At 72.4% G+C, this 40,759-nt stretch carries 39 protein-coding genes and 1 pseudogene (1 of these 40 only partly in view); 31 read left to right on the top strand and 9 right to left on the bottom strand.

Annotated elements, in window-relative coordinates; all coding sequences use genetic code 11:
• Positions 1-472 (bottom strand): annotated as a pseudogene (locus tag AB0F38_RS24610) (hypothetical protein); the annotation flags it as partial.
• A gap of 183 nt (positions 473-655) precedes the next feature.
• On the opposite strand from AB0F38_RS24610, the gene AB0F38_RS24605 reads away from it, so the two are divergent.
• Positions 656-1,393: a hypothetical protein gene (locus AB0F38_RS24605; protein WP_361897281.1), complete on the top strand. Its 738-nt coding sequence runs from the start codon at positions 656-658 to the stop codon at positions 1,391-1,393.
• Between the two features lie 68 nt (positions 1,394-1,461).
• Here the strand turns inward: AB0F38_RS24605 and AB0F38_RS24600 are convergent, their stop codons facing one another.
• Positions 1,462-2,742, bottom strand: coding sequence for a DUF1015 domain-containing protein (locus tag AB0F38_RS24600; RefSeq protein WP_361897278.1), 1,281 nt, complete (start codon positions 2,740-2,742; stop codon positions 1,462-1,464).
• 74 nt (positions 2,743-2,816) lie between these two features.
• Between AB0F38_RS24600 and AB0F38_RS24595 the strand changes: the two genes are divergently transcribed.
• The 4 genes from AB0F38_RS24595 (at position 2,817) to AB0F38_RS24580 (ending at position 6,946) form a co-directional block, all read left to right on the top strand.
• Complete coding sequence (locus tag AB0F38_RS24595; protein WP_361897275.1) at positions 2,817-3,845, top strand: HAD-IIA family hydrolase; 1,029 nt, start codon at positions 2,817-2,819, stop codon at positions 3,843-3,845.
• Positions 3,846-3,966: 121 nt separating this feature from the next.
• Positions 3,967-4,968, top strand: a complete 1,002-nt coding sequence (locus AB0F38_RS24590) for an iron chelate uptake ABC transporter family permease subunit (RefSeq protein WP_361897296.1) — start codon at positions 3,967-3,969, stop codon at positions 4,966-4,968.
• Positions 4,969-5,045: 77 nt separating this feature from the next.
• A complete protein-coding gene (locus AB0F38_RS24585; RefSeq protein WP_361897293.1) occupies positions 5,046-6,074 on the top strand; it encodes an iron chelate uptake ABC transporter family permease subunit in 1,029 nt (342 codons plus the stop codon).
• 68 nt (positions 6,075-6,142) lie between these two features.
• A complete protein-coding gene (locus tag AB0F38_RS24580) occupies positions 6,143-6,946 on the top strand; it encodes an ABC transporter ATP-binding protein (RefSeq protein ID WP_361897272.1) in 804 nt (267 codons plus the stop codon).
• Positions 6,947-6,953: 7 nt separating this feature from the next.
• On the opposite strand, the gene AB0F38_RS24575 is transcribed toward AB0F38_RS24580, so the two are convergent.
• Entirely contained in the window at positions 6,954-7,301 is a 348-nt protein-coding gene (locus AB0F38_RS24575; RefSeq protein WP_361897269.1) for an SCP2 sterol-binding domain-containing protein, read from the bottom strand.
• 42 nt (positions 7,302-7,343) lie between these two features.
• On the opposite strand from AB0F38_RS24575, the gene AB0F38_RS24570 reads away from it, so the two are divergent.
• The 5 genes from AB0F38_RS24570 (at position 7,344) to AB0F38_RS24550 (ending at position 12,512) form a co-directional block, all read left to right on the top strand.
• Positions 7,344-7,631, top strand: coding sequence for a hypothetical protein (locus AB0F38_RS24570; protein ID WP_361897266.1), 288 nt, complete (start codon positions 7,344-7,346; stop codon positions 7,629-7,631).
• A gap of 7 nt (positions 7,632-7,638) precedes the next feature.
• Positions 7,639-8,454: a TlyA family RNA methyltransferase gene (locus tag AB0F38_RS24565; protein WP_361897263.1), complete on the top strand. Its 816-nt coding sequence runs from the start codon at positions 7,639-7,641 to the stop codon at positions 8,452-8,454.
• Positions 8,451-9,374, top strand: coding sequence for an NAD kinase (locus AB0F38_RS24560; protein ID WP_361897260.1), 924 nt, complete (start codon positions 8,451-8,453; stop codon positions 9,372-9,374). The genes AB0F38_RS24565 and AB0F38_RS24560 overlap by 4 nt, the downstream gene beginning before the upstream one ends.
• An 82-nt stretch (positions 9,375-9,456) precedes the next feature.
• A complete protein-coding gene (gene recN, locus AB0F38_RS24555) occupies positions 9,457-11,202 on the top strand; it encodes a DNA repair protein RecN (protein ID WP_361897257.1) in 1,746 nt (581 codons plus the stop codon).
• A 242-nt stretch (positions 11,203-11,444) separates the two neighbouring features.
• Positions 11,445-12,512 carry a glycosyltransferase family 4 protein gene (locus AB0F38_RS24550; protein WP_361897254.1) on the top strand — a complete coding sequence of 356 codons (1,068 nt, stop codon included), beginning with the start codon at positions 11,445-11,447 and terminating at the stop codon, positions 12,510-12,512.
• Between the two features lie 25 nt (positions 12,513-12,537).
• On the opposite strand, the gene AB0F38_RS24545 is transcribed toward AB0F38_RS24550, so the two are convergent.
• The 4 genes from AB0F38_RS24545 to AB0F38_RS24530 all read right to left on the bottom strand — a co-directional run bounded on the left by AB0F38_RS24545 (position 12,538) and on the right by AB0F38_RS24530 (position 18,411).
• Positions 12,538-14,163, bottom strand: coding sequence for a PucR family transcriptional regulator (locus AB0F38_RS24545; protein WP_361897251.1), 1,626 nt, complete (start codon positions 14,161-14,163; stop codon positions 12,538-12,540).
• 84 nt (positions 14,164-14,247) lie between these two features.
• On the bottom strand, positions 14,248-15,645 hold the full coding sequence (locus AB0F38_RS24540) for an FAD-binding oxidoreductase (RefSeq protein WP_361897248.1): 1,398 nt from the start codon (positions 15,643-15,645) through the stop codon (positions 14,248-14,250).
• 156 nt (positions 15,646-15,801) lie between these two features.
• A complete protein-coding gene (locus AB0F38_RS24535; RefSeq protein ID WP_361897245.1) occupies positions 15,802-16,344 on the bottom strand; it encodes a DapH/DapD/GlmU-related protein in 543 nt (180 codons plus the stop codon).
• Positions 16,345-16,584: 240 nt separating this feature from the next.
• Complete coding sequence (locus tag AB0F38_RS24530) at positions 16,585-18,411, bottom strand: glycoside hydrolase family 15 protein (protein ID WP_361897242.1); 1,827 nt, start codon at positions 18,409-18,411, stop codon at positions 16,585-16,587.
• 413 nt (positions 18,412-18,824) lie between these two features.
• On the opposite strand from AB0F38_RS24530, the gene AB0F38_RS24525 reads away from it, so the two are divergent.
• From AB0F38_RS24525 to AB0F38_RS24460, 14 genes are all read left to right on the top strand, one after another.
• The gene (locus AB0F38_RS24525; protein ID WP_361897239.1) at positions 18,825-20,495 is read left to right on the top strand and encodes a CTP synthase; all 1,671 of its coding nucleotides are present in this window, start codon (positions 18,825-18,827) and stop codon (positions 20,493-20,495) included.
• 76 nt (positions 20,496-20,571) lie between these two features.
• Positions 20,572-21,198, top strand: a complete 627-nt coding sequence (locus AB0F38_RS24520; RefSeq protein ID WP_361897236.1) for an NUDIX hydrolase — start codon at positions 20,572-20,574, stop codon at positions 21,196-21,198.
• 223 nt (positions 21,199-21,421) lie between these two features.
• A complete protein-coding gene (locus AB0F38_RS24515; protein WP_361897233.1) occupies positions 21,422-23,494 on the top strand; it encodes a tetratricopeptide repeat protein in 2,073 nt (690 codons plus the stop codon).
• A gap of 144 nt (positions 23,495-23,638) precedes the next feature.
• Positions 23,639-24,754, top strand: a complete 1,116-nt coding sequence (gene ald / locus AB0F38_RS24510; protein ID WP_361897290.1) for an alanine dehydrogenase — start codon at positions 23,639-23,641, stop codon at positions 24,752-24,754.
• 382 nt (positions 24,755-25,136) lie between these two features.
• Positions 25,137-26,255, top strand: coding sequence for a ParA family protein (locus AB0F38_RS24505; protein WP_073751114.1), 1,119 nt, complete (start codon positions 25,137-25,139; stop codon positions 26,253-26,255).
• Positions 26,252-26,824, top strand: a complete 573-nt coding sequence (locus tag AB0F38_RS24500) for a hypothetical protein (RefSeq protein ID WP_361897287.1) — start codon at positions 26,252-26,254, stop codon at positions 26,822-26,824. Before AB0F38_RS24505 ends, AB0F38_RS24500 begins: the two co-directional genes overlap by 4 nt.
• Positions 26,825-26,932: 108 nt before the next feature.
• On the top strand, positions 26,933-28,114 hold the full coding sequence (locus AB0F38_RS24495) for a segregation/condensation protein A (protein ID WP_361897229.1): 1,182 nt from the start codon (positions 26,933-26,935) through the stop codon (positions 28,112-28,114).
• Positions 28,111-28,758 carry an SMC-Scp complex subunit ScpB gene (gene scpB / locus AB0F38_RS24490; RefSeq protein ID WP_361897226.1) on the top strand — a complete coding sequence of 216 codons (648 nt, stop codon included), beginning with the start codon at positions 28,111-28,113 and terminating at the stop codon, positions 28,756-28,758. Before AB0F38_RS24495 ends, scpB begins: the two co-directional genes overlap by 4 nt.
• The gene (locus AB0F38_RS24485) at positions 28,758-29,915 is read left to right on the top strand and encodes a pseudouridine synthase (RefSeq protein ID WP_361897223.1); all 1,158 of its coding nucleotides are present in this window, start codon (positions 28,758-28,760) and stop codon (positions 29,913-29,915) included. Before scpB ends, AB0F38_RS24485 begins: the two co-directional genes overlap by 1 nt.
• A gap of 128 nt (positions 29,916-30,043) precedes the next feature.
• Positions 30,044-30,694 carry a nicotinamide riboside transporter PnuC gene (gene pnuC, locus AB0F38_RS24480; protein ID WP_361897220.1) on the top strand — a complete coding sequence of 217 codons (651 nt, stop codon included), beginning with the start codon at positions 30,044-30,046 and terminating at the stop codon, positions 30,692-30,694.
• Positions 30,691-31,770, top strand: coding sequence for an AAA family ATPase (locus AB0F38_RS24475; protein ID WP_361897217.1), 1,080 nt, complete (start codon positions 30,691-30,693; stop codon positions 31,768-31,770). The genes pnuC and AB0F38_RS24475 overlap by 4 nt, the downstream gene beginning before the upstream one ends.
• Positions 31,767-32,510, top strand: a complete 744-nt coding sequence (locus AB0F38_RS24470; RefSeq protein WP_361897215.1) for an NUDIX domain-containing protein — start codon at positions 31,767-31,769, stop codon at positions 32,508-32,510. The genes AB0F38_RS24475 and AB0F38_RS24470 overlap by 4 nt, the downstream gene beginning before the upstream one ends.
• Complete coding sequence (locus tag AB0F38_RS24465) at positions 32,507-33,529, top strand: ADP-ribosylglycohydrolase family protein (RefSeq protein WP_361897212.1); 1,023 nt, start codon at positions 32,507-32,509, stop codon at positions 33,527-33,529. The genes AB0F38_RS24470 and AB0F38_RS24465 overlap by 4 nt, the downstream gene beginning before the upstream one ends.
• 112 nt (positions 33,530-33,641) lie before the next feature.
• Positions 33,642-34,319, top strand: coding sequence for a 1,4-alpha-glucan branching protein (locus AB0F38_RS24460; RefSeq protein ID WP_361897209.1), 678 nt, complete (start codon positions 33,642-33,644; stop codon positions 34,317-34,319).
• 31 nt (positions 34,320-34,350) lie between these two features.
• Here the strand turns inward: AB0F38_RS24460 and AB0F38_RS24455 are convergent, their stop codons facing one another.
• Positions 34,351-35,052, bottom strand: coding sequence for a nucleotidyltransferase domain-containing protein (locus AB0F38_RS24455; RefSeq protein WP_361897206.1), 702 nt, complete (start codon positions 35,050-35,052; stop codon positions 34,351-34,353).
• An 18-nt stretch (positions 35,053-35,070) separates the two neighbouring features.
• Positions 35,071-35,508 (bottom strand): Rieske (2Fe-2S) protein, encoded by a 438-nt coding sequence (locus AB0F38_RS24450; RefSeq protein WP_361897203.1) that lies wholly within the window; start codon positions 35,506-35,508, stop codon positions 35,071-35,073.
• 131 nt (positions 35,509-35,639) lie between these two features.
• Here AB0F38_RS24450 and AB0F38_RS24445 point away from each other — a divergent pair, with 131 nt between their 5' ends.
• From AB0F38_RS24445 to der, 7 genes are all read left to right on the top strand, one after another.
• Positions 35,640-36,002, top strand: a complete 363-nt coding sequence (locus AB0F38_RS24445) for a DUF1304 domain-containing protein (RefSeq protein WP_361897200.1) — start codon at positions 35,640-35,642, stop codon at positions 36,000-36,002.
• 5 nt (positions 36,003-36,007) lie between these two features.
• Positions 36,008-36,637: a TetR/AcrR family transcriptional regulator gene (locus tag AB0F38_RS24440; protein WP_361897197.1), complete on the top strand. Its 630-nt coding sequence runs from the start codon at positions 36,008-36,010 to the stop codon at positions 36,635-36,637.
• Positions 36,638-36,672: 35 nt separating this feature from the next.
• A complete protein-coding gene (gene aroH / locus AB0F38_RS24435; protein ID WP_361897194.1) occupies positions 36,673-37,035 on the top strand; it encodes a chorismate mutase in 363 nt (120 codons plus the stop codon).
• Positions 37,032-38,117 (top strand): prephenate dehydrogenase, encoded by a 1,086-nt coding sequence (locus tag AB0F38_RS24430; RefSeq protein WP_361897191.1) that lies wholly within the window; start codon positions 37,032-37,034, stop codon positions 38,115-38,117. Before aroH ends, AB0F38_RS24430 begins: the two co-directional genes overlap by 4 nt.
• A gap of 110 nt (positions 38,118-38,227) precedes the next feature.
• Positions 38,228-38,944, top strand: a complete 717-nt coding sequence (gene cmk, locus AB0F38_RS24425) for a (d)CMP kinase (protein ID WP_361897188.1) — start codon at positions 38,228-38,230, stop codon at positions 38,942-38,944.
• The gene (locus tag AB0F38_RS24420; protein ID WP_361897185.1) at positions 38,941-39,621 is read left to right on the top strand and encodes a lysophospholipid acyltransferase family protein; all 681 of its coding nucleotides are present in this window, start codon (positions 38,941-38,943) and stop codon (positions 39,619-39,621) included. Before cmk ends, AB0F38_RS24420 begins: the two co-directional genes overlap by 4 nt.
• A gap of 56 nt (positions 39,622-39,677) precedes the next feature.
• On the top strand, positions 39,678-40,759 hold the 5' portion of the coding sequence (gene der, locus AB0F38_RS24415) for a ribosome biogenesis GTPase Der (protein ID WP_361897182.1). 388 nt of this gene lie beyond the right edge of the window; the window shows 1,082 of its 1,470 coding nt (coding positions 1-1,082); it begins with the start codon at positions 39,678-39,680; the stop codon falls past the right edge of the window.

Here is a 40,759-nt window from a genome sequence, read left to right as displayed (position 1 = left end):
GCGTCGTGATGACGACCGTGGTGGTTACCGCGGTGGTCAGCAGCGCGACGACCGTGGTGGCCGGCCCACCGGTGGCGGGTTCGAGCGTCGTGACGACCGTCCCCGCGGCCCGCGTCGCGATGACGACCGCCCCAGCAGCGGCGGCTTCCGTCGTGACGACAGCCGGGGTGGTGGCACGGGTGGTGGTGGTTTCCGCCGTGACGACCGTGCCCCGCGTCGTGATGACGACCGTGGTGGTTACCGCGGTGGTCAGCAGCGCGACGACCGTGGTGGCCGGCCCACCGGTGGCGGGTTCGAGCGTCGTGACGATCGCGGCGGCCGGCCCAACGGCGGCGGGTTCGAGCGTCGTGACGACCGTCCCCGCGGCCCGCGTCGCGATGACGACCGCCCCAGCAGCGGCGGCTTCCGCCGCGACGACAACCGTGGCGGTGGCAGCACCGGTGGTGGCTTCCGCCGCGACGACCGCAGCCATGACCGGGACCGTGCGCCGCGTCGTGACAACGACCGGGGCAACGACCGCGGCGGATTCCGTGGGCGGGACGACCGTGGCGGCTATCAGGGCCGCGACGACCGGGACCGCGAGCCGATCAAGCGGCTTCCGATTCCGGACGACGTCACCGGCGACGAGATCGACAAGGACGTCCGTCAGGAGCTGATGAGCCTGCCGAAGACACTTGCCGAGGACGTCGCGCGGAACCTCGTCATGGTCGCCCGTCTGATCGACGAGGATCCCGACCAGGCGTACGCGTACTCCCGTATCGCCCTGCGACTGGCCTCCCGCGTCGCCGCGGTGCGTGAGGCCGCCGGCTTCGCCGCGTACGCCACGCAGAAGTACGCGGAGGCGCTCGCCGAGTTCCGGGCGTCCCGTCGGATGACCGGTTCCGTGGACCTGTGGCCCGTCATGGCCGACTGCGAGCGCGGGCTCGGGCGCCCCGAGCGTGCCATGGCCATGGCCGGCGAGCCCGAGGTGCAGAAGCTGGACAAGGCCGGGCAGGTCGAGATGCGACTGGTCGCCGCCGGAGCGCGTCGGGACATGGGGCAGATCGACGCCGCCATCGTCACGCTGCAGAGCCCCGAGCTCGCCTCCAGCTCCGTCCACTCATGGACGCCGCGCCTGCGGTACGCCTACGCGGACGCGCTCCTGGAAGCAGGGCGTGAGGACGAGGCCCGTGAGTGGTTCGGGAAGGCCCTGGAGGCCGACAAGGACGGTGCGACCGACGCGTCCGACCGGCTCGCAGAGCTCGACGGCGTGGAGTTCGTCGACGTCCTCGGTGACGACGACGAGCAGCCGGCCGCCGCGCCCGCAGCTGAAGCGGCTGAGGACGACGAGGACGACGAGGACGATGTCGCCCCGGACGATGACGACGACGTGGACGGATCCGCGAAGGCGTAGGCACGACGCACCAGCAGGAGGAGGGCGGCACCCGCACGGGTGCCGCCCTCTTCCTGTTCACCGGCCCGTCAGTCGGTGTGAAGGCTCCGCAGGACCAGGCCCGTAGCCGGTTTCGGCCCGAACGACGTCGACTTGCGAGGCATGGTGACGCCCTGCCGGGCCAGGTCCCGGACGACATCCTCCCGTACCGGGTGCATCAGGACCGCCGTGGCATTGTGCCGCTCCGCCTGCTCGACCGCCGCGGCCGTGTCGTGGATGTAGGCGATGTGCTCCGGGGCGTCAGGAATCTGCCAGACGGCATCGAGGAGTGTGGAGTGCAGCACCGTCGCGTCGAGTGCGCGCCAGGCCGCCGGCCGGTCCGCGCGGACCGTGCGGGCCAGCAGCCGCTCGTCCGGCCGGTCGACGAGATGGAAGCGGCCGTCGCCCGCGAGCAGAAAGGCGTTGCCCTCCGCAGCGGCCTCCGCGAGCGCGTCGAGCGCGTGGGAGAGCGGTCCCCCGACGGTCCGCACCCGGAAGCTGTCGCCGAGGGCGGCGATCGCGTCCGCGACCGGGAGGCGGTGAAGCAACCGGTGGATGCCCCGGACCTGCAGGGGGTAGCGGGACGTGTCGACGAGGAGGACCAGCCCGAAGTCCCAGGGGCCCGGGGCCGACTGCTCCTGCTGGAGCCTGAGATAAGTGGCCCAGCGATGGTGGCCGTCGGCGATCAGCGCCTGACGGCGGGCGAGGTCGGACTCGATCTCCGCCTGCTCGGCAGGATCCGTGACGGCCCAGAGGCGGTGGCCGAAGCCGTCCTCGGTCGTCGTGGTGAGGAGCGGCAGGCGCTTCACCACGCGCTCGATGACCGCCGTCGCACCGCTCGGCCCACCGTCGCCGGCATAACTGAGCAGCAGCGGTTCGAAGTGGGCGGCCGCGGTGCGCATCAGGTCGGCGCGGTCCTCCACGACATCGGCCATGACGTCCTCGTGCGGCAGCACGATGCCCTCGGCCGCCGGGGAGAGGGCCAGGGCGCCGATCAGTCCGCGCTGCAGGACGTCGCCCGCCCACTGCTCGTAGACGTAGAGCGCCGGCACGGGGTCCGGGGCGAGGACCCCCTCCGCGAGCCAGCGTTTCAGTGTCTCGGCGGCCTGGCGGTGCCGCTCGGCGGCGTTGCCGGCCTGCGGCAGGATCAGCCGCACGATGTTGTACGGGTCGGCGGACTCCAGGTGGTGCAGTCCGTCGGGCCGTACGACGACGTCGTAAGGGGGTGACGTCACCGCGGCCAGACTGCCGACCCGTTCGGGGACGTACCGCAGGCCGCGGAAGGGGATCAGCCGCAGTCCCTGATCGGCGGCGGGCCCGGATGTGTTCATCCGTGCATCGTATGTGTGTGATCCGGCGATGCGGGATGATCGGGTGAGAAGGATGGAAAGAGGAGCGCAGGCATATGAGTCAGCAGTACAGGTCCCGGCCCCTCGGGAGCGGCGCGGCGCTGAGTGAGGCGTACGACACGGCTCTGCTCGACCTCGACGGGGTGGTGTACGCGGGCGGACACGCGATCCCGCACGCCGTCGAGGCGCTCGGCACCGCGCGGGACGGCGGGATGCGGCTGGCGTATGTGACGAACAACGCCCTGCGGACGCCGGACGCGGTGGCGGAGCATCTGACGGAGCTCGGGGTGCCGGCCGAACCGTCCGACGTGATCACCTCGGCGCAGGCGGTGGCGCGGCTGATGGCCGATCAGCTGCCTTCCGGAGCACGGGTGCTCGTGGTCGGCGGCGACGGGCTGCTGGTCGCGCTGCGCGAGCGGGGCCTGGTGCCGGTGGAGTCGGCGGACGACGACCCGGTCGCGGTGGTGCAGGGGTACGGCGGGCCCGACCTGGCGTGGGGGCGGCTCGCCGAGGCGGCGTACGCGGTCGCGCGCGGGGCTGCGTGGTTCGCCTCCAACACGGACCTGACGATTCCGAGCGCCCGCGGTATCGCGCCGGGCAACGGCGCGGCGGTGGAGGTCGTACGGATAGCCACGGGCGCCGAGCCGCAGGTGGCGGGCAAACCGTTGCCTCCGATGCACCGCGAGACGGTGCTGCGGACCGGGGCCGAGCGGCCGTTGGTCGTCGGAGACCGGCTGGACACGGACATCGAGGGCGCGTTCAACGGGGGTGTCGACTCACTGCTCGTGCTCACCGGGGTGACGGGTGCCGCGCAACTGCTCGCCGCCGAGCCGAAGTACCGGCCGACCTATGTGGACCGGGATCTGCGCGGGCTGCTCACCGGCCAGCCCGGGGTGACGGCGGAGGGCGACGGGATCCGGTGCGGAGGCTGGACGGCCGCGGTGCGCGGGGACGCCCTCGCGCTGGAGGGCGACGGGGAGGCGCTGGACGGGCTGCGGGCCCTGTGCGGGGCGGCGTGGACACACGCCGGCGAAGGTTCGTGCCGGCTCGACGCGGGGAAGGCGCTGGCCAGGCTCGGGCTGTAGCCGGGGGCGTAGGAACCGGACCGAGCGTTGGTGGAGTTAGAGGATAGGCTAACCTAACCTGGTGTTGGTCGAGAATCCCCCCGAATCGAGTGCCGGCCCCGCGGTCGCGCCGGCGAAGCCCCTGCCCGCAGGGCGCCACGCGGTCCGCGCCGCAGGACTTCTGGTCGCTGTGGGAGTCCTGGTGCTCGTGTGTCTCGCGAGTGTCGCGATCGGCGCCAAGGCGTTGCCCCTGGCCGAGGTCTGGCACGGCTTGTTCCACTCCTCGGGGAGCAATGGCGACGTCCTCGTCCGCGAGGTGCGTGTCCCGCGCACCGTGCTCGGGCTGATCGTCGGAGCCGCGCTCGGCCTCGCCGGAGCGGTGATGCAGGCGCTGACCCGTAACCCCCTCGCCGAGCCCGGCCTGCTGGGCGTCAACGCGGGGGCGTCGGCGGCCGTCGTCTCCGCCATCAGCTTCTTCGGCGTGACCTCGCTGACCGGCTACGTCTGGTTCGCGTTCGGCGGTGCGGCGATCGTCTCCGTGGCGGTGTACCTCCTCGGTGGCAGCCGGTCCGCCAACCCCGTACGTCTGGCGCTCGCCGGGACCGCGGTCACCGCGGCCCTTTTCGGCTACGTCAACGCCGTACAGCTGCTGGACGCGGCGGCGCTGGACCGGCTGCGGTTCTGGACCGTCGGATCGCTGGCCTCCGCGAACACGGAGACCGTCGGCAAGGTATGGCCGTTCATCGCGCTCGGCGTACTGATCGCGCTGCTCATCGCCCGGCCGCTGAACGCGCTGGAGATGGGTGACGACACCGCCAAGGCGCTCGGCGCCCATCTGACCCGCACCCGGATCCTCGCGATGGTGGCGGTCACGCTGCTCTGCGGGGCCGCGACCGCCGCCTGCGGGCCGATCGTCTTCATCGGGCTGATGATCCCGCACCTGGTCCGCACCCTCACCGGCCCCGACATGCGATGGATCCTGCCGTACGCGGCCGTCCTCGCGCCCGTGCTGCTGCTCGGCGCGGACGTGGCCGGCCGGGTCGTCGCCCGCCCCTCCGAGCTGCAGGTCGGCATCGTCACCGCGCTGCTCGGCGGGCCGGTCTTCATCCATCTCGTACGACGCAGGAGGATGGCCCAGCTGTGAAGGCCGCACAGGACACCGAGGCCGCACGGAACAGCGGGGCCCGGCAGGACACCGCCACGCGGAACACCACGAGGACGGTGCACGCCGTCCGTACCCCCGGCGGGTTCTCCTTCCGGGTGGACGCACGGGCGTTCACCGTCATCGTGCTGCTCACCGCGGCCGCCGCCGCGGCCGCCGTGGTGCTGATCGGCAGCGGCGACTTCTCCATGACCCCGGGCGAGGTCCTCAGCACACTGTCCGGCCACGGAACGTTCCAGCAGGAGTTCATCGTCACGGACCTGCGCCTGCCGAGGGTCCTGGTCGGACTCCTGGTCGGTGCCGCGCTCGGTGTGGGCGGTGCCGTCTTCCAGAGCGTCTCGCGCAATCCGCTCGGCAGCCCCGACGTGCTCGGCTTCGGCCAGGGCTCCGCGGTCGGCGCCCTCCTCGTGATCGTGCTCCTCCACGGCGGGCCCGCCGAGGTCGCCGCAGGCGCCGTCTGTGGTGGCGTGCTGACCGGTGTCGCCGTCCACCTGCTGGCCTGGAAGCGGGGCGTGCACGGCTACCGGCTCGTCCTCGTCGGCATCGGAGCCGCCGCGATGCTCACCGCCGCGACCCACTACCTGATCACCAAGGCCAATCTCGTCGACGCCACCCGCGCCGTGGTCTGGATGACCGGCTCGCTCGACGGCCGGGACTGGGCGCAGGTCTGGCCGCTGCTCGCGGTCTGCGCCGTGCTCGTCCCCCTGGTGCTGGGCCACGGGCGGGCCCTGCGCATGCTGGAGATGGGCGACGACGCCGCCCACGCCCTGGGCGTACGGGTGGAACGCACGCGGCTCGTCCTGCTGGGCTGCGCCGTGATCCTCGTCGCCGTCGCCACGGCCGCCGCGGGCCCCATCGTCTTCGTCTCGCTGAGTGCCCCGCAGATCGCCCGCCGGCTCACCCGCTCACCCGGCCCCAACCTGGCCGCCGCCGCCTGCACGGGCGCGGCCCTGCTGCTCGTCGCCGACTGGACCGCGATGAACGCCTTCGGGGACCGTCAGCTTCCGGTGGGTGTGGTCACCGGGGTGCTGGGCGGCTGCTACCTGCTGTGGCTCCTGGTGTCCGAGCGCAGGGCGGGACGCATATGAAGCCCGGCCCGCGGGCGAAGTCGCCGGACACCTCGCAGACGCATCCCATCAACTCCGGGAGTACGACCATGCAGCGCCTCACCGCAGACTCGGTGACCCTCGGCTACGACCGGCGGACGATCGCCGAGAACCTCTCGGTCGAGATCCCCGACCGGTCCTTCACCGTGATCGTCGGCCCCAACGCCTGCGGCAAGTCGACCCTGCTGCGCGCACTCTCCCGGATGCTGAAGCCGAGCCGGGGAGAGGTCCTGCTGGACGGGCAGTCCATCCACAGGATGCCCGCGAAGAAGGTCGCCCGGACCCTGGGCCTGCTGCCCCAGTCCTCCATAGCCCCCGACGGCATCACGGTCGCCGACCTCGTCTCGCGCGGCCGCTACCCGCACCAGGGACTGCTGCGCCAGTGGTCGCCCGAGGACGAGCGGATCGTCGTGGAGTCCATGGCGTCGACCGGCGTCGGCGAACTCGCCGACCGCTACGTCGACGAGCTCTCCGGCGGCCAGCGCCAGCGTGTCTGGATCGCCATGGCGCTCGCCCAGCAGACCCCGCTGCTGCTGCTCGACGAGCCGACGACGTATCTCGACATCCAGCACCAGATCGACGTGCTGGACCTCTGCGCGGAACTGCACGAGACCCAGGGCCGCACGCTGGTCGCCGTGCTGCACGACCTGAACCACGCGGCCCGGTACGCCACCCACCTCATCGCCCTGCGCGAAGGCGAGATCGTCGCCGAGGGCGCACCCGGCGACATCGTCACGGCGGAGCTGGTGGAGGAGGTCTTCGGGATGCGGTGCCAGATCATCGACGACCCCGAGACGGGAACGCCGCTCGTGGTCCCGGCCGCCCGCAGGAAGCGGACGGCGGCCGCTGCCTGACCGCCTGTTACAGGAGGGACCTGAGCTTCAGCAGATCGCGGAAGCCCGCCTCCAGCCGGACCCGGCCCGACCCCCAGGCCTTCGCGAAGTTCAGCTCGCCGTTCACCAGGGCCACCAGATCGTCCCCGGTCATCGCGAGCCGGATCTCGGCCTTCTTGCGGGGCGGGCCGTCGACCATGTCGAGCACCCGGATCCGGCCGTTCGTCAGCCGTCCGGTGAACGTCACGTCGAGATCCCTGATGTGGCAGCTCAGCGAGCGGTCGAGGGCGGCAGCGCCGCGTACGTCGCCGTCCGCCGATGCCAGGTTGCCGGAAAGTGTGTCGAGTGCACTGCGGCACTCCGCCATGGTCGCCATCGTCACCGACGGTACCCCAGCGCTTCGCGGTAGCGTTTCGGCATGAGCGACTGGATGCCGGAGCCGGAGACGCAGCCCGAGGCCACACCCGTGCCCCCCGCGCCCACCTACGACACCGCCCCGCCCGCCCCGCTCGGTGTCACACGGACCCCCACCGGGCATGCCGGAGTGGACGCGCGGCTGGAACGCCTGGCCGACGCCGACCACCTCCCGGCGGACGGGCACACCGAGGTGTACGAGGATGTACACCGTGGGCTGCGCGACGAGCTGACCGCGCTGGACGCCCGGCCCGCACCCGCACCGACGCCCAGTGACGACAACAGGAGCTGAACCCAACGTGGCAGGAGTGGCACGTCGCCGCCTCGACGCCGAGCTGGTACGCCGCAAGCTGGCCCGCTCGCGCGAGCACGCGAGCCAGCTGATCGCAGCGGGGCGGGTGACCGTCGGCGGCAACACCGCGACCAAACCCGCCACCCAGGTCGAGACCAGCGCGGCCGTCGTCGTGACCAAGGACGACAGCGATCCCGAGTACGTCTCGCGCGGCGGGCACAAACTCGCGGGTGCGCTCGCCGCCTTCGGTCCGCTCGGGCTGACCGTGGAGGGAAGGCGGGCGCTGGACGCCGGGGCGTCGACCGGGGGCTTCACCGATGTGCTGCTGCGGGCCGGGGCCGGCCACGTCGTGGCCGTGGACGTCGGCTACGGACAGCTCGCCTGGTCGCTGCAGTCCGATGAACGCGTCACCGTCAAGGACCGCACCAACGTGAGGGAACTGACGCTGGAGCAGATCGACGGGAAGGCGGTGGACCTGGTCGTGGGTGATCTGTCGTTCATCCCGCTGGGCCTCGTGCTGCCGGCCCTCGCGCGCTGCGCCGCCCCGGACGCGGACCTGGTCCTCATGGTCAAGCCGCAGTTCGAGGTGGGCAAGGAGCGTCTCGGCAGCGGCGGTGTGGTCCGCAGCCCCGAGCTGCGGGCCGAGGCGGTACGCGAAGTGGCGCGCCGGGCCGGTCTGCTGGGCCTCGGTGTCCGGGGAGTCACGGCGAGCCCGCTGCCCGGGCCGTCGGGAAATGTCGAATACTTTCTGTGGCTGCGGGCCGGAGCACCTGAACTGGATCCCGCGGATGTCGACCGTGCAGTGGCGGAGGGGCCTCGTTGACGACGCATGCGGCACAACCCGAGAACGCGGCGCGAACCGTTTTCCTGCTGGCGCACACCGGCCGTCCGGCCGCGATCCGCAGCGCCGAGCTCGTCGTCCGGGGCCTGCTCCGGCACGGCCTCGGCGTCCGGGTGCTGGCCGTGGAGGCGGCGGACCTGCCGCTGCCGCCGTCCGTGGTGACGGTCACGGACGCCACACCCGCGGCGGTGGACGGCTGTGAACTGCTGATCGTGCTGGGCGGGGACGGCACACTGCTGCGCGGCGCCGAGATCTCCCGCGCCTCCGGCGTACCGATGCTCGGCGTCAACCTCGGACGGGTCGGCTTCCTCGCCGAGGCCGAGCGCGACGACCTGGACAAGGTCGTCGACCGCGTCGTCACCCGGGCCTACGAGGTCGAGGAGCGGATGACGCTCGACGTCCTCGTGCACAGCAACGGCGACATCGTGCACACCGACTGGGCGCTCAACGAGGCGGCCGTGCAGAAGGTCTCGCCCGAACGGATGCTGGAGGTCGTCCTGGAGATCGACGGCCGCCCGGTGACCGGGTTCGGGTGTGACGGCATCGTCTGCGCCACCCCGACCGGATCGACCGCGTACGCCTTCTCGGCGGGCGGCCCCGTCGTCTGGCCCGAGGTCGAGGCCCTCCTGATGGTGCCGATCAGCGCCCACGCGCTGTTCGCCAAGCCGCTGGTGACCTCGCCCACGTCGGTCCTGGCCGTGGAGGTCCAGCCGCACACCCCGCACGGGGTCCTGTGGTGCGACGGGCGCAGGACCGTCGAGCTGCCCGCGGGAGCCAGGGTCGAGGTACGGCGCGGAGCGGTGCCCGTACGGCTGGCACGGCTGCACCACGCCTCGTTCACGGACCGTCTGGTCGCCAAGTTCGCGCTCCCCGTCCAGGGCTGGCGGGGCGCGCCGCACTGAGCGGCGAAGAGCCCTCGCCGCCCGGGAGAGTGAACGGAACGCCGGGGGCCTTGGCGAACCCGTCCCCGGACCTCGTAAGGTCATGTCCGTGTTGGAGGAGATGCGGATACGGTCGCTCGGAGTCATCGACGACGCGGTGGTGGAGCTGTCACCCGGTTTCACCGCGGTGACGGGCGAGACCGGCGCGGGCAAGACCATGGTCGTCACCAGCCTCGGGCTGCTGCTCGGCGGGCGCGCCGATCCCGCCCTCGTGCGGGTCGGTGCCAAGACCGCGGTCGTCGAGGGGCGGATCACGGTGTCCGAGGGCGACGCGGCCGCGCTGCGCGCCGAGGAGGCCGGGGGCGAGATCGAGGACGGTGCGCTGCTCATCAGCCGTACGGTGTCGGCGGAAGGACGCTCCAGGGCCCATCTCGGGGGCAGATCAGTGCCCGTGGGAGTCCTCGCCGAGCTCGCCGACGAACTCGTCGCCGTGCACGGCCAGACCGACCAGCAGGGACTTCTCAAGCCCGCGCGGCAGCGGGGGGCCCTGGACCGGTACGCGGGCGACGGCGTCGCGGTCCCGCACGCCACGTACGCTGCGGCCTACCGGCGGCTGCGCGCCGTCGTCGTGGAGCTCGACGAGCTGACCACCCGGGCCCGGGAGCGAGCCCAGGAGGCGGATCTGCTGCGCTTCGGCCTCGCCGAGGTGGCCGCCGTCGAGCCGCTGGCCGGGGAGGACACCGAGCTCGCCGCCGAGGCCGAACGCCTCGGCCACGCCGAGGCCCTCGCCTCCGCCGCCGCGCTCGCCCACGGGGCGCTCGCCGGCGATCCGGAGGACCAGGAGGGCGTGGACGCCACCACCGTGGTGGCGGCCGCAGGACGGTCCCTGGACGCCGTACGGGCCCATGACCCGGCACTGGCCGCGCTCGCCGACCGGATCGGCGAGATCTCGATCCTGCTCGCCGACGTGGCCGGGGAACTCGCCGGGTACGCCGATCAGCTGGACGCCGACCCGCTGCGGCTCGCCGCCGTCGAGGAGAGGCGTGCGGCGCTCACCGCGCTCACCCGCAAGTACGGCCAGGACATCACCGCCGTGCTCGGCTGGGCCGAGGAGGGCGCCGCCCGGCTGACCGAGCTCGAGGGCGACGACGACCGGATCGGTGAGCTGACGGCCGAGCGCGACGCGCTGCGCGCCGAGCTCTCCGTGCTCGGGCAGACGCTGACCGACGCGCGTACCGAGGCGGCGGCGCGCTTCGCCGGAGCGGTGACCGAGGAGCTGGCGTCGCTCGCGATGCCGCACGCCCGGGTCTCCTTCGCCATCCGGCAGACCGAGGCGGTGGACGAGGCGTCCGGCATCGACATCGGCGGCCGGAGCGTGGTCTACGGTCCGTCCGGCGCCGACGAGGTCGAGCTCCTGCTGGCACCGCACCCCGGGGCCCAGCCCCGGCCGATCGCCAAGGGCGCGTCGGGCGGTGAGCTGTCCCGGGTGATGCTCGCCGTGGAGGTCGTCTTCGCGGGCTCCGATCCGGTACCGACGTATCTCTTCGACGAGGTCGACGCGGGCGTCGGCGGCAAGGCGGCCGTCGAGGTCGGCCGGCGGCTCGCCAAGCTCGCCAGGTCCGCACAGGTCGTGGTGGTCACGCACCTGCCCCAGGTGGCGGCCTTCGCCGACCGGCAGCTGCTGGTCGAGAAGACGGTGGACGGCTCGGTGACCAGGAGCGGCGTCACCGTCCTGGAGGGCGAGGACCGGGTGCGCGAACTCTCCCGGATGCTGGCGGGCCAGGAGGACTCGGAGACGGCCAGGGCGCACGCCGAGGAGCTGCTGGAGACCGCGCGGGCGGACGGGTAGCGGCTTCCGGAGAGCGCCCGGGGCAGGGTCGCGCCCCCCGCCCGGACTCCGTCCCAGGGCGGGTTCCGGGCATGATCGATGTCAATTTCACGCCACCGAACTCACTCGTACGGGTGGGGTGCTCTTCTCTTCGTCGCCGCGTGGACGGGAACAACGTTTCGTCAGTCCCGGAACGTGCGTACGGACTGGCATCCTTGGCGCTGTACATTCCGCCGACTCGGGAGCCCCGGGAGCCATTCGACGTGTCACAGCTGCGTACGGTCCAAGTCCTGGGCGGCGGTGCCGGAAGCAGCGCTCATGTCACCTCGCTCACCGCAGGTCTGGTCGCCAGAGGGGTGCAGGTCACCGTCTGCGCCCCGGCCGGTACGGACCGCGCCCACGACTTCCCCGCGCTCGGCGCCCGCTTCACCCCCGTACCCCGGCGCAGTGACCCCGCGGCCGTCGCCGCGCTGCGCGCCGCGTGCGCGGACGCGGACGTCGTCCACGCGCACGGGCTGCACGCCGCCGTGCGCGCCGGGATCGCGCTCAGCGGCCGCACCACCCCCTTGGTCGTGACCTGGCGCACCCGCGCCCACGCCGAGGGCGCCCGCGGCGGACTGCTGCGCCTGCTGGAGCGAAGGGCCGCCCGCGCGGCCGCCGTTGTGCTGGGTGCCTCCTCGGATCTGGTCGACCGGGCCCGGCGCCGAGGTGCCAGGGACGCACGGCTCGCGCCGCTCGCGATCCCGGCGAGCCCCGGCACCGATCCGGACGGCAAGGTGCGCGTCGAACTGGGCGCGATGGACAGGCCGTTGATCGTCTCGGCGGGCAGCCTCCAGCCGCACCACGGCTACGACACGCTGCTGGACGCCGCCCGCGAGTGGCGGACACTGGACCCCGTACCCCTGCTGGTCGTCGTAGGGGAGGGGCGCCGGACCGCGGCCCTGCAGCGGAGGATCACGGACGAGGGGCTGCCCGTCGTCCTCACCGGCTGCCGCGGCGACCTCGCCGGCGTCCTCGCCGTCGCCGACCTGGCCGTGCTGCCCGGCCGCGGCGAGGCCCGGCCGGTGCTCGCGCAGGAGGCGTTGCGGCTCGGCGTTCCGCTGGTCGCCGCCGAGGCCGGCGGACTGCTCGAACTCGTCGGCGACGCGGCAGAGCTGGTGCCGTACGGCGACGCGGAGGCCCTGGCCGGCACCGTCGTCGCGCTCCTCGCCGCCCCGGAGCGGCGGGAGCGGCTCGCCGAGGCGGGGCGGATACAGGCCGCGGACTGGCCGACCGAGGACGACACCATCGCCCATGTGCTCGCCGTATACGACGAGTTGACGCAGCCGTAGGCGACCGTGCGTGCGCACCTGGGTCTCAGAGCGTGTGGCGACGGGCCCGCAGGGCCAGACTCAGGGCCAGCACCGTCTGCGGGTCGTCCAGGTCGGTGCCGAGCAGCTCCCCGATGCGGGCCAGCCGGTTGTAGAGCGTCTGCCGGTTCAGATGCAGTTCACGCGCGGCCTCCGCCTTGCGGCCCGCATGGGCGATGTACGCCTCCAGCGTGGGCAGCAGCGCGGGACGCGAGGTCCGGTCGTGCTCGCGCAGCGGCCCGATCGCCCGGTCCACGAACGACGCCAGATCCGGATGGTCCCGCAACCGCCACAGCAGCAGATCGACGTCGAGCCGCCGCGCGTCGTACCAGGGCAGCTCCCCGAGCCCCTGCGCGGCCGTCGCCGCCTCCGCCGCGTGCCGCAGCCCCGCTCCCGCCGCCGCCCAGCCGCCCGCCGCCCCGACCACGACGACCGGCGCGCGGTCCCCGGCCCGCGTCTGGCCGGCCCGTTCCACGCCCGCCCGCAGCGCCGCCGCCACCCGGTCCGCGAGCGCCGTTCGCCCCGTCCCGGGGCGCAGCGCCAGCAGCAGCGGAATCCTGCCCTCCACGGGCCGTACACCCAGCAGCACCGGCACGCCCATCGCCGACAGCTCCTCCATCACGGCCCGTGCCAGCAGCGCCCAGCTGCCCGACGGCGCCGACTCGGGCGCGAGCCGCATCACCACCGGGAGCAGCGGATCCCCGCCCGGCCGGAACCCCAGCACCCCGGCCTGCGCGGGCGCGTCCTCGGGCGCGATCCGCCCTTCGGAGAGATCGGTGAGGAAGTCACCGCGTCCCCGTGCCGCGAGCTCCTCCTCCTGACGGGCCTGCATCAGGACGACGGCGAGGATGCCCGCCGCCCGCTCGGCCGCCATGCGGTGCACCGCCAGCAGCGGCCCCGACACGGCGAGCAGCACCAGCCGAGCCCGCAGCGAACCGGTTCCCCGGCCGCCGCCCGGCACTTCCACCAGGACCGTCCCGGCCGGCGGGGACTCGCGGACCCCACGGCCGCCGCGCAGCCCCTCCCAGACCTGCAGCGGATCGGTGCCCACCGGCCCGGTCCCGGTGCCCGCCGCGTACAACAGCCGGCCGTCCGGGGTCTCCAGGAAGACCGGGTTGGCGGTGAAGTCCGCCAGGATTCCCAGGACCTGAGGCACCCCGCCGCCGCCGAGCACCGCCTGTGTGCAGCGCCGGTGCACCTCCTCGGCCCGCTGGAGCAGCGCGTAGTGCCCGTTGACGATCTCGGTGTGGATCTCCTCCGTCACCGCGACGAAGGGCACCTCGCGGTGCAGCTGTACGAGCGGCAGCCCCGCCGCCCGCGCGGCGTCCACGATCGCCGCAGGCAGCCGGCTGAAGCGCGGCCCGAGCTCCACCACCAGGGCGGCGATGCCCCGGTCGGCCAGCCGGCGGACGAAGGCGCGCTGCTCGGCGGGGCGCGAGCCGAGACCCAGCCCCGTCGTCAGCAGCAGCTCACCCCCCTTGAGCAGGGAGGCGATGTTCGGGGCCTCACCGGCGTGCACCCAGCGCACCGTACGCTCCAGCCGGTCCTCGCAGGCCAGCACCTCAGGGAGCCCGCCGCGCAGCCCCGGCAGCTCCAGCGCCCGCCGCACGGTGATCCCGCCCTCTGTCTCCACTGGCTCCGGCCTCGTGCTTCCACTCGCCTACGACGACGGGGCGGAATGCCCCGGTCAGGAAGCTACCGGGCCCGGCGGGCGGCGTCACACCACGGCGACGGACGGCTTCACGTTGTGGTTCAGGTGGAACACGTTCCCGGGGTCGTACCGGGCCTTGACCGCGGCCAGCCGCTCGTAGTTCTCCTCACCGAACCCGGCGACGACCCGCTCCTGGCCCTCGCGCCCGATGAAGTTCAGATACACGGCGCCGTTCGCCCAGGGCCGCACGGCCGCACGCACCTCGCGCACCCAGGCCTTGCCCGGTTCGTCCTGCGCCGCGGTCTCCCAGATCCCGAACGGGTGCACGGCCCAGGGAGACGAACGCCACGGGACCGGGAAGCCGCCGGACTCCCGGGCCACCTGACCGCCCAGCGGGAACAGCACATGCTGCGAACCGGAGGGGACGGGCATCGCCTCGGCGGTCGAGCAGAACGCGGCGACCGCCTCGTCGGGGAAGGAGTCCAGGTACTCGGCGGACCAGTAGTTCCGCATCCCCGGGGGGTCGTCGAGCATGCACTGCAGATCCGCGTACGGAATCTCCGTGATGAGCTCCGACTCGCGGTTCAGCGCGAGCAGCGGGGCGGCCACGTCGCGGGCCTCCGCCTCCGTCCCCGCGTAGGTGACCAGGATCGCGCAGGCGAGCCGGCCCACCAGGTGCTCGGGCACGAACTCCTCGGGCGGACCGGTGAGATAGAGGCAGCCGCCGCCCGCACCGTCCGGTGCGGACTCCATCAGATCCCGGTACGTGCGCACCGCCAGAGGGCCGTCCTCGGCGCGGAAGAGCAGCAGCATCATGGTCAGGACGGGCAGTTCGTGCAGGCGCAGGGTGAGGGACGTGACGACGCCGAAATTGCCGCCGCCGCCGTGCAGGGCCCAGAAGAGGTCGGGGTTCTCGTCCGCCGTGGCGTGTACGCTCCCGCCGTCCGCGGTGACCAGGTCGGCGGCCAGCAGATTGTCGCAGGCCAGCCCGAACTTGCGCTCCAGCCAGCCGGATCCGCCGCCCAGGGTGAAACCGCCGACCCCGGTGGTGGAGACCCGGCCCCCCGTGGTCGCCAGGGCGTACGGCTGCGTGGCCCGGTCCAGATCACTCATGACGGCCCCGCCCCCGACGCGGGCCGTCCCGTTGTCCGGGTCGACGGTGACGGCGTGCATGCGCCGCAGGTCGACCACCAGGCCGCCCTCGCTCAGCGACATCCCGGACACACTGTGCCCGCCGCCGCGCACCGCGACCTCCAGGCCGTGCTCGCGGGCGAAGCGCAGCGCCCGCACCACGTCGGCCTCGGCGGCACACTCGACCACCACCGCGGGTCTGCGGTCGATCATGCTGTTGAAGACGGTGCGGGCCTCGTCGTAGCCCGGGTCGCCGGGCACGAGGGCCTCACCGGCGAGATCGCTGCGGAGGCCGGTCAGACCGGAGTCCGCCAAAGGTTCGCGAAGCGTCATCGTTCCCCCTTCGCAGGGCGTGGCAGAACCCTTCCATGGTAGGCGGGGCCGCGGACATCGGCCGTCCCACAGGTCCTGTCGCGCACCCTGATCCGTACGTTCCACCCGTCAGCCGGCCGGCGCCCGCCGCGACGCCGGTCCGTCACCCCGGACCGGTCACCACCGCCGGTTCACGGCTGCCTTGCTGCCGGTCACCAGGCTTGCCGGCGGCACGTCATCGGTCACGACCGCGCCGGCGGCCACCACGGCATCACGGCCGATGCTGACGCCGGGAAGGATCGTGGCGCCGGCGCCGATCCACACGTTCTCCGCCACATCGATGGGCCCGCCGCTCAGCCACCCCCGCCGCTCCTCAGGATCGACCGGATGACCGACGGTGATGAAGGTCGCCTTCGGCCCGACCATCACCCGCTCGCCGAGCCGGATGCCGGCGTAGTCCAGGAACGTGCAGTTCTGGTTGATGAACACGCGGTCCGCGAGGTCCAGACGAAGGCCGTGGTCCGTGTAGAAGGGCGGGTAGATCGTGACTCTGCTCGACAGCGGCCCGCCGAGGATCTGTTCGAACAGCTCTGCCTTGCCCGCCTCGTCCTCGAAGGGCAGGACGTTCAGGCGGGAGGTGAGCTCGGTGACCCGCAGGACCCTCTCGGCCATGGCCCGGAACTCGGCGCTGTGGATGCGCATGAGACGGTCGCTGGACACGCCACGATCCTTTCAGGCGGCTGCTGGTAGCCCTGCCGCAGGCAGCCGGCCGTGTCACACCCCGGCGAGGTGTCCTGCCCCGGCCACGCACGCGGACGACGGACCGGGGCAGTGCCCGTACAGCGGGCGGGGAAGCACTCGCTCACGGGGCGGGAATCCCGTCCCCCCGTCCTCCCGGCCACGCGGTGGACCTCACCGGTGGGAAGAACGAGGACACGGGATCCGGGATCCCGCACCGGGTCAGCCGACGTACGCCCCGCTCGCCGTGAGCCGCAGGGCCGTGTCGATCAGCGGAACATGGCTGAACGCCTGCGGGAAGTTCCCCACCTGGCGCTGCAGCCGCGCGTCCCACTCCTCGGCAAGCAGCCCCAGGTCGTTGCGCAGGGACAGCAGCTTCTCGAAGAGCTGGCGGGCCTCGTCGACCCGGCCGATCATCGCGAGGTCGTCGGCCAGCCAGAACGAGCAGGCCAGGAACGCGCCCTCGTCGCCCTCCAGTCCGTCCACCCCGGCGTTCTCACCGGCCGTGGGGTAGCGCAGGACGAAGCCGTCCTCCGTGGACAGCTCCCGCTGGATCGCCTCGATGGTGCCGATGACCCGCTTGTCGTCGGGCGGGAGGAATCCCATCTGCGGAATCAGCAGCAGGGAGGCGTCCAGCTCCTTCGACCCGTAGGACTGGGTGAAGGTGTTGCGCTCCTTGTCGTAGCCCCGCTCGCAGACATCGCGGTGGATGTCCTCGCGCAGCCTCAGCCACCGCTCCAGCGGCCCGTCGGTGTCCCCGGACTCGATCAGCTTGATGGTGCGGTCGACCGCGACCCAGGCCATCACCTTGGAGTGCACGAAGTGCCGACGCGGCCCGCGTACCTCCCAGATGCCCTCGTCCGGCTCCTCCCAGTGCTTCTCCAGGTACTCGATCAGCTTGAGCTGCAGGCCCATCGCGTAGTCGTTGCGGGTCAGACCGGTCATGTGCGCCAGATGGAGCGCCTCGGTGACCTCGCCGTACACGTCGAGCTGAAGCTGGTTCGCCGCGCCGTTGCCGACCCGGACCGGGCCGGAGCTCTCGTAACCGGGCAGCCAGTCCAGCTCCGCCTCGCCGAGCTCCCGCTCACCCGCGATGCCGTACATGATCTGCAGGTTCTCCGGGTCACCCGCGACGGCCCGCAGCAGCCACTCACGCCAGGCGCGGGCCTCCTCGCGGTAGCCGGTGCGCAGCAGGGAGGAGAGGGTGATCGCCGCGTCACGCAGCCACGTGTAGCGGTAGTCCCAGTTGCGCGAGCCGCCGATGTCCTCCGGCAGGGAGGTGGTCGGCGCGGCCACGATGCCACCGGTCGGCGCGTAGGTGAGCGCCTTCAGGGTGATCAGCGAGCGGACGACCGCCTCGCGGTAGGGGCCGTGGTACGTGCACTGCTCGACCCACTCGCGCCAGAAGTTCTCCGTCGCCTCCAGCGAACCCTCGGGGTCCGGCAGGGCGGGCGGCTCGTGGTGCGAGGGCTGCCAGCTGATCGTGAACGCGATGCGGTCGCCGGGGGCAACGGTGAAGTCGGAGTACGTCGTCAGATTCCGGCCGTAGGTATCGGCCTGGGTGTCCAGCCAGACCGAGTCGGGGCCCGCGACGGCGACCGTACGGCCGTCCACCTTGTGCACCCACGGGGTCACCCGCCCGTAGCTGAAGCGCATCCGCAGCTCCGAGCGCATCGGCACCCGGCCGCTGACGCCCTCCACGATCCGGATCAGCTGGGGGGCGCCGTCACGCGGCGGCATGAAGTCGGTCACGCGGACCGTGCCGCGCGGGGTGTCCCATTCCGATTCCAGGACGAGCGAGTCGCCCCGGTAGCGGCGCCGGTCCGCAGCGGCGGGCTGTGCCCCCTCCGGGCGGGCGGGTCCAAGACGCCAGAACCCGTGTTCCTCCGTGCCGAGAAGCCCGGCGAAAACTGCATGGGAATCGAAGCGGGGCAGGCACAGCCAGTCTGCTGTGCCGTCCCGGCAGACCAGGGCTGCGGTCTGCATGTCTCCGATGAGTGCGTAATCCTCGATGCGCCCGGCCACGTGCGTCTCCAGTCGAACGGCCATGTCGCCCCGAAGGGCGCTTACTGCTGGTCAAGGGGTCGTTGTAGTACAACCGACGAGCTCTTGCACGGGTGAGCGGGCTGGGGTGGTGCCGCTGGGCCGGCCAACTCGGCAGCGAGTGTCCGAGCAGGATACGACGCACCCGGGGGTTCCGCGCGACTGTCCACCAGTTGTTGCAACCTGTGACATGCGAATGGGTAGGACCTGGGACGACTTCGGTGATCTTGTGCCGAGCGTGTGCGAGGTGTGGCCGGAAGCGACCCCTCCTCGTCGCTGTTACCCTGGTAGCCCGTGGACCGGTGGTCGTCCCGACAGTGGACGAGGCCCCCGAACCGCAGCGACGGCGCCTCCGGAATTCTCCGTACGGCACGCCGGTACGCACCTCACGATCGCGACCACGGGAGCCCCCTTTGGCTATGCAGCCCACATCCACGACGACCAAGCACATCTTCGTCACCGGGGGTGTCGCCTCCTCCCTCGGCAAGGGTCTGACTGCGTCAAGCCTGGGTGCCCTGCTCAAGGCTCGTGGCCTGCGGGTCACCATGCAGAAGCTCGACCCCTATCTGAACGTCGACCCCGGCACGATGAATCCCTTCCAGCACGGTGAGGTGTTCGTCACGAACGACGGCGCCGAGACCGACCTGGACATCGGCCACTACGAGCGCTTCCTCGACGTCGACCTCGACGGCTCGGCCAACGTCACCACCGGCCAGGTCTACTCGCAGGTCATCGCCAAGGAACGGCGCGGCGAGTACCTCGGCGACACCGTCCAGGTCATCCCGCACATCACCAACGAGATCAAGCACCGCATCCGCCGCATGGCGACCGACGACGTCGACGTCGTCATCACCGAGGTCGGCGGAACGGTCGGCGACATCGAGTCGCTGCCGTTCCTGGAGACCGTCCGTCAGGTCCGCCACGAGGTCGGCCGCGACAACGTCTTCGTCGTGCACATCTCGCTGCTGCCCTACATCGGCCCGTCCGGCGAACTGAAGACGAAGCCGACCCAGCACTCGGTCGCCGCCCTCCGCAACATCGGTATCCAGCCGGACGCCATCGTGCTGCGCGCCGACCGCGACGTCCCCACCGCCATCAAGCGCAAGATCTCGCTGATGTGCGACGTCGACGAGACCGCCGTGGTGGCCTGCCCGGACGCCCGGTCGATCTACGACATCCCCAAGGTGCTGCACACCGAGGGCCTGGACGCCTACGTCGTGCGCAAGCTGGACCTGCCGTTCCGGGACGTCGACTGGACCACGTGGGACGACCTGCTGGACCGCGTCCACAACCCCGACCACGAGGTCACCGTCGCCCTGGTCGGCAAGTACATCGACCTGCCCGACGCCTACCTCTCGGTCACCGAGGCCATCCGGGCCGGCGGTTTCGCGAACCGGGCCCGGGTCAAGGTCAAGTGGGTCGCCTCCGACGACTGCAAGACCCCGGCCGGAGCGCACAAGCAGCTCGGTGACGTCGACGCCGTCTGCATCCCCGGCGGTTTCGGCGAGCGCGGCGTGACCGGCAAGGTCGGCGCCATCCAGTACGCCCGCGAGAACAAGGTGCCGCTGCTCGGCCTCTGCCTGGGCCTGCAGTGCATCGTGATCGAGGCCGCGCGCAACCTCGCGGGGATCCCCGACGCCAACTCCACCGAATTCGACGCCGCCACGGGCCACCCCGTCATCTCGACGATGGAGGAGCAGCTCGCGTACGTCGAGGGCGCGGGCGACCTGGGCGGCACCATGCGGCTCGGCCTGTACCCGGCGAAGCTCGCCGAGGGCTCCCTCGTCCGCGAGGCCTACGACGACCAGCCGTACGTGGAGGAGCGCCACCGCCACCGCTACGAGGTCAACAACTCCTACCGCGCGGAGCTGGAGAAGAAGGCCGGACTGGTCTTCTCCGGCACCTCCCCGGACAACAAGCTCGTCGAGTACGTCGAGTACCCGCGCGAGGCCCACCCCTACCTGGTCGCCACCCAGGCGCACCCGGAGCTGCGCTCCCGCCCGACCCGCCCGCACCCGCTCTTCGCGGGTCTGGTGAAGGCCGCCGTCGCGCGCCAGGTCGCGGCACGCGGGACGGACGCCACCGCATAAGGCGATACGGTTGACCGGGGTACGGATCCTTCACCGGATGCGTGCCCCGGTTTCTGTTTTTCGTGGGAGGACGTACATGGGAATCCAGGACACGCCCGAGGAGTGGCAGGTCACCGCGACGGTGACGCCCTTCACCGGCAACAAGACCAGCGTCCGCACCGACGACGTGGTGATGCCCGACGGCACCGTCGCGCGCCGCGACTACCAGGTCCACCCGGGATCCGTCGCCGTCCTCGCACTCGACGAGGCCGGCCGTGTCCTCGTCCTGCGGCAGTACCGCCACCCCGTGCGCCACAAGCTGTGGGAGATCCCCGCCGGCCTCCTCGACGTCCCGGGCGAGAACCCTCTGCACGCCGCGCAGCGCGAGCTGTACGAGGAGGCCCACGTCAAGGCCGAGGACTGGCGGGTGCTGACCGACGTCTACACCACGCCCGGCGGCTGCGACGAAGCCGTGCGCGTCTTCCTCGCCCGCGACCTCTCCGAGGCGGACGGCGAGCGCTTCGAGGTCGCCGAGGAGGAGGCCGACATGGAGCAGGCCCGGGTGCCGCTGCCGGAGCTCGTACGGGGCGTGCTCGCCGGTGAACTCCACAACAACTGCCTGGTGGTGGGCGTCCTGTCGCTCACCGCGGTGCTCGCGGGCGACGGGGTGGACTCGCTGCGCCCGGCCGAGGCGCCCTGGCCCGCCCGGCCGTTCGAGGTCTGAGGGCCTACCGCTCACCGGGGAATGGCGTACGGCGACAGGGGATCGGCGTACCGCCGGCCGGACGTCCACCACCGGCCGACGATCGATCGTAAGAAACGCTGATCCGATCGGGGGACGTGCCCGCCGCGCTCCGCCGTGATCGTCCACACCACTGAACTACGCTCGAATGGTCCCGACCGGAGTTCCGGCGGGCAACCGCGTGCAGTGAAGTGGAGCGTGGCCCGTGACCGATCAGGCGGTGGACACCAGCGGCCCGGCCGGAGCGGCGGGGGCGTCGGGAGCCAAGCGGCCCTCCGGTGCCACCCCACCCCAATTCTTCGGCCGCGAACGTGAGTTGAAGGCCCTTCAGGCGGACATCGGAAGAGCGGGACTGGACACGCTGGCCGGCCGCAAGGCCGCCCGCGCCCGGATCCTGCTGATCGCCGGACGGCCCGGATCCGGACGCACCGCACTCGCGGCGGAACTGGCGCGCCGGCTCGCGGAACCGGGCGACTACCCCGACGGGGTGTTCCGGGTCGCGCTCACCGATCACGGCGGCCAACGCGTGCCCGCCGAGCACACCGCGCGCGAACTCCTGGACCTGCTCGCGGTGGCCGCACCGCCCGGGGCGGACGAGGACGAGCTCTCCGAGATGGTCCGCGAGGCGTTCGCGGGACGGCGCGCCCTGATCCTGCTCGACGACGCCGTGGACGCCGAACAGGTCGACCCGCTGCTGCCGGACAACCCGGACTGCCTGGTGGTCGCCACCTCCACCGGCCCGCTCACCGGGATCCCGGGCGTCCGCCCGTGCACCATCGGCGGCCTGGACACGGGATCCGCCGTCCACCTGCTCGCCCGCACCATCGGGCAGGTGAGGATCACCGTCGATCCGCGGACCGCCGAGACGCTGACCGAGGAGTGCGCCGGACAGCCCGCCGCGCTGGTGCTGGTCGCCGGCTGGCTGGCCGCCCGCCCCGGCGCCTCGGTGGCCGACCTCACCAAGCGACTGCGCGACCTGCCGGAGGACGCCGGACAGCCCACCGGCGCCCGCCCGCTGGCCCGCGCCTTCCGGCTGGTCCACGAGTCCCTGCCGCAGGCCGCCGCCCGGATACTGCGGCTGCTCGCGCTCGCCCCCGCCGGACTGGCCGACGCCCACACCGCCTCCGCGCTGGCCGGGTGCTCCGTCTCGGCGGCCCAGACGACCCTGGACGACTTCGTCCGGCTCGGCCTGCTGCGGTCGAACGGCGCGGACCTGCCCCAGTACGAGGTGCCCGGCTGCCTGGCCCCCCTGCTGCGCGCCCTGCTGGAGGAGCGGGACCGGCCCGCCGAGATCCAGCTGGCCAGGGCCAGGATGCTGGAGCGGACCGTACGCCAGCTCCAGTCCTGCCGGGCGGTCACCGATCCGGAGGGCACCCCCGCTCGCCGCAGGCTCGCCGGTCTGCCCCGCTCGCTGCGTTTCCCCCATCCGGAGGCCGCGGCCCAGTGGCTGCGCATCCGGCAGCCCGCCCTGCTGGCCTCGGCCCGGCTCGCGGTCCAGGACGGGGAGCTGGACACCCTGGCCCGCCGGCTGGTCGCCGCGCTCGTCCGGGCCCTCGCCGTGCACCGGGGCACCGAGGACGCGGCGCCCGAGCTGTACGGGCTGCACGGTCTGGTCCTGGACGTGGCCGAGCGCCGCGATCTGCCCCGGGAGAAGGCCGCGGCCCTGCTCAACCTCGCCGATCTGGACGCCAGGACCGGGCGCACCCAGGAGGCGCTGACCCGCTACCGGGCCGCGCTGGACGCCGGACGCGCGGCGAACGACCTCTACGCGACCGGCCGCGCCATGGAATCCGTAGCCGGTGCCTACGCGGAGCTGGGGGACTTCAACCGGGCCGCCGACTGGTACGGCCGGGCCCTCGCGCAACGACTCACCCAGGGGGAACGGGCCGACGAGGCGCGGCTCTACGGGCGGCTCGGTGCCGTGCACAGCTACGCCGGGCGCTACGGCGAGGCCCTGCGCAACTGGCGGGCCGCGGCCGCCGGGCACCGCAGGCTCGGTGACCTCCCCGCCCAGGCGCGGGCGCTCAGCGAGGCCGCACGGGTGCAGGAGTACGCGGGACGACCGCAGGAGTCGCTGCTCACCTGCCGCGAGGCGGTCGCTCTGGCCCGCCGGGCGGGGGACGTACGGCTGCAGGCGGCTCTCGAGCTGCGGCTGGCGGACACGCTGGACCGGCTCGGCGACCCGGCTGCGGCGGGCCTGCACAGGGCGGCAGCCGACAGATTACTGGGAGACCAGGGTTCGACCTACGAAATCCGTAGTACTTCGATGAAAATTTAATGCTTTGTAAGGCTGGACAGGGAGAAGCCCTTCATTAATGATGGCTCTGCCGCGCATCTCTGCGGTGTCCCTCTTATGCTTGGTTCATGTGGGTAACTCCCTCTATGCCCGAGCTGCCCCTGCGAGCCAAGGACCGTGATCGACGTGAAGGTCGGCATCCCCCGCGAAGTCAAGAACAACGAGTTCCGAGTGGCGATCACCCCCGCCGGAGTGCACGAGCTCGTCCGGCACGGCCATCAGGTGCTCGTCGAGCAGCACGCCGGTGAGGGCTCCTCCATCCCGGACGAGGAGTACCTCGCCGCGGGTGCGCGGATCCTGCCCACCGCCGACGAGGTCTGGGCCGCCGCCGACCTGCTGCTCAAGGTCAAGGAGCCGGTCGCCGAGGAGTACCACCGCCTGCGCAAGGGGCAGACGCTCTTCACGTACCTGCACCTCGCCGCCTCCCGTGCCTGCACCGACGCGCTGCTCGAGTCGGGCACCACCGCGATCGCGTACGAGACCGTCGAGACCGCGAACCGCGCGCTGCCGCTGCTCGCCCCGATGTCCGAGGTCGCCGGCCGCCTCGCCCCGCAGGTCGGCGCCTACCACCTGATGCGCTCGGTCGGCGGGCGCGGCGTGCTCCCCGGTGGAGTCCCCGGTACGGGTTCGGCCAGGGCCGTCGTCATCGGCGGCGGTGTCTCCGGCTGGAACGCCACCCAGATCGCCGTAGGGCTCGGCTTCCACGTGACGCTCCTCGACCGGGACATCAACAAGCTGCGCGAGGCCGACCGGATCTTCGGCACCCGGGTGCGGACGGTCGTCTCCAACGCGCTCGAACTCGAGAAGGCCGTCGTCGAGGCCGACCTCGTCGTGGGCGCGGTGCTCATTCCCGGCGCGAAGGCCCCGAAGCTGGTCACCAACGAGCTGGTCGCCCGGATGAAGCCCGGAAGTGTTCTTGTCGACATCGCGATCGACCAGGGCGGCTGCTTCGAGGACTCGCACCCGACCACGCACGCCGAGCCGACCTTCATGGTCCACAACTCGGTCTTCTACTGCGTCGCGAACATGCCGGGCGCGGTGCCGAACACCTCCACGTACGCCCTCACGAACGCCACGCTGCCCTACATCCTTGAGCTCGCGAACCGTGGCTGGGTCGATGCCCTGCGCCGTGACGCCGCTCTCGCCAAGGGTCTCAACACCCATGACGGCCAGGTGGTTTACCGCGAGGTGGCCGAGGCGCACGGGCTCGACCACGTCGAGCTGGTGACGCTGCTCGGCTGAGCGGCCGGCGCCCGCCGTCAACCTGTTCCGTCAACTTCTTGACATCCGGCCGGACCTCGCTCAGCGGGGTCCGGCCGGACGTGTGCCGGGTCCGGCGGGTGCCGTGTCCAACTCGCCGCAGACGTAACCCCGTACCCGTTCTGCACCCCCGCGAAAGGTGCGCACCGGGCGCTCGGAGCCCTTGACAGAGGGGTGTTCGATTGCCGACACATCGGGCCGGGTCCGGCGGATTGTGTTGCTGCGAACCGGTGACACGCCATAGAGTCGCCAATCGTCGGCATGGTGCCACGCTGACCTATCGATAAGTTTCCTGGTCACATCCAAGGAGGTAAGACGACTTGTGAATGAGTCGACAATTACTCCCGGGGGTGGTCAACCAGGGATGCCTGCACGGGGTCTGAGCCCGATCGGGCTCGAAGCTGTCGGCTCCGTCGCTGTCCGCACCTTCGCCACCCACCAGCACATGACGACAGCCCCCCAGATGATGGACGGCCTACACGTGAACGCCATGGCCGGCAACGAAAGTGGCCGAGAGACCGCCCACTTCGCCGACTTCGCCGAGGTGCCCGAGGGGCACTTCTACGACCCCGACGCCGAATACGAGCCCGATCCGGAGTACGCGGCCACGCTCGCGCCCGATGCCGCTCGCCAGCGCCGCGAGCGGATCGGCCCCACCGGCCGGCCGCTGCCGTACTTCCCGATCCCCGGTCCGCTGACCGACCACGGTCCCGCGAAGATCATCGCGATGTGCAACCAGAAGGGCGGCGTCGGCAAGACCACGTCGACCATCAACCTGGGTGCCGCGCTCGCCGAATACGGGCGACGCGTCCTGCTCGTCGACTTCGACCCGCAGGGAGCCCTGTCGGTCGGCCTCGGGGTCAACCCGATGGAGCTCGACCTCACCGTCTACAACCTGCTCATGGAGCGGGGCATGGCGGCCGACGAGGTCCTGCTCAAGACCGCCGTGCCCAACATGGACCTGCTCCCGAGCAACATCGACCTCTCGGCCGCCGAAGTGCAGCTGGTGAGCGAGGTGGCGCGGGAGTCCACGCTGCAGCGTGCCCTCAAGCCGCTGATGGCCGACTACGACTACATCGTGATCGACTGTCAGCCCTCGCTGGGCCTGCTCACCGTGAACGCCCTGACGGCGGCTCACAAGGTGATAGTCCCGCTCGAGTGCGAGTTCTTCGCGCTGCGCGGTGTGGCGCTGCTCACCGAGACCATCGAGAAGGTGCAGGAGCGGCTCAACCCGGAACTGGAGCTCGACGGCATCCTCGCGACCATGTACGACTCCCGTACGGTGCACAGCCGTGAGGTGCTCGCGCGCGTCGTCGAGGCCTTCGACGACCACGTCTACCACACCGTCATCGGGCGCACGGTGCGCTTCCCGGAGACCACGGTCGCCGGTGAGCCCATCACCACGTACGCCTCCAACTCGGTCGGGGCCGCCGCCTATCGCCAGCTCGCCAGGGAGGTGCTCGCCCGGTGTCACGCCGAGTGAGTCTGCCGGGGGCCGACGAGCTGTTCCGCACCACCGGGGGCATGGGCCTCCAGGCCTCGTCCTCCGCCGACCGGCGACGCAAGGCGAACGGTGAGCCGCGGGTGCCCGCGCCGGCCGGGCCGGGCGAACCGGCGGCGGACACCGGCGGCCGGGGCGAGACACCCGGGGGGAGCGGCGGCACGACGGCCGCGCAGTCCCGGGAGGAGCACTCGGCGGCGGACTCCGAAGGCGCAGGCTCCCGCGGCCGCGCCGACGGGGCCGGCGCGGCCCAGCCCCGTTCCGGGCCTCAGGAGCCCGTTCCCACCGTCCAGCAGCAGCGCGGACGCGGCGGCGGGCGGGGTGCGAACCGTCGGCCGAGCGGCCGGGAGCGGCACGACGAGAAGATCACCGTCTACGTGTCGGCCGAGGAACTGATGGATCTGGAGCACGCCCGGCTCGTGCTGCGCGGTGAGCACGGCCTCGCCGTCGACCGCGGGCGCATCGTCCGCGAGGCGGTCGCCGTGGTGCTCGCCGACCTGGAGTCGAGGGGCGACGCGAGCATCCTCGTACGGAGGCTGCGCGGCCGCTGACCGGCGCGGCGCCGGTAGCCTGCCGGGGAGGGCCGCCGACCGGGCGGCCCGGCCCGGTTTCGCGGGCCGCAGCGCCCGAACGCCTCTCCGCCGCACCCCTGGACCGCGATGCCGACTGCCGACCACCCCGCCCGCCCGCCCCGCCGCGCGCTCGGCCGCGGGCCGGGTGCCCGGACCGCGGCGGGCCCGGGGGAGGCGGCCGTCCCCGGGCCTCCTCCGGCCGTGGACGGCCTTCAGGGCCCCGCGCACACGCCCGCGGACCGGTCGCACGCACCCACAGGTCCGGCAGGCGCGCCTCAGGGGCCCGAGGAGGCCCGGGGAGCCCCGGCGGGTGACCGGAAGGCCACCGCGCCCGCCGAGGGCGGCACAGGGCCTTCGGGGCCCGTCGCCCCGGTCGAGAGCGACACCGGATCTCCGGGGCTCGTGCCCGCCCGGGAAGGCAAGGGCCCTTCGTCGGGCGCCGCGCCGCCCGAGGCCGGCGAGGACAAGCGGTTCACCGTGCGGCTGGTCAACTTCGAGGGTCCGTTCGACCTGCTGCTCCAGCTGATCTCCAAGCACAAGCTCGATGTGACCGAGGTCGCGCTCTCCCGGGTCACCGACGAGTTCATGGCCCACATCCGCGCCATGGGACCGGACTGGGACCTCGACCAGACCACCGAGTTCCTGGTCGTCGCCGCGACCCTGCTCGACCTGAAGGCCGCCCGGCTGCTGCCCACCGCCGAGGTGGAGGACGAGGCGGACCTCGCGCTCCTGGAGGCGCGGGACCTGCTCTTCGCGCGGCTGCTGCAGTACCGCGCGTACAAACGGATCTCCGGGATCCTCAGCGACCGCCTGGAGTCCGAGGCGCGCCGCTACCCCCGGACCGTCGGGCTCGAACCCCACCATGCGGAGCTGCTGCCCGAGGTCGTCATCAGCATCGGCCCGGACGGCTTCGCCCGCCTCGCGGTGAAGGCGATGCGGCCCCGGCCCGAGCCGCAGGTCTACGTCGACCACATCCACGCACCGCTGGTCAGCGTGCGGGAACAGGCCGGGATCGTCGTGGAGCGGCTGCGCGCCGGGGGCGAGCTCAGCTTCCGGGTGCTGACCGAGGACGCGGCGGACACCCTCACCGTCGTGGCCCGGTTCCTGGCGCTCCTGGAGCTCTACCGGGAGAAGGCGGTCACCCTGGACCAGGAGGAGGCCCTCGGGGAGCTCCTGGTGCGCTGGGCCGGCGCCGAGGGGGCCGAGCCGCTCGTGACGGACGAGTTCGACCAAGAGGTGCGCGAGGCACAGGAGGACGTACAGGAATGACTGCAGACGACGGCGGACGCGACGGAGTGGTCGCGCTCGACCTCAAGCCCGCGCTGGAAGCGGTCCTCATGGTCGTCGACGAGCCCGCCACCGAGGAGCACCTCGCCAAGGTCCTCCAGCGGCCCCGCAGGGCCGTGGCGGACGCCCTGCGGGAGCTCGCCGACGAGTACACCGTCCAGCGCCGAGGCTTCGACCTGCGGCTCGTCGCCGGAGGCTGGCGCTTCTACACCCGCCCGGAGTACGCGGAGGCGGTCGAGGGCTTCGTGCTGGACGGCCAGCACGCCCGGCTCACGCAGGCGGCGCTGGAGACCCTCGCGGTGGTCGCGTACCGCCGGCCCGTGAGCCGTTCCAGGGTCTCCGCGGTGCGCGGAGTGAACTGCGACGGCGTCATGCGGACCCTCCTGCAGAGGGGTCTGATCGAGGAGGCGGGCGCGGAACCCGAAACAGGTGCGATCCTGTACAGGACGACGAACTACTTTCTGGAGCGCATGGGCCTGCGAGGCCTGGACGAGCTCCCGGAGCTCGCGCCCTTCCTCCCGGAGGCGGACGCGATCGAGGCTGAGACGCTAGAGGGTGTGCCGTCGTTCGATCCGGACGCACCGGACACCCCGGAAACTCACGCAGACGACAAGACGGAATTTTGATGCGAAGCAGTGGCAGCAACAGCGGAAGCGGCAGCGGCAAGAGCGGCGGCAACCGGAACCCCCGGGGCGGCTCGGGCAACCCCCGGGGCGGTTCGGGCGGCTCCGGCGGTTCGGGCGGCCGGCCCAAGGCCGCGGGAGGGCGCGACGACCAGCAGGAGCAGCGCCCCCGCCGGCCCCGCCCCGAGGAGCGCCGCTACGACGTGGGCTCCGACAAGCCGGGCGGCGACGGCGGCCCCCGCAAGGGCCGCGGCGCCGCGGCCCGCGGTGGAGCCAAGGGTGGCCCGAAGCCCGCACAGAACGTGAGCAAGGGCGGGCGCCGCGTGGGCGCCCCGTCCCGTCCCCGTGAGCTCGACGCCAAGATCGAGCAGCGCAACCGTGACCGGTACGCGGACAAGCCCGAGATCAGGACGCCCAGGACGCACCCGGGCGCCGAGCAGGAGGGCGAGCGGCTGCAGAAGATCCTCGCCCGCGCCGGCATGGGCTCGCGCCGGGCGTGCGAGGAGCTCATCGAGCAGGCCAGGGTCGAGGTCAACGGCGAGATCGTCCTGGAGCAGGGCATGCGGGTCGACCCGCAGAAGGACGAGATCAAGGTCGACGGCCTGACCGTGGCGACCCAGTCGCACCTGTTCTTCGCGCTGAACAAGCCCGCCGGTGTCGTCTCCACCATGGGGGACCCGGACGGCCGCCAGAACCTCGGGGACTACGTCAACAACCGCGAGACGCGGCTGTTCCACGTGGGACGCCTCGACACCGAGACCGAGGGCATCATCCTGCTCACCAACCACGGTGAGCTGGCCCACCGCCTGACACACCCCGGGTACGGGGTGAAGAAGATCTACCTGGCCGCCATCCAGGGCCCGCTCCCGCGCGACCTCGGCAAGCGGCTCAAGGACGGCATCCAGCTGGAGGACGGGTACGCCCGCGCCGACCACTTCCGGGTCGTCGAGAACACCGGCAAGAACTACCTGGTCGAGGTGACCCTCCACGAGGGCCGCAAGCACATCGTCCGCCGGATGCTGGCCGAGGCCGGTTTCCCGGTCGAGCGGCTCGTGCGCACGTCCTTCGGGCCGATCCCGCTGGGCGACCAGAAGTCGGGCTGGCTGCGCAGGCTGACCAACACCGAGGTCGGCATGCTGATGCGCGAGGTCGGTCTGTAACCCGCTCCCCGCTCCGAACGGCCCGCGGCCGGTTCCTGGTTCGTTTCGAACAGGGAACCGGCCGCGGGTCTTTCGCTGTCACCGTTTCTTCTTTATAGTCAGAGTGACTATAAAAGAGAAGGAACGGCGTGACGCTCGCGGACATACTCGCCCCCCTGCAACAGCCGCTGGTGACGGTCCTGGAGACCCCGGTCAGCTGGACCGAGGTGCTCGGATTCGGCAGCGGGGCGCTGTGCGTCTGGCTCGTGGCCCGCCAGCACCTCGCCAACTGGCCGATCGGCATCGCCAACAACCTGTTCTTCATCCTGTTGTTCGCCCAGTCCGGTCTGTACGCCGACGCCGGCCTGCAGATCGTCTTCATCGCCCTCGCCGCGTACGGCTGGTGGACCTGGACCCACGGGGGTGGACCAGGTGCAACCGTCCTGCCGGTGCGCACGACCACGCGCACGGAATGGACCTGGCTGCTCGCGGCGGGGGTGGCGGGGACCCTCGGTCTCACCCTGCTGCTGTCCCGGGCCACGGACTCGACCGTGCCGTTCTGGGACGCCCTGACGACCTCGCTGTCCCTCATGGCGACGTACGGGCAGTGCCGCAAGCGGGTCGAGTCCTGGTGGCTGTGGATCGCCGCCGACGTCGTCTACATCCCGCTGTACGCCTACAAGGAGCTCTACCTCACCTCCCTGCTGTACGCGGGCTTCCTCACGCTCTGCCTCATCGGGCTGCGCAACTGGAGCCGCGACCTGGCCGCCGCCCCGGGCCGGGAGCGGGTGCCCGCGTGAAGCGCTACGGGCACGGTCTGGTCCTCGGCAAGTTCTACCCGCCGCACGCCGGCCACCATCACCTCGTCCGCACCGCCCAGGACCGCTGCGAGCGGCTCACCGTCCTGGTCTGCGCGGCCTCCGTCGAATCCCTGCCCCTCGCCGACCGGGTCGCCTGGATGCGGGAGGTGCACCCGGACGTCCGCGTGGTGGGCGCCGTCGACGACATCCCCATGGACCTGAACGACCCGGCGGTCTGGGACGCGCACATGGCCGTGTTCACCGGGGCCGTCCCCGAACAGGTCGACGCCGTCTTCACCTCGGAGTCGTACGGGGACGAACTGGCCCGCCGCTTCGGCGCGCGGTCCGAGCTCGTCGATCCCGGCCGCACCGTCTTCCCCGTCTCCGGCACCGCGGTCCGGGCGGACCCGGCCGGCTGCTGGGACTACCTCGAACCGCCCGTACGGGCCGCGCTCACCCGCCGGATCGTCGTCCTCGGTGCCGAGTCCACCGGCACCACGACCCTGGCCCGCGCGCTGACCGAGCACTACCGGCGGCGCGGCGGCGTCTGGGCGCGGACCCGGTACGTCGCCGAGTACGGACGGGAGTTCAGCGAAGGGAAGCTGGCGGACCTGCGCGGCCGATGGCCCGGCGCACAGTGGGAGGACGTCTCCTTCGGCACGGACGACTTCCCCCTCATCGCCGAGACCCAGAACGCCCGGGAGGAGGCCGCCGCCCGGATCGGCTCCCCGGTGCTCTTCTGCGACACGGACTCCTTCGCCACCACCGTCTGGCACGAGCGGTACATCGGCGGCCGCAACCCGCTCGTGGAGCGGACCGCCGACCGGACCACCCACCACCTCTGGCTGCTCACGGACCACGAGGGTGTCGCCTTCGAGGACGACGGGCTGCGCGACGGGGAGGAGCTGCGGCCCTGGATGACGGACCGCTTCCGTGCCGAACTCACACGCACCGGAAGGCAGTTCATCGAGGTCACGGGCCCGCACCGGACACGGCTGGACACCGCGGTCGCGGCCGTGGACGCGCTCCTCGCCGCCGGCCCGTACCTCACCGACCCCCTCCCGGAGCGGCGATGAGCACCGTCCCCGAGGGGTACGACCCCCATGCCTTCGCCCCCTTCGCCGTCACCGTCGACCTGGCGGTCTTCACCGTCCGGGAAGGCCGGCTCCACGTCCTTCTCGTGGAACGGGGCGAGGACCCGTACAAGGGCCACTGGGCGCTGCCCGGAGGCTTCGTGCTGCCCCGCGAGTCCGCGGAGGAGGCGGCGCGCCGCGAGCTCGCCGAGGAGACCGGCCTCACCCGGAACACCGTGTGCGCCTTCCACCTCGAACAGCTGCGCACCTACAGCGATCCCGACCGGGACCCCAGGATGCGGGTCGTCTCCGTCGCGTACGCCGCACTCGTCCCGGACCTGCCCGAACCGCGGGGCGGCGGGGACGCGGCGCGTGCGCGGTGGTGGGACGCGGACGGCACCGGGCCGCTCGCCTTCGATCACGACCGCATCCTGGCCGACGCCCACGACCGGATCGGCGCCCGGCTCGAGTACTCCTGCCTGGCGACGGCCTTCTGCCCCGCCGAGTTCACGCTCGGGGAGCTCCAGCAGGTCTACGAGACCGTGTGGGGCGTCGAGCTCGACCGGCCCAACTTCCGGCGCAAGGTCCTGACCACGCCCGGCTTCGTCCAGGCCGTCGACGGACCGCCGCGCCGCACCGGCGGACGGGGGAAGCCGGCCGCCCTGTACCGGGCGGGTGCCGCCACCGCCCTGCACCCTCCACTCCTGCGCCCGGAAGGACGCCCTGAAGGACGGACATCATGATCCCGACAAGAATCCTCACCAAGCAGGCGGCCACAGGCGCGCTGACCGGGCTCGCGCTCGGCGACGCGCTGGGCTTCCCGACCGAGTTCACCGACGTTCCGTCCATCCTCGCGAAGTGCGGGCCCTGGCGGCAGATGCGGCTCCCGGAGCCGGCGATCGTCACCGACGACACCCAGATGACGCTCGCGCTCGGCCGCGGCATCCGCACCGCCATGGACCAGGGGCTGCTCACGCCGGAGCGGATGGTGGGCCCGGTCCGGGAGGAGTTCGTCCGGTGGAACCGCTCACCCGAGAACAACCGCGCTCCCGGCCGTACCTGCATCGAGGCGTGCGAACTGCTGGAGGGCGACCGGCCCTGGCAGGAGGCCAGCCGGACCGGCTCCAAGGGCTGCGGCGCCAACATGCGCGTCGCGCCCATCGGCCTCGTGCCCGGCCTCAGCGAGGAACAGCGTTCCGGCGCCGCCCAGCTCCAGGCCGCACTGACCCACGGCCACCCCACCGCACTGGCCGCCTCCGACCTGATGGCCCGCGCGGTGTTCCTGCTGGCGCAGGGGGCCGAACCGCTCGGCCTGGTGGGCCAGTTGCGCTCGTACGCGTACGAGAACCGTGGCCGCTACCTCGGCCGGTGGCTCGGTGACCTGTGGCGGCACACCCATGACGCCTCGCCCGAGGCATACATCAACCGGGGCTGGGACGAGTGCCTGACCGTGCTCGCGGCCGTCCAGGACGCCCTGCGCGACCCCTCCCCGGAGACCGACCCGTGCGAGCGGACCGGCGACGGCTGGATCGCCGAGGAAGCACTCGCCACTGCCCTGCACTGCTTCCTGCTCTTCCCCGAGGAACCGGTCACCGCCCTGCGCCGGGCCGCCTGCACCCGGGGCGACTCCGACTCGCTGGCCTGCCTCACGGGCGCACTGGCGGGAGCCCACCTGGGGACGGGTGTCTGGCCCAAGGAGTGGTCGGAGCGCATCGAGTACCGCAGCGACCTGCTGTCGCTGGCCGCGCTCTGGGACGCCTGAGCCGTGCTGTGCGGGTTCGCCTCACAGGACTCGGACGTGGACCTGCGGGGGGTCCATGTCCCACCCGGCGGCCTGCGGGGAACAGGCCCGGGCGCACGGGAGTTCACCCGTCATGGCTGTCATCCACAGAACGACCATGGAACCGGGCAAGTTGCAGCTCCTCGCCGCCTGGCTCCCCACCCGGCCCTGGTACGCCGGGGCGGGCGCGCCGGAGCTGGCCCGTGCGGGAGGGTTCCGGCTCGACGATCCCGAGGGCGAGGTGGGGATGGAGTTCATGGTGGTCACCGACACCTCGGGCGACCGCCCCGTCGCCTACCACGTACCGGTCACCTACCGCGGGGCACCGCTCGACGGAGCCGGTGACGCGCTCGTCGGAACGTCCGAACACGGGGTGCTCGGGCGGCGCTGGGTGTACGACGGCGCGCAGGACCCGGTCCTGGTGGCCCAGTTGCTCGCTCTGATGAGGGGGCGGGCCGTGCCGCAGGCCCAGAGCCTGAGCGACACCCCCGACCCGTCCGTCGCCGTCGGCGAGGCCCCGGCCGGCCTCGCGGCGGTGGCCGCGTCCGCCACCACCCGGGACGGGAAGCACGGCACCGACATCGTGCTGGGCGCGACGGCGGACGAGGAGGCCCCGGTGACGCTCAGGGTGAGGCGCGTCCTGTTGCCGGAGGGCTCCGGGGACGGCGATACCGATGCCGACGTCCTGGGGCACGTCACCGCCGGGTGGAGCCTGCCCGAAGGCGAGGAGATCCGCGGCCGGTTCGCCGTCCTGGCCCGAGGACCGCGCTGACGGGGAGCCCGGGTCGACCGGCCGCGCGGGGTCACCCCGCCCCGCCCGCCGCAGACGCCCGCCGGGCCCGCACCAGGAACGCCTCCACGCGCTCCCGGTCCGGCTCCGGCGGCAAAGGGGAGCGCGTGGCGGCCTCGTCGTTCTCCTCGGCCAGGCGCGTCATCCGCCGCTCCACCTCGGGCCACGGGACCTTGCCCCGCTTCACCGCGAGGAGCTCGTCCCGCGCCTCGCCGACCTCGATGACCAGCTCGCCCGTCCGCAACAGATCCCGGCTGCTCGCCAGCAGCCGCAGCAGGTGCATGGCGTGCTTCCAGCGCGGGGCGCCGTACTGCCGGACGTCCGCCTCCAGCTTCCTGCGCTGGCCCACCGCATAGCGGACGAACGTCTCGTGGGCCCGGCGGGACAGGAACGCCCCGCGCAGGCCCAGCAGTTCCCTGCCGGTGTCGTCGATCCGCTCCACGAGCGGCGAGTGCAGGCACTCCAGCACGTTGGGGTTGGCCCGGAGCGCCAGCTCGCAGAAGCGCTCCAGCTCCCAGGAGAACTGCTCCCGATCGGGTCCGTCCACATGGGCCGGCGGCTTGGTGAAGCGCCAGAACAACGGCGTCGGCGCCAGGAAGACCCCGCGCCGGTCCGTGTCGCTGTCGTCGGTGGCCAGCCCGAAGGCGCGGGAGCCCATCACACACGAGTAGACCGTGTGGTCGCGTACGAGGGCCTCGGCCTCAGGGGTGATCATGCGCGCGAGGCTACCGGCCTACCCGAGCCGGATGCTGTCGCCCTCGACGGTGATCCGCTCGGCGGGCAGCGGGCGCGGCGCCGGACCCGCCTCGACCGAGGCGTCCGTGATGCTGAACCTGCTGCCGTGGCAGGCGCAGTTGATCGTGCCGTCACTCACCGACGCGACGATGCAGCCCGCATGGGTGCAGACGGCGGAGAAGGCCTTGAACTCGCCCGCCTCCGGCTGGGTCACCACCACCTTGCGGTCCTTGAAGACCGTGCCGCCGCCGACCGGGATCCCGGAGGTCCGGGTCAGCTCCCCGGTCGGGGTCCCCGAGGCCTCCTGGCTCTTCCCGGTCCCCGAGGCGGAGGCCGGGGCCGTGCCTCCGTCGCCGTCCCCGTCACCGGACGAGCCGCAGCCGGTCGCCAGTGCGGCGGCGCCCGCCGTGAGAACCGTCCTTCGCCGTGTGTTCATGGCTCTCCTCGCGTGGTGGTCGATGAGAGGCATCGTGGCGCCGCGGGCCGGGCGGACCAAGCAACCGGGCGGCGGTGGAGGGATTTCCTGTACAGTTGTCCAGGAAATCTACTCGCAGGAGGCCGCACGCCATGCAGACCGCCGCCCAGGTGATGGTCGCGCTCGTCGCACTGATCCACGCCTACTTCCTCGTCCTGGAGATGTTCCTCTGGGACACCCCGCGCGGCCGGAAGGCATTCGGCACCACCGAGGAGTTCTCCAGGGAGAGCGCCACCCTCGCCGCCAACCAGGGGCTCTACAACGGATTCATGGCCGCCGGGCTGGTCTGGAGCCTGATCGCGGGTGATCCAGTCGCCCACCAGGCGCAGATCTTCTTCCTGAGCTGCCTGATCGTCGCCGGGGTGTACGGGGCGGCCACCGTCAGCCGCAAGATCCTGTACGTCCAGGCGGCGCCCGCCGCCGTCGCGCTCGCCCTCGTCCTGGCGGCGGGCTGAGCCGCATGGCCCCGGCGGTGACGGACGGCAGCGGCGACCCGCGCACCGCGCGCACCCGCGGCAGGCTCCGCGAGGCGCTGCTGGAGGCCTGCGCGGAGCGGCCGCTCGACCAGGTCAGCGTGGCGGACGTGGTGCGCGGGGCCGGCGTCGGGCGCGCCACCTTCTACCTCCACTACGACGATCTGCGCGCCCTGGCCGTGGACGCCTGCGCCGACGTCGTACGGGAGGCGGTCGAGGCCCTGCACGCCTGGGACCGGACTCCGCCCGGCCCTGACGCGCCGCCGCAGGAGCTCGTCGCCCTGCTCCGGGAGATCCGCCGCCGGGCCGCCGTCCACCGCAGCCTGCTCCTGCCCGGCGGCGGCCCCCTCGGGGAACTGCTGCACCAGGAGCTCCGGCAGTACAGCCTCGACGAGCTGCGCCGGCGCAGGCCCGCCGGAAGGGGCCACGACCTCACCGCGAGCGCCGTCGCCGGGCTGTTCACCGGGATGCTCGCCGACTGGGTCCACGACCGGACCGACGCCACGCCTGAGGAGCTCGCCGGGCGGATCTGGCGCACGCTCCTCGCCGTGCACGCCGCCGCGTTGTCTCACGGACAGAGCACGGTGACCACGGGCCCCGCCGCACCTCTAGGCTGAAACAGCACGCAGAACGAGGGAACGAGGGGTACGACGTGGCGGTACGAGCAGTCCGTGGAGCCGTCCAGCTGGAACGGGACGAGGCCGGACACATGGACGAGCAGGTGAGTGCGTTGCTCACCGCCATCCTGGAGCGCAACCAGATCGTCGCCGACGACCTGATCAGCGTCTGGTTCACCGCCACCCCCGACCTGCACAGCGACTTCCCCGCCGCCGCCGCGCGGGGCCTGGGCATCGTCGACGTACCGCTGATCTGTGCCCAGGAGCTCGACATCGCCGGGGCCATGCCCCGGGTGGTCCGCATCCTGGCCCACGTGGAGACCTGTCTCTCCAAGGCGGAGATCAGCCACGTCTACCTCGGCGCCACCGGCGCCCTCCGCAAGGACATCGCCCAGTGAGAACAGCCGTCGTCATCGGAACCGGCCTGGTCGGCACCTCCGCAGCCCTCGCTCTCTCCGCCCGCGGCATCCAGGTCCACCTCGTCGACCGGGACGCCTCGTCGGCCGGTACGGCGGCGGCGCTCGGAGCCGGGACGGAGGCGGCGCCCGACGGGCCCGTCGACCTGGCGATCATCGCCGTACCGCCCGCGTACACCGCTTCCGTGCTGGCCGCCGCCATGCGCGACTCGGTCGCCCGCGGCTACCTGGACGTCGCCAGCGTCAAGGGCGGTCCCCGCCGCGAGCTGGAGGCACTCGGCATCGACCTCACGCCGTACATCGGCACGCACCCGATGGCGGGCAAGGAGCGCTCCGGCCCCCTCGCGGCCACCGCCGACCTCTTCGAGGGCCGGCCCTGGGTCCTCACCCCGACCCGGGACACCGACACCGAGGTCCTCAACCTCGCCCTGGAACTGGTCGCGCTCTGCCGGGCGGTCCCCGTCGTCATGGACGCCGACGCCCATGACCGGGCCGTCGCCCTGGTCTCCCACACCCCGCAGCTGATCTCGTCGATGGTCGCCGCCCGCCTCGAGGAGGCCGACGAGACCGCCGTACGCCTGTGCGGCCAGGGGATCAGGGACGTCACGCGGATCGCCGCCTCCGACCCCCGGATGTGGATGGAGATCCTGTCCGCCAACCCCGGTCCGGTCGCCGACGTCCTGGCCGGCGTCGCCACCGACCTCGACGAGACGGTACGGGCGCTGCGCGGCCTCCAGTCCGCCGACGAGGACGAACGCCGCGCGGGCACCCAAGGCATCGAGGACGTCCTTCGCCGCGGCAACGCGGGCCGCGTGAGGGTGCCGGGCAAGCACGGCGCGGCCCCGGCCTCGTACGAGATCGTGGCCGTGCTCATCAGCGACCGGCCCGGCGAACTGGCCAGGATCTTCGCCGACGCCGGGCTGGCCGGGGTCAACGTCGAGGACGTACGCATCGAGCACGCGACCGGGCAGCAGGCCGGTCTGGTGCAGCTGATGGTCGAGCCGAGCGCGGCGCCCGGACTGAGCACGGCGCTCAGCGAGCGGGGCTGGTCCATCCGCCCGTAGGGCCTCTCGCGGGACGGGGCCGACAGGGGTGCGAGGGCCCTCCCCGCACTCGGTAACCTTGGGGGAGGCCGTTCCGTGGCCCCGCTCCGCCCACCCCGTGTACCAGGAAGGTGTCCACCACCGTGGAAACCGTAAGCGCCGCCGCCCGGACCGCCCCGGCCCCAGTGATCGTCGCCATCGACGGGCCCTCCGGCACCGGCAAGTCGAGCACGTCCAAGGCCGTCGCCGCCCAGCTCGGCCTGAGCTACCTGGACACCGGCGCCCAGTACCGGGCGATCACCTGGTGGATGCTGAACAACGGCATCGACGTGCGGAACGCGGCCGAGATCGCCACCGCCGCCGCCAAGCCGGTCATCGTCTCCGGCACCGACCCGGCCGCCCCGACGATCACCGTGGACGGCGAGGACGCCTCCGGTCCGATCCGTACCCAGGAGGTCACCTCCGCGGTCAGCGCCGTCAGCGCCGTCCCCGAGGTGCGCACCCTGATCACCGAGCTGCAGCGCTCCATCGCCGCGGACGCCGAGCGGGGCATCGTCGTCGAGGGCCGGGACATCGGCACGACGGTGCTGCCCGACGCCGACATCAAGATCTTCCTGACCGCCTCGCCGGAGGCACGCGCCGCCCGGCGCAGCGGTGAGGTCAAGGGCTCCGATCTCGCCGCCACCAAGGAAGCGCTGATCAAGCGGGACGCCGCCGACTCCGGCCGGAAGACCTCGCCGCTGGCCAAGGCCGGGGACGCCGTCGAGGTGGACACCACCGAGCTGACCCTCCAGCAGGTCATCGAGTGCGTCGTCACCCTCGTCGGGGAGAAGCAGGCCGCGAAGTGACCGAAGCCACCACCGCGCCCACGCTGCGCGGAGCGGCCGTCGGGCGCGGGATCGGCATCGGGCTCATGTACGGGCTCTTCAGGCCCCGTGTCCTCGGTGCGTGGCGGGTCCCCACCACCGGACCCGTCATACTCGCGGTGAACCACGCACACAACATCGACGGTCCGATGCTGATGGGCACCGCGCCCCGGCCCGTCCACTTCCTGATCAAGAAGGAGGCGTTCGTCGGCCCCCTCGACCCGTTCCTGCGCGGAATCGGTCAGCTGAAGGTGGACCGTGCGACCGTCGACCGCACCGCGATCACCCACGCCCTCGGCGTGCTGGAGAACGGCGGGGTCCTCGGGATCTTCCCCGAGGGCACCAGGGGCGAGGGCGACTTCGCCTCCCTGCGGGCAGGGCTCGCGTACTTCGCGGTACGTGGCGGGGCGCCGATCGTTCCCGTGGCGGTCCTGGGAAGCACCGAGCGTCGCGGACGGCTGATATCGGCACTGCCTCCGCTGCGCAGCCGGGTCGACGTCGTCTTCGGCGACGCCTTCCAGGCCGGTGACGGCAGCGGACGGCGCACCAGGAAGGCGCTGGACGAGGCGACACTCCGAATCCAGGGAAAGCTGACCGAGCACCTGGAGAACGCCAGGCGTCTCACCGGACGCCAGGCGGACAGGGCCTGCGAGACTTGAGTAGTGGGCCGCGCGATCGTGACCCATCGATGATGATGCAAAGAGGAACGGACTTCATGAACGACCAGATTCACTCCGACGGCTCGGACCACGAGCACGGAGCACTTGGCGATGCCGAGTACGCGGAGTTCATGGAGCTCGCCGCGCAGGAGGGGTTCGACCTCGAGGACGTCGAGGGCGCGATCGGTGAGGCCGGTCACGGACCCCTTCCCGTCCTCGCCGTCGTCGGCCGCCCCAATGTCGGCAAGTCGACCCTCGTGAACCGCATCCTCGGTCGCCGCGAGGCCGTCGTGCAGGACAAGCCGGGCGTCACCCGTGACCGGGTGACCTACGAGGCCGAATGGGCCGGCCGCCGCTTCACGCTCGTCGACACCGGCGGCTGGGAGCAGGACGTGCTGGGTCTGGACGCCGCGGTCGCGGCCCAGGCCGAGTACGCGATCTCGACCGCCGACGCGGTCGTCTTCGTGGTCGACGCGACCGTCGGCGCGACCGACACCGACGAGGCCGTCGTCAAGCTGCTGCGCCGGGCCAAGAAGCCCGTCGTCCTGTGCGCCAACAAGGTCGACGGACAGAGCGGCGAGGCGGACGCCACCGCGCTCTGGTCGCTCGGCCTCGGCCAGCCCCACCCGGTGTCCTCGCTCCACGGCCGCGGCACCGGCGACATGCTCGACGCCGTACTGGAGGCGCTGCCCGAGGCCCCGGCCCAGACGTTCGGCACCGCCCTCGGCGGCCCGCGCCGTATCGCGCTCATCGGCCGCCCGAACGTCGGCAAGTCCTCGCTCCTGAACAAGGTCGCCAACGAGGACCGCGTCGTCGTCAACGAGCTCGCCGGTACCACCCGCGACCCGGTCGACGAGCTGATCGAGCTCGGCGGCATCACCTGGAAGTTCATCGACACGGCAGGCATCCGCCGCAAGGTCCACCTCCAGGAGGGCGCGGACTACTACGCCTCGCTGCGCACCGCGGCCGCCGTGGAGAAGGCCGAGGTCGCCGTCATCCTGATCGACTCGAGCGAGTCCATCAGCGTGCAGGACCAGCGGATCGTCACGATGGCCGTGGAAGCGGGCCGTGCGATCGTGCTCGCCTTCAACAAGTGGGACACCCTCGACGAGGAGCGCCGCTACTACCTGGAGCGCGA

Origin of the sequence: Streptomyces sp. NPDC025273 (assembly GCF_040638585.1) — a bacterium.
GTDB classification, from domain to species: domain Bacteria; phylum Actinomycetota; class Actinomycetes; order Streptomycetales; family Streptomycetaceae; genus Streptomyces; species Streptomyces cinereorectus.
The sequence above is the reverse complement of the archived record's forward strand: the minus strand, read 5'-3'. Positions and strand labels throughout refer to the sequence as shown.

Coding starts and splice junctions, on each gene's coding strand:
- AB0F38_RS24450 (WP_361897203.1), bottom strand. CDS start 35,508: ATGAACACACGGCGAAGGACGGTTCTCACGGCGGGCGCCGCCGCACTG.
- scpB (WP_361897226.1), top strand. CDS start 28,111: ATGACTGCAGACGACGGCGGACGCGACGGAGTGGTCGCGCTCGACCTC.
- AB0F38_RS24600 (WP_361897278.1), bottom strand. CDS start 2,742: ATGAACACATCCGGGCCCGCCGCCGATCAGGGACTGCGGCTGATCCCC.
- AB0F38_RS24470 (WP_361897215.1), top strand. CDS start 31,767: ATGAGCACCGTCCCCGAGGGGTACGACCCCCATGCCTTCGCCCCCTTC.
- AB0F38_RS24575 (WP_361897269.1), bottom strand. CDS start 7,301: ATGGCGACCATGGCGGAGTGCCGCAGTGCACTCGACACACTTTCCGGC.
- AB0F38_RS24595 (WP_361897275.1), top strand. CDS start 2,817: ATGAGTCAGCAGTACAGGTCCCGGCCCCTCGGGAGCGGCGCGGCGCTG.
- recN (WP_361897257.1), top strand. CDS start 9,457: ATGTCCGTGTTGGAGGAGATGCGGATACGGTCGCTCGGAGTCATCGAC.
- AB0F38_RS24525 (WP_361897239.1), top strand. CDS start 18,825: ATGCAGCCCACATCCACGACGACCAAGCACATCTTCGTCACCGGGGGT.
- AB0F38_RS24440 (WP_361897197.1), top strand. CDS start 36,008: ATGGCCCCGGCGGTGACGGACGGCAGCGGCGACCCGCGCACCGCGCGC.
- AB0F38_RS24460 (WP_361897209.1), top strand. CDS start 33,642: ATGGCTGTCATCCACAGAACGACCATGGAACCGGGCAAGTTGCAGCTC.
- AB0F38_RS24530 (WP_361897242.1), bottom strand. CDS start 18,411: ATGGCCGTTCGACTGGAGACGCACGTGGCCGGGCGCATCGAGGATTAC.
- AB0F38_RS24570 (WP_361897266.1), top strand. CDS start 7,344: ATGAGCGACTGGATGCCGGAGCCGGAGACGCAGCCCGAGGCCACACCC.
- AB0F38_RS24520 (WP_361897236.1), top strand. CDS start 20,572: ATGGGAATCCAGGACACGCCCGAGGAGTGGCAGGTCACCGCGACGGTG.
- AB0F38_RS24580 (WP_361897272.1), top strand. CDS start 6,143: ATGCAGCGCCTCACCGCAGACTCGGTGACCCTCGGCTACGACCGGCGG.
- AB0F38_RS24455 (WP_361897206.1), bottom strand. CDS start 35,052: ATGATCACCCCTGAGGCCGAGGCCCTCGTACGCGACCACACGGTCTAC.
- AB0F38_RS24465 (WP_361897212.1), top strand. CDS start 32,507: ATGATCCCGACAAGAATCCTCACCAAGCAGGCGGCCACAGGCGCGCTG.
- AB0F38_RS24485 (WP_361897223.1), top strand. CDS start 28,758: ATGCGAAGCAGTGGCAGCAACAGCGGAAGCGGCAGCGGCAAGAGCGGC.
- AB0F38_RS24495 (WP_361897229.1), top strand. CDS start 26,933: ATGCCGACTGCCGACCACCCCGCCCGCCCGCCCCGCCGCGCGCTCGGC.
- AB0F38_RS24445 (WP_361897200.1), top strand. CDS start 35,640: ATGCAGACCGCCGCCCAGGTGATGGTCGCGCTCGTCGCACTGATCCAC.
- AB0F38_RS24605 (WP_361897281.1), top strand. CDS start 656: ATGAGCCTGCCGAAGACACTTGCCGAGGACGTCGCGCGGAACCTCGTC.
- AB0F38_RS24540 (WP_361897248.1), bottom strand. CDS start 15,645: ATGACGCTTCGCGAACCTTTGGCGGACTCCGGTCTGACCGGCCTCCGC.
- AB0F38_RS24505 (WP_073751114.1), top strand. CDS start 25,137: ATGCCTGCACGGGGTCTGAGCCCGATCGGGCTCGAAGCTGTCGGCTCC.